The 57,671-nt window shown below is 39.6% G+C and carries 48 protein-coding genes and 1 pseudogene (2 of these 49 only partly in view); 23 read left to right on the top strand and 26 right to left on the bottom strand.

The genetic code is table 11. The annotated features are described in order from the left end of the window. The 6 genes from MTO68_RS08885 to MTO68_RS08860 all read left to right on the top strand — a co-directional run. A protein-coding gene (locus MTO68_RS08885) for an MFS transporter (protein ID WP_244015665.1) crosses the window boundary here: on the top strand, window positions 1–514 show its 3' portion. It extends 692 nt beyond the left edge of the window; the window shows 514 of its 1,206 coding nt (coding positions 693–1,206); its start codon lies off the left edge, out of view; the stop codon is at window positions 512–514. Continuing rightward, a complete protein-coding gene (locus MTO68_RS08880) occupies window positions 511–4,038 on the top strand; it encodes an IucA/IucC family protein (RefSeq protein WP_244015664.1) in 3,528 nt (1,175 codons plus the stop codon). Before MTO68_RS08885 ends, MTO68_RS08880 begins: the two co-directional genes overlap by 4 nt. Further along, window positions 4,031–4,804, top strand: a complete 774-nt coding sequence (locus MTO68_RS08875; RefSeq protein WP_244015663.1) for an aldolase/citrate lyase family protein — start codon at window positions 4,031–4,033, stop codon at window positions 4,802–4,804. The genes MTO68_RS08880 and MTO68_RS08875 overlap by 8 nt, the downstream gene beginning before the upstream one ends. 162 nt (window positions 4,805–4,966) lie before the next feature. Continuing rightward, window positions 4,967–7,195, top strand: a complete 2,229-nt coding sequence (locus tag MTO68_RS08870; RefSeq protein WP_244015662.1) for a TonB-dependent receptor — start codon at window positions 4,967–4,969, stop codon at window positions 7,193–7,195. A gap of 165 nt (window positions 7,196–7,360) precedes the next feature. After that, window positions 7,361–7,672: a BrnT family toxin gene (locus MTO68_RS08865; protein ID WP_034614904.1), complete on the top strand. Its 312-nt coding sequence runs from the start codon at window positions 7,361–7,363 to the stop codon at window positions 7,670–7,672. Beyond that, a complete protein-coding gene (locus tag MTO68_RS08860) occupies window positions 7,635–7,949 on the top strand; it encodes a BrnA antitoxin family protein (RefSeq protein ID WP_034614902.1) in 315 nt (104 codons plus the stop codon). The genes MTO68_RS08865 and MTO68_RS08860 overlap by 38 nt, the downstream gene beginning before the upstream one ends. 161 nt (window positions 7,950–8,110) lie before the next feature. Here the strand turns inward: MTO68_RS08860 and MTO68_RS08855 are convergent, their stop codons facing one another. The 4 genes from MTO68_RS08855 to MTO68_RS08840 all read right to left on the bottom strand — a co-directional run bounded on the left by MTO68_RS08855 (window position 8,111) and on the right by MTO68_RS08840 (window position 11,822). Next, complete coding sequence (locus MTO68_RS08855; protein ID WP_151802693.1) at window positions 8,111–9,289, bottom strand: thiolase family protein; 1,179 nt, start codon at window positions 9,287–9,289, stop codon at window positions 8,111–8,113. Between the two features lie 151 nt (window positions 9,290–9,440). Beyond that, window positions 9,441–10,088 (bottom strand): 3-oxoacid CoA-transferase subunit B, encoded by a 648-nt coding sequence (locus tag MTO68_RS08850; protein ID WP_244015661.1) that lies wholly within the window; start codon window positions 10,086–10,088, stop codon window positions 9,441–9,443. Between the two features lie 2 nt (window positions 10,089–10,090). Then, complete coding sequence (locus MTO68_RS08845) at window positions 10,091–10,792, bottom strand: CoA transferase subunit A (RefSeq protein ID WP_004721433.1); 702 nt, start codon at window positions 10,790–10,792, stop codon at window positions 10,091–10,093. Window positions 10,793–10,940: 148 nt separating this feature from the next. Then, complete coding sequence (locus MTO68_RS08840) at window positions 10,941–11,822, bottom strand: LysR family transcriptional regulator (RefSeq protein ID WP_004820562.1); 882 nt, start codon at window positions 11,820–11,822, stop codon at window positions 10,941–10,943. Between the two features lie 654 nt (window positions 11,823–12,476). Here MTO68_RS08840 and MTO68_RS08835 point away from each other — a divergent pair. The 3 genes from MTO68_RS08835 (at window position 12,477) to MTO68_RS08825 (ending at window position 15,883) form a co-directional block, all read left to right on the top strand. After that, entirely contained in the window at window positions 12,477–13,901 is a 1,425-nt protein-coding gene (locus MTO68_RS08835) for a GntP family permease (RefSeq protein WP_004820560.1), read from the top strand. 33 nt (window positions 13,902–13,934) lie between these two features. Continuing rightward, window positions 13,935–14,720 carry a 3-hydroxybutyrate dehydrogenase gene (locus tag MTO68_RS08830; protein ID WP_004820558.1) on the top strand — a complete coding sequence of 262 codons (786 nt, stop codon included), beginning with the start codon at window positions 13,935–13,937 and terminating at the stop codon, window positions 14,718–14,720. 206 nt (window positions 14,721–14,926) lie between these two features. Beyond that, complete coding sequence (locus MTO68_RS08825) at window positions 14,927–15,883, top strand: 3-hydroxyacyl-CoA dehydrogenase NAD-binding domain-containing protein (protein WP_244015660.1); 957 nt, start codon at window positions 14,927–14,929, stop codon at window positions 15,881–15,883. Between the two features lie 1,141 nt (window positions 15,884–17,024). On the opposite strand, the gene paaG is transcribed toward MTO68_RS08825, so the two are convergent. Continuing rightward, window positions 17,025–17,813, bottom strand: coding sequence for a 2-(1,2-epoxy-1,2-dihydrophenyl)acetyl-CoA isomerase PaaG (gene paaG, locus MTO68_RS08820; protein WP_244015659.1), 789 nt, complete (start codon window positions 17,811–17,813; stop codon window positions 17,025–17,027). 41 nt (window positions 17,814–17,854) lie between these two features. Next, window positions 17,855–19,657 carry an acyl-CoA dehydrogenase C-terminal domain-containing protein gene (locus MTO68_RS08815; RefSeq protein ID WP_244015658.1) on the bottom strand — a complete coding sequence of 601 codons (1,803 nt, stop codon included), beginning with the start codon at window positions 19,655–19,657 and terminating at the stop codon, window positions 17,855–17,857. A gap of 330 nt (window positions 19,658–19,987) precedes the next feature. Here MTO68_RS08815 and MTO68_RS08810 point away from each other — a divergent pair, with 330 nt between their 5' ends. Beyond that, window positions 19,988–20,422: a PaaI family thioesterase gene (locus MTO68_RS08810; protein WP_244015657.1), complete on the top strand. Its 435-nt coding sequence runs from the start codon at window positions 19,988–19,990 to the stop codon at window positions 20,420–20,422. Between the two features lie 25 nt (window positions 20,423–20,447). Here MTO68_RS08810 and MTO68_RS08805 read toward each other — a convergent pair whose 3' ends face one another. The 6 genes from MTO68_RS08805 to MTO68_RS08780 are packed head-to-tail and all read right to left on the bottom strand — an operon-like array spanning window position 20,448 to window position 26,909. Then, window positions 20,448–21,656 (bottom strand): MFS transporter, encoded by a 1,209-nt coding sequence (locus MTO68_RS08805; RefSeq protein WP_034614883.1) that lies wholly within the window; start codon window positions 21,654–21,656, stop codon window positions 20,448–20,450. Between the two features lie 18 nt (window positions 21,657–21,674). Beyond that, the gene (dcaP, locus tag MTO68_RS08800; protein WP_244015656.1) at window positions 21,675–22,991 is read right to left on the bottom strand and encodes an outer membrane trimeric porin-like protein DcaP; all 1,317 of its coding nucleotides are present in this window, start codon (window positions 22,989–22,991) and stop codon (window positions 21,675–21,677) included. 41 nt (window positions 22,992–23,032) lie between these two features. Beyond that, window positions 23,033–23,686, bottom strand: coding sequence for a 3-oxoacid CoA-transferase subunit B (locus tag MTO68_RS08795; protein ID WP_244015655.1), 654 nt, complete (start codon window positions 23,684–23,686; stop codon window positions 23,033–23,035). Beyond that, complete coding sequence (locus tag MTO68_RS08790; protein ID WP_004721455.1) at window positions 23,686–24,354, bottom strand: 3-oxoacid CoA-transferase subunit A; 669 nt, start codon at window positions 24,352–24,354, stop codon at window positions 23,686–23,688. Before MTO68_RS08790 ends, MTO68_RS08795 begins: the two co-directional genes overlap by 1 nt. A 47-nt stretch (window positions 24,355–24,401) precedes the next feature. Beyond that, window positions 24,402–25,697, bottom strand: coding sequence for an MFS transporter (locus MTO68_RS08785; protein WP_016539715.1), 1,296 nt, complete (start codon window positions 25,695–25,697; stop codon window positions 24,402–24,404). 57 nt (window positions 25,698–25,754) lie between these two features. After that, window positions 25,755–26,909, bottom strand: a complete 1,155-nt coding sequence (locus tag MTO68_RS08780) for an acyl-CoA dehydrogenase family protein (RefSeq protein ID WP_004721459.1) — start codon at window positions 26,907–26,909, stop codon at window positions 25,755–25,757. Window positions 26,910–27,221: 312 nt separating this feature from the next. On the opposite strand from MTO68_RS08780, the gene MTO68_RS08775 reads away from it, so the two are divergent. The 6 genes from MTO68_RS08775 to MTO68_RS08750 all read left to right on the top strand — a co-directional run bounded on the left by MTO68_RS08775 (window position 27,222) and on the right by MTO68_RS08750 (window position 33,862). Continuing rightward, window positions 27,222–28,010 (top strand): enoyl-CoA hydratase, encoded by a 789-nt coding sequence (locus MTO68_RS08775; protein WP_034614875.1) that lies wholly within the window; start codon window positions 27,222–27,224, stop codon window positions 28,008–28,010. Window positions 28,011–28,039: 29 nt separating this feature from the next. After that, complete coding sequence (locus MTO68_RS08770; protein WP_004721461.1) at window positions 28,040–28,801, top strand: SDR family oxidoreductase; 762 nt, start codon at window positions 28,040–28,042, stop codon at window positions 28,799–28,801. 88 nt (window positions 28,802–28,889) lie between these two features. Continuing rightward, a complete protein-coding gene (locus tag MTO68_RS08765; RefSeq protein WP_244015654.1) occupies window positions 28,890–30,413 on the top strand; it encodes a 3-hydroxyacyl-CoA dehydrogenase in 1,524 nt (507 codons plus the stop codon). A gap of 14 nt (window positions 30,414–30,427) precedes the next feature. Next, a complete protein-coding gene (locus MTO68_RS08760; RefSeq protein ID WP_244015653.1) occupies window positions 30,428–31,633 on the top strand; it encodes a 3-oxoadipyl-CoA thiolase in 1,206 nt (401 codons plus the stop codon). 121 nt (window positions 31,634–31,754) lie between these two features. Then, window positions 31,755–32,597 (top strand): IclR family transcriptional regulator, encoded by an 843-nt coding sequence (locus MTO68_RS08755; protein ID WP_004721464.1) that lies wholly within the window; start codon window positions 31,755–31,757, stop codon window positions 32,595–32,597. Between the two features lie 89 nt (window positions 32,598–32,686). Further along, the gene (locus tag MTO68_RS08750; protein ID WP_244015652.1) at window positions 32,687–33,862 is read left to right on the top strand and encodes an MFS transporter; all 1,176 of its coding nucleotides are present in this window, start codon (window positions 32,687–32,689) and stop codon (window positions 33,860–33,862) included. Window positions 33,863–33,925: 63 nt separating this feature from the next. Here MTO68_RS08750 and MTO68_RS08745 read toward each other — a convergent pair whose 3' ends face one another. Then, window positions 33,926–34,897, bottom strand: a complete 972-nt coding sequence (locus tag MTO68_RS08745) for a nitronate monooxygenase family protein (RefSeq protein WP_244015651.1) — start codon at window positions 34,895–34,897, stop codon at window positions 33,926–33,928. A 50-nt stretch (window positions 34,898–34,947) separates the two neighbouring features. Here MTO68_RS08745 and MTO68_RS08740 point away from each other — a divergent pair. Next, window positions 34,948–35,088 (top strand): annotated as a pseudogene (locus MTO68_RS08740) (enoyl-CoA hydratase); the annotation flags it as partial. A gap of 82 nt (window positions 35,089–35,170) precedes the next feature. Here MTO68_RS08740 and MTO68_RS08735 read toward each other — a convergent pair. Continuing rightward, window positions 35,171–36,016 (bottom strand): IclR family transcriptional regulator, encoded by an 846-nt coding sequence (locus tag MTO68_RS08735; protein ID WP_004721467.1) that lies wholly within the window; start codon window positions 36,014–36,016, stop codon window positions 35,171–35,173. Window positions 36,017–36,206: 190 nt separating this feature from the next. Continuing rightward, on the bottom strand, window positions 36,207–37,424 hold the full coding sequence (locus MTO68_RS08730) for a CaiB/BaiF CoA-transferase family protein (RefSeq protein WP_244015650.1): 1,218 nt from the start codon (window positions 37,422–37,424) through the stop codon (window positions 36,207–36,209). A gap of 329 nt (window positions 37,425–37,753) precedes the next feature. On the opposite strand from MTO68_RS08730, the gene MTO68_RS08725 reads away from it, so the two are divergent. The 4 genes from MTO68_RS08725 (at window position 37,754) to MTO68_RS08710 (ending at window position 42,959) form a co-directional block, all read left to right on the top strand. Next, window positions 37,754–38,905 carry an acyl-CoA dehydrogenase family protein gene (locus tag MTO68_RS08725; protein WP_244015649.1) on the top strand — a complete coding sequence of 384 codons (1,152 nt, stop codon included), beginning with the start codon at window positions 37,754–37,756 and terminating at the stop codon, window positions 38,903–38,905. Window positions 38,906–38,966: 61 nt separating this feature from the next. After that, on the top strand, window positions 38,967–40,217 hold the full coding sequence (locus MTO68_RS08720; protein WP_244015648.1) for an MFS transporter: 1,251 nt from the start codon (window positions 38,967–38,969) through the stop codon (window positions 40,215–40,217). A 174-nt stretch (window positions 40,218–40,391) separates the two neighbouring features. After that, window positions 40,392–42,104: an electron transfer flavoprotein-ubiquinone oxidoreductase gene (locus MTO68_RS08715; RefSeq protein ID WP_244015647.1), complete on the top strand. Its 1,713-nt coding sequence runs from the start codon at window positions 40,392–40,394 to the stop codon at window positions 42,102–42,104. Window positions 42,105–42,368: 264 nt separating this feature from the next. After that, complete coding sequence (locus MTO68_RS08710; RefSeq protein WP_244015646.1) at window positions 42,369–42,959, top strand: tetratricopeptide repeat protein; 591 nt, start codon at window positions 42,369–42,371, stop codon at window positions 42,957–42,959. 77 nt (window positions 42,960–43,036) lie between these two features. Here MTO68_RS08710 and MTO68_RS08705 read toward each other — a convergent pair whose 3' ends face one another. Next, window positions 43,037–43,366, bottom strand: a complete 330-nt coding sequence (locus MTO68_RS08705) for a hypothetical protein (protein ID WP_004721480.1) — start codon at window positions 43,364–43,366, stop codon at window positions 43,037–43,039. A 730-nt stretch (window positions 43,367–44,096) separates the two neighbouring features. On the opposite strand from MTO68_RS08705, the gene MTO68_RS08700 reads away from it, so the two are divergent. Both MTO68_RS08700 and MTO68_RS08695 read left to right on the top strand, forming a co-directional pair. Then, window positions 44,097–45,779, top strand: a complete 1,683-nt coding sequence (locus tag MTO68_RS08700; RefSeq protein ID WP_244015645.1) for an arylsulfatase — start codon at window positions 44,097–44,099, stop codon at window positions 45,777–45,779. Further along, a complete protein-coding gene (locus MTO68_RS08695; RefSeq protein ID WP_244015644.1) occupies window positions 45,776–46,780 on the top strand; it encodes an SUMF1/EgtB/PvdO family nonheme iron enzyme in 1,005 nt (334 codons plus the stop codon). The genes MTO68_RS08700 and MTO68_RS08695 overlap by 4 nt, the downstream gene beginning before the upstream one ends. Before the next feature lie 127 nt (window positions 46,781–46,907). On the opposite strand, the gene tatC is transcribed toward MTO68_RS08695, so the two are convergent. The 10 genes from tatC to MTO68_RS08645 all read right to left on the bottom strand — a co-directional run. Further along, complete coding sequence (tatC, locus tag MTO68_RS08690) at window positions 46,908–47,681, bottom strand: twin-arginine translocase subunit TatC (RefSeq protein WP_244015643.1); 774 nt, start codon at window positions 47,679–47,681, stop codon at window positions 46,908–46,910. Beyond that, window positions 47,678–48,196 carry a Sec-independent protein translocase protein TatB gene (tatB, locus tag MTO68_RS08685; protein WP_244015642.1) on the bottom strand — a complete coding sequence of 173 codons (519 nt, stop codon included), beginning with the start codon at window positions 48,194–48,196 and terminating at the stop codon, window positions 47,678–47,680. Before tatB ends, tatC begins: the two co-directional genes overlap by 4 nt. 17 nt (window positions 48,197–48,213) lie before the next feature. Next, a complete protein-coding gene (tatA, locus tag MTO68_RS08680; RefSeq protein WP_244015641.1) occupies window positions 48,214–48,438 on the bottom strand; it encodes a Sec-independent protein translocase subunit TatA in 225 nt (74 codons plus the stop codon). Between the two features lie 144 nt (window positions 48,439–48,582). Beyond that, window positions 48,583–50,346, bottom strand: a complete 1,764-nt coding sequence (locus tag MTO68_RS08675; RefSeq protein WP_239045950.1) for an alkaline phosphatase D family protein — start codon at window positions 50,344–50,346, stop codon at window positions 48,583–48,585. Between the two features lie 106 nt (window positions 50,347–50,452). Continuing rightward, window positions 50,453–50,722: a lipase secretion chaperone gene (locus MTO68_RS08670; protein WP_279578607.1), complete on the bottom strand. Its 270-nt coding sequence runs from the start codon at window positions 50,720–50,722 to the stop codon at window positions 50,453–50,455. 703 nt (window positions 50,723–51,425) lie between these two features. After that, window positions 51,426–52,586, bottom strand: coding sequence for an NAD(P)-dependent alcohol dehydrogenase (locus MTO68_RS08665; RefSeq protein ID WP_244015639.1), 1,161 nt, complete (start codon window positions 52,584–52,586; stop codon window positions 51,426–51,428). 74 nt (window positions 52,587–52,660) lie between these two features. Beyond that, window positions 52,661–53,842: a carbohydrate porin gene (locus MTO68_RS08660; protein ID WP_244015638.1), complete on the bottom strand. Its 1,182-nt coding sequence runs from the start codon at window positions 53,840–53,842 to the stop codon at window positions 52,661–52,663. A 188-nt stretch (window positions 53,843–54,030) separates the two neighbouring features. Then, window positions 54,031–55,545, bottom strand: coding sequence for an aldehyde dehydrogenase (NADP(+)) (locus tag MTO68_RS08655; protein WP_244015637.1), 1,515 nt, complete (start codon window positions 55,543–55,545; stop codon window positions 54,031–54,033). A 30-nt stretch (window positions 55,546–55,575) separates the two neighbouring features. After that, window positions 55,576–56,574, bottom strand: coding sequence for an ABC transporter permease (locus MTO68_RS08650; protein WP_244015636.1), 999 nt, complete (start codon window positions 56,572–56,574; stop codon window positions 55,576–55,578). Window positions 56,575–56,623: 49 nt separating this feature from the next. After that, on the bottom strand, window positions 56,624–57,671 hold the 3' portion of the coding sequence (locus tag MTO68_RS08645; protein ID WP_244015635.1) for a sugar ABC transporter ATP-binding protein. The gene runs 482 nt beyond the window's last position; 1,048 of the gene's 1,530 nt are visible here — the last part of the coding sequence; its start codon lies beyond the right edge, outside the window — the gene reads right to left on this strand; it ends in the stop codon at window positions 56,624–56,626.

Genomic DNA, 57,671 nt, shown 5'->3' with positions numbered 1-57,671 from the left:
ATATATCAGTGAAATCAGTCGAAATATAACTACACCCTTATCTATTGCGAGTTTAACAGGAACAATCCACGCACTTTCATGGGGTGCTGCATTTTTTGCTGCAACCTATTGGGGGAAACGTAACGATGCAAGAGGCGATTCATTTCATAATTTTGTCAGTGCAACACTGATCTGTGGAATCACGGTTCTGGCTTTGACATGGACCACTAATATTTGGTTAGTGCTGCTCTTAAGACTCATACAAGGTTTCTGTTTCGCTGCGCTTATTCCCTCTATTTTTCATACGATTTCGTTAAAAACAGATGCAAGAAATCAAGGAAAAGTGATTGGTATTTCAAATAGCGCCTTTGTACTCGGTCAACTGTTTGGGCCGATTGCGGTCACCCTCACATACTCATTTTTCAATATCACTGCCGCGTTAATTTGCACTGCATTATTTTTTATTGGTGCTGGATTAATCGTGACTTTAAACAAATTTTTAACCAATACAATTTTAGAAGAGGTACAAGAATGAACCCGATCATTACCACCGATGCATGGTCTTACAAGCTTTTTGAACAATACTTGAATACTTTTTTTCGTGAACTTCAAGTTCAACTCGAACAGCATATTCTCTCAGAACAGGATTCACCTTTAACAATACATGACGCAAATAATTCATCCTATTTTTCATACCCATTTACTGCATCTAACTCAATCATCTATGGTGCGATACAGCATTTCTCAAGCACAGGTTATCATCGTTACCAGCGCTCTTTTTGTGTATTCAATACTGAGGATAAGACTGTCAAAAGTCTGACTGATCCTAAAGTGTTGGTTAAAATGATAACCGATGAGTTAAAGTTAAATCAGCGATTTAAAGATAAAAAGCAAAATCAGAATCTCTATGCAGAAATCGCAAACAGTATCGAAAATACCAAATTCTTTTTAGAAAACAGCGTAGATCAAATAAAGCCTAAACTAGCCTCTAGTTTTCAATCTGCTGAACAAGGCATGTTATATGGACATCCATTTCATGTGACCTCAAAAGCCAATCTAGGCTTTTCTAAAGAGGATATGAAAAAGTATAGCCCAGAGCTAAGTGCGACGTTTCAGTTATACTACTTCGCAGTGCATTCATCCTTAATCCAAAAACTTGTCAGCGATAATAATGTTGATCAACTGATTGAAGAAGACGTTTTGAAGCATGCACGACAGCGCCTTAAAGATGACTTCGAAAATTATGAACTTTTGCCTACACATCCGTGGCAAGCAAACTTTTTACTCCTACATCCTTCCTTAAAACGCTATTTAGAAAATCATGAGGTTCGATATTTAGGTGCTTTAGGACAAACCGTTTGGCCTACATCTTCAGTACGAACCGTTTGGTTACCGCAATCTAATATTTTTTTAAAACTCTCCATTGATGTGCGTATTACTAGTTTTATTCGTAACAACCCTATGGATGAAATGGAAAGAGCGATTGATGCCAGTAAAATCATTCTTAAGCATCAGATCAATCAACACTATAAAAATATGCTTATTCTTCCAGAGCTTACAGCCAAAACTGTCAAAATCCCTGAGTTAGAAAGTTCTTTTGGCATTATATATCGCGCAGGATTAACTACGGAAACGCTTGAAAATACTCGAATGCTAGGTGGTTTAGTCGAGGAAAATGAGCATCATCAGATCCCCTTAATGGCGTTTATTGATCAGGCCGCACAAGCCCAAGGATTTCCAAATAGTCACTCAAAAGCCTTTCTTGCTGATTGGTGGAAACAATATATTCAAGTTTCCTTGGTTCCACTGATTGAATTGTTTGCAAATAAAGGGATTAGTGTTGAAGCCCATATGCAAAACAGTTTGATGGAATTTAAACAAGGCTTCCCTGCTCGACTGATTATTCGTGATATGGAAGGGATTAGTGTGGTTTCTGAGATGCTCAATGATCATTCCTCAGTCTCTGAAGATAGCACTGTTTGGTTTTCTCAAAAGGATGCATGGATTTTTCTGCAATATTATTTAGTCATCAATCATATTGCGCATCTGATTAGTGCGATATCAAGAGTAAGCATTATTGAAGAAAGTGAACTTTGGCAAACCACCAGACTAACCCTGATCGATGAAAACTTCTCAGATAAAGCACAGCACTACTGCAACCTTTTGCTTAACTCTCTCACTTTACCTATTAAGGCAAATATGATGAACACCTTATATCACAGTGGTGGTAACCCGATTTGGATTGATATTGAAAATCCGATTTATAAATACAGAGGCGCTCAAACACTAACCCCACTTCAAGCTACGCAACAAATTGATTATAAAGTCCAAGCGGAAAGACGTGTCATCGGGCAATTATTAGAAGCCTTAATCTTTGAAAATGCCTTTAACTACGAAAAATCAAATGGGCAAATTAAATTCTTTATTTCAGATGATCTTTTTTATAGCTGCGACGCTAAACAACATTTTAGTTTTAACCGAATTAAATTAAATCCATCGAGTTTAGTCCGTTATGATGCCGTTCAAAAGTCATCAAGCAGTCCAAATTTAAAAGCATTACTGGCTGATTTAAAACATATCATTGATGCTGATCCAATCAAATGGCAAAGCTTTAATGATGAGCTCAATCTTACCTATGTCAAACATGCACAAACACTGGGTCTATCACCCAACCAACCATTAAGAACACTGTCATATATTGAGCAAGAAGCCCGTATAAACAATGCACATCTCTATCATCCAAGTTTTAAATCTAGAATAGGCTTTGATCTTAAGGAAAATCAAAAATACTCACCTGAATTATCCCAAGGATTCTCTGTTCAATGGGCTGCTACTCATAAAAGCTTATGTAAATTGGTTTTGAGTGAAACGATCAACTTAAATCAACTGTATAAACAGCATTTTTCAGACAAAGACCTTCACGCAATCCGTGAGGAATTGACAGCGTATCAAGTTGATTTCAATGATTATATTCTTAGCCCCATTCATCCTTGGCAATGGGATAAAATTATTGAATTGTATTATCAAGATGCAATCAGCAACCAACTGATCATTCCATTGAAAATCGCTGGACCTACTTATTTACCGCAACAATCAATCCGAACATTATCAAACATCACGGATATTTCAGCATTATCACTGAAATTAGCAATGAATTTAGTTAACACGTCGACCTCTCGTGTTTTAGCACCACATACTGTGCAAAATGCGGCAAAAATGAGTGACTGGCTGTATAAAATCGTTGAGCAAGACCATATTTTAGAAAAGCAACGTAAACCCATTATTTTAAGAGAAATTGCTGGACTTTCTATCAATCAGCCGATCGCCCTAGCTGTTCAATATGGCGCACTGGCCTGTATTTGGCGTGAAAGTATTTATCATTATCTTAATGAAGGTGAATCAGCAACACCAGTTACAGGTCTAATGCAACTTGATACTGACCAAAAACCGCTGATAGACCACTGGATCAAACAATACGGGATCGAGTTTTGGTTAGAGAAATTATTAAAAAATGCCTACCTGCCAATTATGCATATTTTATGGTGTCACGGCTTAGCATTGGAATCTCATGCACAAAATATGGTGTTAATTCACAAAGATGGTCTACCTGTTAAAGCTGCTCTAAAAGATTTCCATGATGGTATTCGCTTTAGTCGTCATTTGTTAAGAAATCCAGAGCTATTACCCGAGTTACAAGACGCACCTAAAGAACATGCCAAAATTAACCCGAATTCTTTTTTAGAAACACACGCAGCAAATGAGTTAAGAGATTTTACCCAAGATGCTCTTTGGTTTGTCAATCTAGCGGAATTGGCCATATTTTTAAACACGCATTATGATTTTGATGAAATCAAATTTTGGACAATGTTAAGATCGATCATCAATCAACATAAAGAAAAGCATCCAGAATTTGCACAAAGATATGAATTGTTTAACTTTACAGATGACACCATCGATATTGAACAACTTGCAAGTCGTCGCTTCCTACCTGAAATCCGATTAAGAGTACAAACCACCCCAAATCCGTTGAGTTTAATTAAGGAAATTGAATATGAATAAAACTTCAGTTCCCTTTAAAAAACGCATGGAAAATGGTGAGTCACTGTATGGCATATTCTGTTCTATTGCCTCGCCAATTCATGTGGAGCAATTGGGGCTGGCTGGCTATGACTTTATTATTATTGACTTGGAACATACTTTATTTAGTACATCCCAAGTTGAAAGCATGATTTTAGCCGCTAGAGCCATGCAGCTTGATGTATTGGTTCGAGTCCCCTTAACCGCCAATCACTTGATCTTACCTTTACTCGATGCTGGCGTGACTGGAATTGTATTACCACGTATAGAAAATGCACAACAAGCCCAAGAAGCTGTGAATTATTGCCACTACATGCCCCTAGGGCAAAGGGGCTTAAATTCAACTCGGTTAAATCGCTATGGCATGCAGAGCTTAACTGATTTTGTGCAACACGCACACAAAGAAACAGTTGTCGTCGCAATGATTGAAAGTTTAGCTGGTGTAGCAAATATCGATGAAATTTTAGCTATTGATGGGATCGATATTATTCTTGAAGGTGCGGCAGATCTTTCTCAGTCTATGGGCGTTCCTTGGGAAACGCGCCATCCGCAAGTTCAAGCAAAGATCCAAGAGATATATAGCAAAACTCAGCAACAGGGTAAATATTTCTGCGCAATTCCGCGCCAGCCTGAAGATATTGCGTTGTGGAAACACCAGTCTGTAAAACTTTTTGTGCTCGGTGATGATCGCAGTATTACCCGTCGAGCACATCAGATTCATATTGATTCATATAAAGAAATTGTATAGATCTCTAAACCTTGAGTGGTGTATCAGCTATTCCACTCAATTAAATTTAAGCTGAATATAAATGTTTTATTGTTTGTTTATTTGTTACTGTGAATTACAATCATTCTCAATTATACTTTCGTCAATTTAAAGCAATCTCAGGGTGAGATAAAAGGAAGCAAGATGAAAAGCAACAAAATTTTTAATAAGAAGTCTGATGTAAAAAAAATCATTCCACTTATATCAATTGGTGGGTTCATCTTTTTATCGCAATCCTCTTTTGCTATTTCACCCACAGAAGCTACAGATACAGAGAACAAAGCTGCAGTGCTTCCGACCATTACTGTCAGCGCATCACGCTCAGATGAATTCTCCTCTTCTGCAAAACAAGTGACCAAATTAGATGAAAAACAAATTGAATTTCTAAAAAATGCGTCTTCTGGAAATATCGCCACTGTTTTAGCCAAAGTTGTGCCTGGCTTATCTGATTCAAGTCGTACAATTACCGATTATGGGCAAACTTTACGCGGACGTAATGCCTTGATCTTGGTTGACGGCGTACCCATGAATTTGACACGTGATACATCAAGAGGTCTTTCATCAATCGATCCTCAAAGTATTACGGGGATAGAAGTCATTCGAGGCAGTAATGCGATTTATGGAAGTGGTGCTGCTGGCGGAACGATTTCAATCACCACCAAAGCGGCGGGCGGTGAACCGACTGCAAAAACTGTGATTGGGCTACAAAGCGCTTTGACCAATTTTCGTACAGATGCTTTAAGTGGAGATATTCATCAATATTTTTCTGGAAGCTTAAATAACTTTGACTATGCATTTGATTTTGGCTATCAACGTATTGGTAGTCCATACGATGCCCGAGGCGATCGTGTTGCACCAGAACCAAGTCAAGGTGATTTATTTGATGCGGATGCATATAGCGTAGGCGGTAAACTTGGCTATCACATTGACGACAACCAATATCTACAATTTGCAGCAAATTACTATAACGCTGAACAAGATTCTGACTATGCCTCTGACCCAAGTGTAGCAAAACTTCCTGCAGGTAGCGTACCTGCGAAAGCAATCAAAGGGCTTAAATTAAAAGACCAGAATAAAAATGAAAATCAAATCTACAATTTAACCTATAACAATAAAGATTTATTTGGCAGCAAAGTTGACGCGCAAATCTATTACCGAGACTTTTTTACTCGCTTCTCGCCATTTGATGCCCGTAAAGTCAGTACACGTGGTGGAAAAGTCGATCAGGTTTATCAAAACAATAATGTTCTTGGTAGTCGCCTAACCGTAAACACCCCACTAGAATTTTTAGGTGATACGTCAATTGTTTGGGGTGGCGATTTTAGCCGTGAAAAAAGCGAAATGCCTCTAGACACGTTTGATCCTACAATTTATGACCAATCTGGTGGTTTAGAATTTGTTAAAAATGGAAAACTAATCTATTTACCGGAATTAACCACCCAAAGCATCGGTGGTTTTGCGCAATTAAAGCATAATTTTAATGAGCAATGGTCTGCTGAAGTTGGTACACGTTATGAAGACAGTTATGCAAAAATAGATAGCTTTGTTCCATTATCACAATTAGGCAAACCAAATCCTTATACCGTTAAGGGTGGTAAAGTGACGGCCGATGCATGGTTATATAATGCCAATGTCACCTTTAAGCCAACAGATCAGCACTCAATTTACGCATCTTTTAATCAAGGTTTTCAATTGCCCGATGTAGGGGTGGTGATCCGTAATGCAACAGAAGGATTTAACTTAGCATCATCATTCCTTGAACCGGTTAAGGTGGATAATTACGAGCTCGGTTGGAATGGTCATTTTAATAATTTTAGCTCAAGCTTAGCGGTGTTTCAGTCAACGTCAGATCTGGGTGGTGTTCAATCCTTTAACAATGGCTTGATACTGACGCGTACCAAAGAAAAAGTGACTGGTGTAGAAGCGACTCTTGATTATCTTGATGATGCAAAAGTATGGGGAACTGGAGGAAGTGTTACATGGATGAAAGGCCGTGAAACCCCACAGAACACCAATACAGAACAAGACATGACGGGTTACCGTATTCCACCTTTAAAAGTAACAGGATACATTTCTTATAGCCCAACAGACACATGGACCAATCGTTTACAAGCGACATATTTTGGTTCAGAAGATTATCGCTTAAACGGTGTCAACAGTTTTGGACGTTATGATGTTAAATCATATACAACTGCAGATTTAATCAGTAGTTTTGCCCTCAACAAAAAAGATACCGTTACGATTGGCTTAGAAAATATGTTTAACCGTAAATACTATCCTTTATACAGCCAACTTCTCCGTACCAGTAATAACACCAGCCATCTGCTGGCGTCAGGTGCAACATTGAAAGTGACTTATAGTCATAAATGGTAAGATTTGATAATAAAGCCTTATAGAGATCTATAAGGCTTTATTGTTTTTTTATATTGTCTAGTCAAGAAATTGGCTGAATTTTGCATTTTTTACATTTTTGTATTAACATTTTTATACTAACATTTTTATACTAACATTTTTATACTAACAAAAAGCGATGCAGTGATGGAAATTGAATTTTCATGGGATGAGCATAAAGCAGAAATAAACTTAAAAAAGCATGGTGTAACTTTTGAAGACGCAGTACTGGTTTTCTATGATGCTTATGCCTTATACCATCAAGATCGCTTTGAAAATGGTGAATATCGCTGGCAAGCGATAGGTTTGGTATATGGGCAGGCTGTTTTACTGGTTGCCCATACTGTAAAGGATCATGATGGGATTGATCATATCCGTATCATTTCGGCACGTCAGGCAGAGAAAAAAGAGAGGAAACAGTATGAGCAAAACCGTTACTTACAAACTGGATTTGAATAATCCACCTACCTTGTCAGATGAACAAAAAGCAAGGTTTGAAACTTTGGCTGAACGTCCAGACAGCAAGATAGATTTTTCAGATATTCCTCAACTTGATGAAAAATTTTGGAAAAATGCTGTGCAAAATCCCTTTTACAAGCCCACCAAGCAAGTGACTACTGTCCGTATTGATTCAGATGTTATGCAATGGCTAAAATCTCAAGGCAAGGGCTATCAGACCCGTATGAACAAAATTCTTCGAGATGCTATGCTTCAAGAATTAAAGAACAATCCTTGAAAATGCAAACGAGATTTTATTTTTAAACGATTCCAATAAAATCAAAATACGACCTAAACTCACATGACAAAGAACAGCAAAAAGCCGGCAGTATTGAAACGACCGGCTTTTTTAATTTTGAATCACAAACTATTTAACTATTTATCACGATAAACAATAAATTACGCGCTTAATTCAACTGCAAGTGCTGTTGCTTCACCACCACCAATACAAAGTGTTGCGATCCCTTTGGTTTTACCTAAGCGTTTTAAAGCATGGATCAAGGTCACAATGATTCGTGAACCTGATGAACCCAGTGGATGCCCGAGTGCACAAGCGCCACCATTAATATTGACTTTTTCAGGATCAAGTTTAAATGCATCAATTGCAGCCATAGTGACCATGGCAAAAGCTTCGTTAATTTCCCACAGGTCAACATCGTCTACGGACCAACCGAGATTTTTCAGTAATTTTTCAATTGCTCCCACAGGTGCAATGGTAAACTCTTCAGGATGCTGGGAATTGGTTGTATAGCCTTTGATTTCAGCCAACACAGTCAAACCACGCTTTTGCGCTTCTGACGCCGACGTGATCAGTAGTGCAGATGCACCATCACTGATTGAACTAGAGTTTGCAGCAGTAATCGTACCGTCTTTAGCAAATGCAGGTTTTAAGCTTGGGATTTTATCAATCTTGGCATTTTCAGGATTTTCGTCCACATCTACAGTGATCTCACCCTGACGTAACGCCACTTTAACAGGCGTGATTTCGTCTTTAAAATAACCTTCTGCAATCGCTTTTTTTGCACGTGTCAGTGAGCGAATTGCAAACTCATCCATTTGCTCACGGCTATAGCCCTTTTTATCCGCCATTTCCTGTGCAAAACTTCCCATTGCACGCCCCGTACCCGCATCTTCCAAACCATCAAGGAACATATGATCAATCACTTGACCATGCCCCATCCGATAACCTGAACGTGCTTTAGGTAATAAATACGGTGCATTGGTCATAGACTCCATACCACCGACGACAATAATTTTGGCACTTCCTGCTTTAATGGCATCGCTGGCTTGCATTGCAGCTTTCATCCCAGAACCACAGACTTTATTGATTGTGGTTGCGCCAACATGATCTGGTAAACCCGCTTTTCGCATCGCTTGACGTGCTGGACCTTGTTTTAAACCCGCAGGTAATACACAGCCCATGATTACTTCATCAATATCAGCAACAGGTACATTGGCTTGTTCAACAACTTTTTCAATGACGACTGCACCCAAATCTGGTGCAGATAAGCTTGCAAAACTGCCTTGAAAACTTCCCATTGCAGTACGACGAGCAGCGACGATGACAATCTTTTCCATTCGAGTTCACCTTGTATTTTAGATGCGTATACTTTTGAAGCGGGTATTTTTGAAAATAGCATATCCATTGATAACATGTCTAAGCCGCCAAAGCGACTTAGCATTTAAACTTGGCTGGTTAAATTATAATTTTAAGCTTGCTTTGTCACAATCAAGCCACAGCGAGATTTGAGGTGATCAGTTCTACCCCTGTTGCCGCCTGAATTTGTTCTAAGCTTACATCTTTAGCCAATTCAATCAACTCAACACCTTGGGGAGTAATATCCATCACTCCTAGATCCGTAATTATACGGTTTACGACCAGTCTACCCGTAACCGGTAATGAACATTCAGCGACGATTTTAGGACTACCATCTTTAGCACAGTGTTCCATCAACACCACGACTTTTTGTACCCCAGCAACCAAATCCATTGCACCGCCCATGCCTTTTACTTTTTTCCCTGGGATCATCCAGTTGGCTAAATCTCCCTTTTCGGAAACTTCCATCGATCCTAAAATGGCAATATTGACCTTACCACCACGAATCATGGCAAAAGATTCAGCACTAGAGAAAAACGCAGCACCCTTACGTGCAGTTACAGTTTGTTTACCCGCATTAATTAAATCTGCATCGACAGTAGCTTGTGTTGGAAATTCATCAATTCCCAATAAGCCATTTTCAGATTGAAGCCAGACATTAATATTCTCAGGAATATAGTTGGCAACCAAGGTGGGTAAGCCAATGCCTAGATTGACATAAAAGCCATCTTCAAGCTCTTGCGCTGCACGTTCAGCCATTTCATTACGCGTCCAAGCCATGATTAAATCTCCGTCTTCAATGTCAATTGTTCAATTCGTTTTTCAGGCTGCGCATTTAAAACAATACGACTTACATAAATGCCTGGTAAATGAATTGAATCTGGATCTAACTCACCAATTTCAACAATTTCTTCAACTTCGACAATGGTCAATTTGCCAGCCATTGCACACTCTGGGTTAAAGTTTCGTGCAGTCTTACGAAAAATTAAGTTACCAGCTTTATCTGCCTTATAGGCTTTTACCAAAGCAATATCTGCAACCAATGCTTGTTCGAGTATGTAATCTTTACCATCAAATTCGCGAACTTCTTTGCCTTCGGCAATCAATGTCCCTACACCTGTTTGGGTAAAGAACGCTGGAATGCCTGCACCACCTGCGCGCAATTTTTCAGCCAAGGTGCCTTGAGGTGTCAATTCAACTTCAAGCTCACCATTTAAATATTGACGTTCAAATTCTTTGTTTTCACCAACATAGGATGAAATCATTTTTTTAATTTGTTTGGTTTGTAAAAGCTTGCCTAGACCAAAATCATCTACGCCTGCATTGTTAGAAATACAAGTTAGACCCGTTACGCCAATTTCTTTTAAGGCATCAATCAATGCTTCTGGAATACCACATAATCCAAAACCACCTACTGCAAAAGTCTGGTTGTTTGCAACCACATCAGCCAAAGCTTCATGTGCATTCGCGACAACTTTGTTCATCGTTTTAACTCTATGTCCTTTAGAATTATTATTATTAACATCGAGCAAATTATTTTAGAAATTGATTCTTTCAAATGTCTAATGAGTAAAACTCATTAATCTGATTTTATCCTGAAATAGTGGACTTTATGATGGGCTAACATTCTTTTTAAAACTGATGTGCCAATATCGTTTCAATAAATTGCGAAGAAATATTAGAAAGTTCAAAATCTTTTTTATAAATGATCCCAACTGAAAGATTGACATTGCCCTCTTCAATTTCAACCAAGACGTTATTTTCTTTATCGATATAATTTTGAAAATGTCGTGGAATCGCACTGACCCCCATACCAAAAGCCACAAAATGCGACAATGAACTAATCTGATGACACTCAAGTTTTAAATCTAAGATCATATTATTTTGTGAACATTTCTCTTCCACCACGTGTCGAATGATTGAAGGTTTCTGTAAAGTGATAAAAGGATAAGCATACAGCTCACGCCATGTCACACTTTTACGCTGCGCCAACTGATGATCTTTGGGAAGTAGTGCTAAAAAATCTTCATTGAAAAATGGCTTAAATATTAATTGATCATTGTGTTGCGGTTCAAAGCAAATCCCAATTTCAAAAATGCCCTCTTGGACTTTTTCAATAATTTTTTCATTGGGAATATCATGGATTGAAAAATTGATATTGGGATGATTCTTATTAAATTCATGCAGTACAGCAGGTAAAACAGCATGTGTTGCGAAAGGCATCGAGGCAATATTCAATGTGCCACGATGTAATTTAAAACGCTGTTTGACATCTCTTTCCATGTCTTCCCAGTTTGCCAAAAGTTTTTTAGCAAATGGAATCAACGAATTTCCCTCAGCAGTAAGATCCACACGGCGGGTATTGCGCTTAAACAGCTTGCCACCCAACTCATCCTCTAAACTTTTGATACTTAAGCTTAAAGCAGATTGACTTAGGCAAAGTTCATTGGCAGCATTGGCATAATTCAATGTCCGAGCAAGAACTAAAAAAGCTTTTAACTGTTTGAGTGTCATACGGCAACCTAACTGATTTATAGCTCTATAATACGCTAAACCAAGCGAGTTTTGATCCTAAAATGAGTCATTTGAGCTATCGTTTTGCTTATAGAATAAGATATCAATCCATGCTAGCTGATCTCGCTTTTACTCAGATTGATGCCTTAATGAAAGTTTTTTAATTTATGTGATCTATAAAAATATGTTTATGCATTTAAATCAGGGCAAAATCGATATACGACGTATTTCAAGCAACATACTTGTCAATAAAGCCACTGCTGTAAATAAAAATTAAAATGCTCAACACACACTCATTCATCTGCATCTCCAATTTGGCTTTTTTCTTTTGCTTATCTATGACCTATTGCGCAAAAACCTCATGAAACTTGTTTCTATTCATTAGTTTTCCATATTGACTCATAAATATTTTCAAACAATGCCTCGAATAATTTGGATTATAGTTTTATCCATCATTTGGAAATGGATATTCCAATTTATAAGTCTGGACGATTTATAAAAGCTAAATTTATTGATCAATATTAATTTCTCTAGATATCCATTTTTATTGGTTTCACTCACTAATGTATTTTTATGATTGAGATAGCCTTGTCGTAATTTGAAATAAAAACAAGGTGGGTTTTGACATATATTCTTTAAGGACGGAGTAAAAATATGTGGGAACTGGGTATAATTTTACTTTCTCTTGGCTTGTTGATGTACACAGCCTACAGAGGATTTTCTGTAATTCTCATGGCACCGATTTGTGCCTTATTGGCCGTCTTGCTGATTAACCCTGCCAACGTTTTACCATTTTATTCTGGTGTGTTTATGCCAAAAATGGTGGGCTTTATTAAAGATTATTTCTTGGTGTTTTTGCTGGGTGCGATTTTTGGTAAAGTCGTTGAAATGTCAGGTATTGCTGAATCCATTGCCAAAACGATTGTTAAATTAATTGGCTCTAAAAATGCAATGCTTACCGTTGTTCTGCTAGGGGCAATTTTAACCTATAGCGGCGTCAGTTTATTTGTCGTGGTTTTTGCAGTCTATCCTTTTGCAAACCAATTATTTAGACAAGCAAATATCCCTAAACGTTTGATTCCTGGCACGATTGCACTGGGTGCTTTCTCCTTTACCATGGATGCCTTACCGGGTACGCCTCAGATTCAAAACGTTATTCCAACTACATTTTTTGGAACCAATATTTATGCAGCGCCATTTTTAGGGATTATCGGTGCAATCTTTGTTTTAGGTGTTGGTTTAACTTATCTGGAATGGCGTCGTCGTGTTGCTGCTCGCAATGGAGATGGCTTTGCATCTGGTATTACTTTAACAGAAGCTGAACTTCAACAATTCGAAAATCAATCTCAGCAACAAGATAATGGTTCTGGTCTACGTCAATTCATGGCATTTGTTCCCTTAATTTTAGTTGCAGTGATGAATAAATATTTATCTACAGCAATTAAAACATGGTATCCAAATGGCTTTGATTTTAATGCACTCGGACTGGCAAACTACACTGTCGATGTCGCAAAAACGTCAGCGATTTGGGCAGTTGGTTTGGCTTTAATCGTTGGGATTGTCACTGCGATTATGTTCGATTATCGTCGTGTTTCAACCAGCTTTAAAGAAGGTGTAAATGCAAGTATAGGTGGTTCTCTACTCGCTGTGATGAACACTGCATCTGAGTATGGTTTTGGTGCAATCATTGCCGCTTTACCGGGTTTTGCCGTAATCAGCCATGCTTTAGGTCATACATTTACCAATCCACTAGTCAATGGTGCAGTCACCACAACCGTTTTGGCAGGGATTACAGGTTCAGCATCTGGCGGTATGAGTATTGCCCTCAGTGCCATGGCTGACCAATACAATACAGCTATTGCTGCAATGGGCATTCCTGCTGAAGTGATGCATCGTATTGTTGCAATGGCATCTGGCGGTATGGACACCTTACCGCATAACGGTGCCGTGATTACCCTACTTGCAGTCACTGGGCTTACACATAAACAATCTTATAAAGACATTTTTGCCATTACCATCATTAAAACAGTTGCAGTATTTGTCGCAATTGCTGCATTTACATGGTTTGGTATCGTCTAAGTTTATCTTCAAAATGAACACAGGGAGTCAATAATGAGCCAACTTCTCAAAGATAAAGTTGCATTTATCACAGGTTCAGCAAGTGGTATTGGTCTTGAAATTGCCAAAAAATTTGCCCTTGAAGGTGCAAAAGTGGTGATTTCGGATATGAATGCGGACAAATGTAATGAAGCAGTTTTAGCCTTAACAACTGATGGATTTGAAGCCTTATCTGCACCTTGTGATGTTTCAGATGAAGATGCTTATGCTGCTGCTATTGGTCTAGCACATAGCACCTTTGGTCGTTTGGATATTTTGATCAATAATGCTGGTTTTCAACATGTTGCTGCCATCGAAGAGTTTCCAACTGCCATTTATCAAAAACTACTAAATGTCATGCTGGTGGGTTCTTTTATTGGAATTAAACATGCATTTCCAATCATGAAGGCACAAAACTATGGTCGTATTATCAATATGGCTTCGATCAATGGTTTAATCGGCTTTGCTGGAAAAGCGGGTTATAACAGTGCCAAACATGGGGTGATTGGTTTAACTAAAGTTGCAGCGTTAGAATCTGCTCGTGATGGAATCACGGTCAATGCATTATGCCCAGGTTATGTCGATACACCTTTAGTACGTGGTCAAATTAAAGATTTAGCCAAAACCCGTAATGTCAGCGAAACAAGTGCACTTGAAGATGTCATTTTAGCTATGGTGCCACAAAAGCGCTTACTCAATGTTGAAGAAATTGCAGATTATGCCGTTTTCTTGGCGAGTGAAAAGGCTGCGGGCGTGACGGGTCAAGCAGTGGTTATGGATGGTGGTTATACCGCTCAATAATACAGTTGATGATTGCAATGATCATGAATTTATCTCTATGTAAATCATTCGATAAAGCTTACTAAACATTCATTTGTAGGGGAAATTCTCCCCTACTGTTTTTAAGTTTTTCTATCTTTAGTTTTTATCAAAGTGAAAGGCTCACTTTGTTATGTGTCATAACGAGATAATCCAACGTTCTCAGGTTATTCAAGGAAAATGAATATATGAAACCCATAAATAAAGTTGCCATTATCGGTACTGGTGTTATTGGTGCAAGTTGGGCAGCATTCTATTTAAGTAAAGGATTTCAGGTGAGTGCTTTTGATCCTGCAGCTGATGCAGAATTAAATTTAAAAAATAGAGTTCAGACCTATTTACTTGATCTATTCGAATTGGCTGAAGAGCAAACCACCTCTTCTGATCATTATGTTTTACACACTTTAAAAAATCTCACTTTTTATCAAAATCTAGCAGATGCGGTAAAAGATGCCGATTTTATTCAAGAAAATGGTCCTGAGCGAATTGATCTAAAAAAAGACTTATATGCACAGCTCACTCAAAACTGCCCCAAAGATAGCATTATTGCCTCAAGTTCATCTGGCTTAAAGATCTCAGATATTCAATATGATTGTCTATATCCTGAAAGAATTGTACTGGGCCATCCTTTTAATCCTCCACACTTATTACCTTTGGTTGAGATTATTGGTGGAGAAAAAACCCAAGCGAACTATATCCATGATGCTTTTGAATTTTATAGATTATTGGGAAAAAAACCGATTTTAATTCAGAAAGAAGTCAAAGGCCATGTCGCCAATCGTTTACAATCTGCAATTTGGAGAGAAGCGTTTTATCTGGTTTCTGAAGGTGTATGTAGCGCAGAAGATATTGATATCGCCATCACCAATGGCCCTGGATTACGTTGGGCAATATTTGGTCCTTATTTAAATATGCAGTTGGCCAATCAAGATGGATTTAAAGCCGCTATGCATCATTTAGGTGAACCGATGTCTGAATGGTGGGCAGATATGCACCCTTATACTTTATCTGAAGAAAAAATTGAGATGCTGAATGAAGAAACTCAGCAGTTTGTTAAAAAGCTAGGCGATAAAAATCTTCAATTACTTCGTGATCAGGCATTACTGCGATCTTTAAAGATGCGTAAAGAATTAGATTTGCCTTAATAGGGTTTTACAAAAGTGAGCTTCATTGATTCTCCAGAATTCTCATCTGGAGAATTTAGTCTTCAAAAATTTAGCCAAGGGAAACAGGATCATTGACCTTCCCGCTCCAAAATTGAATCAACATTTCAAAGCATCCCAAGCAACAATTTCAGACTGAACCTTGTTGCTTATTTTTGAATTACATCAAAAATGCCCAATAGCTTTTAGATTGTTCGAAAATTCGAATAGACATGCCAAGTTTCATATCATTATTCTTCTACTAAAAACAGCTATCGTTCTCTTATTCGCTACTTTAATCATTAAGTTGCCAAAATAAGGGAAGTATTATGCTCAACAATAAAATAAAGTTAAAACAAATGTGGTAAAGCAACTTCGATATGATGAATGAAAATATAAATAATCTCTAATTCAAATGGTGACCCAATATGCGAACTTTCTATACGATTCTCATCGGTATAATACTATTCCTTGTAATGCTTTTTATAAATCGAATATTACGTGGTCGTTTTAACCCGACATTATTTTTTATTCTGTTCATCTTGATTTGGTTTGTAGCAATGAGCTGGAATATGTATATGGGCATACAAGCGGGATATGCGGTTAAAGAAGAATTCTTAATATTTTTACTTAATTTTGGTATTCCTTCTCTTCTCGCAACTTACTTCATATATAAAAAATAAAAGCTCTATTTAGCTTGCTAAGGTTAAAAACCATCATGTAAACAACAATCAAAACTAGGGTCTGTTGACATTTCATAAATAGCTTGCGTTGTAGGTTAAAATTGAGCAGGCAAGGCATGAAATGAAGAGAATAGCGAGACTATTTTCAAGTTTCATAACGCAGGCTGAGATAATTTTAACCACAACCCTGAGCAAGAACAAAGCACTACTTTTGTTTGCAGCGCAAGGCGCAGCGGGGGGACTAGCGTGTTTTTTGTCGCTTCGTCGTTACCTTGCGAAACAGTGTTTCTCATCATTTAGAATGACTAAATTTCGTATTTCGCGCCTAAAAAAAACACGTAGTCGCAAGCATAGACGAATTGTAAACAGACCCTCTTATTACTTATTGTAAAGCACTCTCCAAAGAGAGTGCTTTTTTTGTTAATTTTTTACTGGTTAAACATGTTTAGGCATAGATTTGATCAATTAAAATTAGCTTTCCTTTTTTCGATAAAGGCCGCAACACCCTCTTTATAATTGTCTGATTGCCCAGCAATACGTTGTAACTCTCGTTCCAACTGTAACTGTTCAACCAAAGTATTTTGCGAGGCAGTATTTAAGGCCTTTTTAATTAGCGAAATCGAACTGCTTGGTTGCTCTGCCAAACGTTCCGCCAATTCAATCACGCTTTGGTCAAAAGCATCATCTTCATAGACCTCCCAAATAAGCCCCCAACTCAAGGCTTTCTGAGCAGATAACTTATCCCCGAACATAGTCAAACCTTTGGCTCGGGCTAGCCCCACCAGATGTGGCAAATTCCACGTCCCACCTGCATCTGGGATTAAACCGACTTTGCAAAAAGATTGTATAAACGTAGCAGATTGCTTGGCCACAACAATATCGCAAGCCAAAGCCAAGTTCGCCCCTGCACCAGCCGCTACGCCATTGACCGCAGCCACAACAGGTTTAGCCATATTGGAAATTTTAACGACTAACGGATTATAAAATTTTTCTAAGGCAGCACCTGCATCATAATCAGCTGCGCTTATCACCACTTTATTTCTGGCTCTTAAATCCTGACCCGCACAGAAGCCCTTGCCTGAACCAGAGATTACAATGGCTTTAATCTCAGTAGAAACCGCCCACAGGTCTAAAATTGCAGCAATTTCACGATGCATTTGCTCATTAAAACTATTCAGCACCTCTGGACGATTTAAGGTTAAATAGCCCACCCGATTTTCCTGACGAATCAAAATATGTTGAAAATCCATTTATTTTTTACTCATTTAAATAAAAAACATCCTGACCCGGCTTAAAAAGCAAAGTCATCTTGTTCTAATTCCATTACCGCTTCAGCACCTGATGCAATAGCAGCCGCATGACTTTGGGTCCGGTGTAATAATTTTTGAAAGAAAAATTTCGCTGTAGTTAATTTAGCCTGATAAAATTTTTCGTCCTGCGTTGCTTGGCTTAACTTTTCATCTGCTACTTGCGCCATACGTGCCCAAAGATAAGCAAACACGACATAGCTAGAGAAATACAGATAATCAACTGAAACAGCGCCAATTTCTTCTGGGTTTTGCTGTGCTTTTTTGGCAACACTGTCTGTGATTGATAAGCACTGTTGCTTGAGCTCCGTCAGTTTTTCCAGATAAGCTGCCAATACAGCGTTTGATTGGTTGGCTGCAATAAACTGTTCTATTAAATCAGTCATATTTTTTAATAGTTTGCCATCCGACTTGAGCACCTTACGTGCCAGCAAATCTAAAGACTGAATCTCTGTGGTTCCCTCATACAAGGTTGAGATACGGGCATCACGAACAATTTGCTCCATGCCATGTTCAACAATAAATCCATGCCCACCAAAAATTTGTACGCCGTGTTTTGCCGCTTCATTGCCTGATTCAGTTAAAAAAGCTTTGGCAATCGGGGTTAAAAATGCCAACAATTCATCTGAGATTTTCTGTTGTTCAGGATCATTGGATGTTTCAACAATATCAACATGCTGAGCCAGAAAATATGCCAGTGCTCGACCACCTTCAGAAAAGGCTTTTTGCGTCATTAACATCGAACGCACAGCTGGATGCACAATAATCGGATCAGCATTTTTATCTGGGTATTTTGCACCTGATAAAGCGCGCATCGCCAAACGTTCTTTGGCATAACTCAGCGCACCTTGAAATGAAATCTCCGAAGCCGCCAACCCTTGTACAGCTGTTCCAATACGTGCTGTGTTCATAAAGGTAAACATACAATTTAGCCCACGGTTTTCAGGTCCAATTAAATAGCCCTTGGCCCCATCAAAATTTAAAACACAGGTTGCATTGCCATGAATCCCCATCTTATGTTCAATCGCACTACAGATAACCTTATTGCGATCTTGGCAATCACCGGCATCATCGAGGTTAAATTTAGGCACGATAAACAGTGAAATCCCTTTGGTCCCCGCTGGTGCTTGCGGTAGTCGGGCTAAAACAATATGAATAATATTTTCTGAAAGGTCATGTTCCCCAGCAGAAATGAAGATTTTCTCGCCCGTAATTGCATAACTTCCATCTGGGTTTGGTTCGGCCTTAGTGCGGATCAAACCTAAATCTGAACCTGCATGTGATTCAGTTAGACACATTGTCCCTGTCCACACGCCACTAATCAGTTTGCTTAAAAATTGTTGTTTCTGTACTGCTGTACCATGATGTTCAATGGTGCGCATTGCGCCATGCGATAAACCTGGATACATTGCCCAAGCCCAGTTAGAACCACACAGCATTTCTGAGATTGCAATACGCAATAAAGTAGGTAGACCTTGACCGCCATATTCAGGATCCGCCGTCAGTGAGGTAAAACCCAATTCAGTATATTTATGATAAGCCTGTTTAAATCCTGCTGGGGTTGTAACAACACCCTGATTTAAATGACAACCTTCCTGATCACCATTTTGATTGATGGGTGCAAGCTCATTTTCACAAAAGTCTGCTGCGGCATCTAAATATTGATTGATCAATTCACGACTGACCGTTTCCTGATATTTGGGTAGTTTTTGGTAGTTTTCTTCTGTTTGCAGCATTTCATGCAGTACAAATTGCATATCACGCAGTGGTGCTTTGTATAAAGGCATAGTGTTTCCCTTTCAATTCTTCCGCCGATGATGCAGATAGAGATGATTTCCCTTAGATGACAATTTTATTTTACGATTGCTTAAAAATATCAAATAAATTTCTTATTGCAAAATTTATTTTCATTTTTATTAGATAAATTTATTCAAAAATACCGTCAAAAACATGACAAACCGACACAATAAGCTGTATTTAAACAAAAATATCCAATTAAATTAAAACTCAAGCATAATATTTGATTAAAAAAATAATTTTGTATAGCAAAATATTATTTCGTAAAATTAAATTTTATAGTATGGTAATTAGATCGCTTAACACTCCAAGGATGATTTATGGATAACCCTCAATACACAGGTCTTGAATTCTTAACTGCTTTAAAAAATGGTGAAATTTCAGCATCGCCCATGGCGCAAACCATTCCTATGCAGTTAATCGAAGTTTCTAAAGGCAAAGCGACGTATAAGGTTACGCCAAGTCAAGCGCATCGAAATATACAAGGAACAATCCATGGCGGTTTTTGTGCGACTGCTTTAGATACTGCAACGGGAAGTGCAGCACATACCTTGCTGGAACATGGCGTGGGTTATGGCACGATTGATCTCAATGTGAAAATGATTCGCCCAATGCAAATCTATACCGCCTACTACGCACAAGCTGAACTGATTAATGCTGGACGCAATATCATCACCACAGAAGGTAAAATTGTGGATGAAAATGGCAAAATTTATGCGTTTGCGACGGCAACACTGATGATCATACGAAAATAATAAAAAGACTAAGCCCTTTTGCGGCTTAGTCTTTTATCACTGTTTTCTTCATGGCATAAAAATCTATTCGGTCAATTATAAAACTTAGAATTGCCATGGCTAAACCCACAGCCACACAGACACTCCATCCCCAATGTTTCCACGTGTAGACCGCAACCAAAGAACCCAGCGCAGCACCACCAAAATACAGTGTCATATAAATAGAATTAATTCGAGAACGTGCTTGTGCTGAAATTCGGTAGACCAGATTTTGGTTAAGTACATGAAAGGCCGATAAACCAAAATAAGCCAAAATCACACCCCCTGCATAAGCCAGCAAAGACTGCTGGGCAAAAAACAGTGGAATCCATGCCAGTACCAATAACCACATACAAATCAGTGCAACTTTATTTTCCAATCCTTTGGCAATTTGTTTTCCCGCCCAAGGGGTTGCAAACACACCCGCCAAACCTACTATGCCAAATAAACCAATTTGGAAATCATTGAAATGATAAGGCGCATTGGCAAGAATAAAAGTCATGGTGGTAAAGATCAGCGCCAATATACCGAAGCCGATCCCACCTGCCAGACCACGGCGAATTAAATGTGGCTGATCAACGGCCAATGTAAACAATGAACGATAAATTTGCAGCACTGTTAATTGATGAGATTTTCGAGCAACGGGTAATTTAAGCCACATCACTACTGCAAAAGCTAAAATCACCATACCACTGAGTAAATACACCGCATGCCATGACCAAACGGTCGAAAGTAAGCCTGCGATTGATCTGGCCAAGAGAATGCCTAAAAACAAGCCGCTCATCAGTGTTCCGACAATTTGCGGGCTTTTTTGAGGGCTCGCCAAACCAGCAGCAAACGGTACCAAGACTTGTGTCGTAATCGAAAAGAAGGTGGCTAAAAAGGTAAAACCATACAATACGGGCAAACTTTGACTTAAAGAAAGTCCGATCTGGGCAAAACCTGTGCAGCACATCAACAGACAAATATAGCTACGCTTTTCAAAAAAATCACCGAGCGGCACCAAGATAAACAGACCAACTGCATAAGAGAGTTGGCCGATCACAATTGTTAAAGCGACTTGCTCTGCATTGACCTGTAATGCCTCGGCAATAGAATAAATCAAAGGCTGGTTATAATAGTTCGAACCCGCACAAATTCCACATGCCATTGCCATGATGAAAATAAAACTTTTTGACAAGATATGCGTTGTGTCAGGTTGAACTATTTTTTCCATTGCACAGCTCACCTTATTTTAGAATTTGTACATCGACACAAAGTTAATGCGGGAAACATCTGCTGTTCTTCCATCAAACACTTCACGCTTACCTTGATGATATTCCATACCAATATCAATTTGCTCAGCAGGTGAATAAAACAGATTGGCAGCATAATCCGTTAAACGCTTATTTGCGTCAGGATTGAGTTTTGCATAAGCTGAATCATCATCAAAATCAAAAATCGATGCAGATAAATTTGCACGCCATTGCGGATTAAATTTATATGAATAGCCAATATTTAAGCTATTGAGTTTATTCATCTCTAAATCTGTTTTTTGTGCATTTAAAGAAAAATCACCTGCTGCATTTAAGCTGGTTGCATTTGTCAGGCCAGTTTGTGTGGTATATGGCATGAATTTTTGATCACCCACAATATATTGATAATTCGCCTGTACAGATTGTGCTGGGCTTAGTTGGTATTTTAAACCTGCACCCGCGCCCCAACTGACTTTTTTAACGGTATCTTTCGCAACATCTACAGATTTTTCATTGACAAAACCTTGAGCCAAAGCCGTTAAGGCACCTTCTTTTATGGTATATCGACCTGTCAATGTCGGGAATGCTGAAACCCGAGATCCAGTGTATTCCAATGCGACTTTTAAATCACTCTTGCCATTTATCTTCCAGTCATAGCGCACTTGAGGTGTACGGGTATAAGAGGTTCCCATAAACTGAGTATAATCGACGGACTCTGTTCGTGTTTCCATATTGGACATCAAAGACCATGTTTGACCGAAAGTCCAATCTTTATAAGTAAAGAAAGCATGACGAATACGGAATTTACCATCGCCTGTACCCATGTTGGCACTGTCAAAGAAATCGGCTTCAATATTTCCTGTTACAGCCTTATCTGGACTGTTGAAATACACCCCGATTCGACTGGCATTGATCATGGCATCTGAGCGGGCATGATCGGAACGCTTGTCACTTTCAAACGGAGTACGGTTTAAGCTATTGGTGGTTCTTCCTCCCGAATCTGGTGAGGACTTAAAATCAACTGCAGCATCAAGTCGGGCAATTCCATAGACTTTAACATTGTCTGTCCAAGTCACCCATGAAGGCGCTATTGGTTTCGCGGTTTCAAGTGCTTTATTTTTTTCTACATTTTCTTCAATTTTTGCTTGTTTGACCTGCAAATTATTTTGTGACAGCTTTTGAGCTTCGAGTTCTGCTTTGAGTTTTTGCAGCTCTGTCTCTAACAGATTAATCCGTTGTTCTGCTGTCACTGGCGAATTTGCAAAAATAGTCCCTGAAGCCACAGCGCAAGCTGTAGCTAAAATTAATTTTTTCATCTTTTAATCCTTAAAGAAGCTTTTTTTCCTACGCTTATAAACTAAGCGTCTCGTGCATCTATCAACGGGCAGCCCGTTACTGCCTGTAATTCATCAAAACTCAGTCCCGAAACCATTTCAGTGACATAGGCTTTGTGATCTTTTAAGTCAATAATGCATAAATCGGTATAAATACGATCTACACACTGTTCCCCTGTAATGGGATAACTCAGTACATCGACAATTTTAGCTTCGCCCTTTTTGGTGACATGCTCCATATAGACATAAATTGACTTGGCTCCCACCGCTAAATCCATTGCACCACCTACAGCGGGAACATCATCAGCTTTGCCAGTATGCCAATTGGCTAAATCGCCATTCACTGCGACCTGAAAAGCACCAATCACGCAGATATCCAGATGCCCACCACGCATAATGTCAAAAGAATCTCCGTGATGCATAAAGCAGCCACCATCCAGCAAAGTCACTAACTCCTTTCCAGCATTGACCAAGTCCTCATCTTCTTCACCTGCTTTGGGTGGCGGGCCAAAGGCCAAAACCCCATTTTCTGAGTGTAGAAAGATTTCTTTGTCTTGAGGTAAATACTTCGCAACGTTGGTGGGTAAACCAATACCTAAATTGACATAAGCTCCTTCGGGAATATCCTGAGCAATCAACTGAGCGATATCTTCACGAGAACGTTTTTGAACTGACATTAGATATCTCCTACTTTGACAACATGCTGTACAAAAATCCCGGGGGTGATAATGCACTCAGGATCAAGGCTTCCTAGATCTACCGTATGATTCACTTGAACAATGGTTGTTTTTGCCGCTTTTGCCATAATCGGGCCAAAGTTCCGTGCTGCCTTACGATAGGTCAAATTCCCCCAACGATCGGCTTGATCGGCATAAATCAAAGCAAAGTCAGCTTCAAGCGGATACTCAAGTACATAGTTTCGACCATTAATGGTTCTGGTTTCTTTGCCTTCTGCGACTTTTGTGCCATAGCCTGTCGGTGTAAATATTGCACCTAGACCTGCACCTGCCGCTTGAATACGACAGGCTAAGTTGCCCTGTGGAACCAGTTCTAATTCAATCTTTCCTGCACGATATAAGTCTTGAAATACAGTCGAACCTGCTGACTTTGGAAATGAACTGATCATTTTTCTGACACAACCTGCAATGATCAGCTTGGTCAAACCACGATCACCAGAGGCAGCATTGTTATTGACAATGGTCAGCTCTTTTTTACCTAAATCGATTAAGGCTTCAATCAGTTCCGCAGGCTGACCTGTCACACCAAAACCACTGGTCATGATGGTTGCACCATCAGGAATTGCCTTTAAAATCGGTTCAATGTCACTGGTGATTTTATTTATCATTTCGCTTGTCCCTTTTCATCCTTAAATTGACGTGACAGGTCAAATTGTCACTCTGCCTTTTGCGGGTTAAATAGTCGGTCTTTAATAAATAACAGTGGAATTACACCGCATATAAAGTACGCTCCAGCCATCACCAACAGTCCTAAACCAATCGAACCATGTTGTGATAAATAACCGATGGTTAATGGAGAGAAAATTGAAAGTACTTTACCGATGTTATATGCACCGCCAACCGCCGAGCCTCGAATTGAGGTTGGAAAACTTTCAGTCATATATGTGGCATTGATTGCATACGGTATGCCGTATAGAAAACCAAAGAACAGCATGAGCCATAAAATATTGGCAGGCGTGTTAAGGTAAACAATCACGGGAATAAATAGAGCTGTGCCAATTGTGCCGAATGCAAATACAGCGCGGCGACCCAATTTATCCGCAATAATCCCAGCAATAATTTTGGCAAACATCATGATTAAGAAAGTGCCGACCATATACATCGCCATTTCTTTAAACTTGATTCCTAGATCAGATTCCAAATAAGCCGGCAGCCAGTTACTCACCCCGTAATAACCAAATTGCAAAGCACCAGTACTCAAAATCCACAGCACAAACATGGTGCCATGTTTCTTATCTTTCAAAATTTCCCAATACGGATTCTGACGTTTAACAGGCTGTGCATTTTGTGGCGTTGCAATGACTTTTAATTGACGTGCTTTTTTCCATGACTCAGGCTCAGGTACGATAAAATGCATCAGTACTGATAAAATAATCGGGGTAATTGCAAGCCAATACAGGAAACGCCAGCCATGTTCAGGAATAATATGACCTGCCAATAAAGTCGCAAGTAAAGACCCCAAGGTATAGCCCGTCATCAGTGTTGCCAACACTGTAGAACGATGTTTGGTCGGTACCATTTCAGACATTAAAATATTACAGGCAATATAAAGTGCGCCTAAGCCCATTGCACCGACTGTTCTTAAAATCGCAAATTGCATATATGAATGGGTAAAACCCAATGCACAGGTCAGAACAGAAGAAAAAGCAATAAAGAATACAATCACGCGCACTCGGCCAAAGCGATCACAAGCCCATCCACCAACTAAACCACCCACGGCGGAACCTAACAGTGTCAAACTGCCCAAAGTTCCTGCTTGTACACCGCTCAGATGAAACTCAGCCTTTAAACTGGTCAAACTTAACGCTAAAAAGCCTAAATCTGCGCCATCACAAAGCAAAGTAAAAAATGCAAAGATAAAGGCCGTAATCCAAATCTTTTTGGGTGTCTGAATCACCTCTCCAGCACCATTATTACCACTATTATTTTGTGTAACTGTTTCCGTTGTCATGTCCATATCCTCAGAAGGAATATGAGGCATCCCCTGCCTCATGGCATCTAATTGTTATTAGGCTGTAGCATCCCTAATCATGTTTTTTGCGATAATCAATTGTTGAACTTGCGTGGTTCCTTCATATAAACGGAACAAACGCACATCACGATAAAAACGTTCAATGGCATATTCACTGATATAACCAGCACCACCGTGAATTTGTACGCAACGATCTGCGACCCGACCACACATTTCAGTGGCAAACATTTTTGAACAAGATGCTTCTGTACTAATGTTTTCGCCATTATCACGGCGACGCGCAGCATCGAGCACCATACATTTTGCCGCGTAAATCTCAGCTTTTGAGTCTGCAAGCATGGCTTGGATCAATTGAAAATTAGCAATCGGCTGACCAAATTGTTTGCGCTCAATGGCATAGTGAAGTGCGTCATTTAACATCCGTTCAGCCACACCGACGCTATATGCACCAATATGTAAACGACCTTTATCTAAAACCTTCATGGCTGTTTTAAAACCAATACCTTCAATCCCACCAATCAGTGCTGATGCTGGAACGCGGCAGTTTTCAAAAATCACATCACAAGTATGAGAACCCTTTTGTCCCATCTTTTGATCGATTTTTCCCAAACTAATCCCAGGCGTATTGGCTTCAACTAAAAATGCAGAAATACCACTTGCGCCTTTAATATCAGGATTGGTCCGCGCCATCACGGTAAAAGTAGCAGCATGTGGTGCATTGGTAATAAAGCGTTTGGTACCATTTAAAACGTAAAAATCACCATCTTTGACCGCACTGGTTTTTAAAGAGGCGGCATCTGAACCTGCCTCAGGTTCGGTTAAGCAAAATGAACCAATAATTTCACCGCTGGCATAACGAGGAAGATATTTTTGTTTTTGTTCTTCTGTGCCATCAATCAAAATCGCACTTGAACCAATACCATTGTTGGTACCAATCAGTGAACGGAATGCCGGTGAAGTTTGTCCAAGTTCAAATGCAACATTCACCTCCTCTTCCATGGTAATTCCCAATCCACCATATTCTTCTGGAATGGTTAACCCAAACAAACCCAACTCACGCATTTGTTGCACGATATCCTCAGGAATTTTGTCCTGCTCGGCAACCTCATGCTCACGTGGAATCAATTCATTTTTTACAAAGTCACGAATTGTTGTGAGCAACTGTTGCAACATTCCTTCATCACGGATCATCTATGATCTCCCTTCTTTTGTAGCTTCATTGCACCCATCAGCTATTCCAGCTGGGTAATGGATACCCTGTTTTAAATCTTGTTTACTGCGAATGTGTTTCATAGTACGAGATTGAAAACACAAATTTCAAGCTTTTTTGAAAATTAATTTCATTAAGCGAAATTTTACACTCTACCAATATTAAATATCAATCACTTAGAAAAATATGCTGACGATAAAGTGCCGAGAGGAATAAAAAATACTTGAAATAAATTTCAAAACACGCATTATTAAAGAAACATAGTTTTGATCTGCGAAACAAGGAATCAAAAAATGAGTGAAATAACAGGGAACAGTTTCATTGAAGTTGACTATTCTGTTCAGAAAGTAGCGATCGTGAAGATTAATCGTCCAGAGGCTAAAAATGCCTTAAATACACAGGTGCGTCAGCAACTGGCTCAAGTGTTTACTGAGTTAAGTTTTAATGACCAGATCCATGCCATTGTGCTCACAGGTGGTGAAGAAGTTTTTGCCGCAGGGGCAGACTTAAAAGAAATGGCAAGCGCGACCTCCACAGAAATGTTGCTACGTCATACAGAACGTTATTGGAATGCAATTGCGCAATGTCCTAAACCCGTGATTGCTGCTGTAAATGGTTATGCACTGGGTGGTGGTTGTGAACTTGCCATGCATAGCGACATTATTATTGCGGGTAAAGGCGCAACTTTTGGTCAACCTGAAATTAAAGTCGGTTTAATGCCTGGCGCTGGTGGAACCCAACGTCTCTTTCGTGCAGTGGGTAAATTCCACGCGATGCGTATGATCATGACAGGTGTAATGGTCAAAGCAGAAGAAGCATATAGCATTGGACTGGTTTCCCAAGTTACTGAAGATGACCAGACCATCTCAACCGCTATTCAAATGGCGCAAAATCTCGCAAAAATGCCACCCATTGCCCTGCAACAAATCAAAGAAGTTGCTTTAATGAGCGAAGATGTTCCATTAAATGCAGGTTTGGCATTGGAGCGTAAATCATTTCAATTGTTGTTTTCGACCGAAGATAAAAATGAAGGCATTCAAGCATTTATCGAAAAACGTAAACCTTCATATCAAGGCAAATAAGTTTAATTGATAACAACAATGGAATAGAAATGGCTAGAAAAGTATTGATTAGTGCAGGCGGTTCAGGAATTGGACGATGTATTGCAGAAGCATTCTTAGCACATCACGATGAAGTTTTCGTTTGTGATATCAATGCAGAAAGCTTAGCGCAATTCCAAAAGGCCTATCCTGCACTACATATTTATGCATGTGATTTATCTAACCATGATGAAATCAAGTCTATGTTTAGTGATGCCATCAGCAAACTGGGGCATATTGATGTTCTGGTCAATAATACAGGGATTTCTGGCCCAACCATTGCAGCAGAAGAATTGAGTTTTGCCGATTGGAGTGCGGTATTAAACCTTAATTTAAATAGTACCTTTGCTATCACCCAACTCGCCATCCCCTTTTTAAAACAGTCGGAAGCAGGTGTCATTATCAATATGTCATCGATCGCTGGACGTTTGGGCTATCCATATCGTTTGGCTTACGCGACCTCTAAATGGGGATTAATCGGTTTTACCAAAACATTGTCGATGGAACTCGGTGCAGACAATATTCGAGTCAATGCCATACTTCCAGGTGCAGTGGATGGGGAACGAGTTCAACGGGTGTTACAAGCGCGTGCAGATGTCGCGCAAACATCCTTGGATGCCGTTACGCAAAATGCACTTAAAAATCAATCGCTCAAATATTTTGTCAATCCAAAGCATATTGCCGATTTGTGTATATTTTTAGCCTCGGAAAGCGGTTGCTCTATTTCTGGACAAATTTTACCGATTGATGGTGACAAACAATGTCTGAGTTAACCCACCAAACTGTACTGGTTTCTTTCGTTTCTATTTTTTCCATCTCTAATTTTTCGTTTAATCTGGATCAGTTATCAGGATGATCGACATGACTTATGATATTCAAAGCATGGCTGTAATTGGTGTTGGTATTATGGGCAGCGGTATTGCTCAAATTGCCGCACAATCAGGTCATACCACTTATTTATATGACACCAAAGAAGGTGCTGCGCTACAGGCCAAAGAAAAGCTGGCAGCAACTTTTCAAAAGCTGGTCGATAAAAATAAAATCAGCGCTGAACAGGCGGAAAATGCCAACAAACATTTGATCGTTGCAGTGCAACTTGAAGATTTAAAAGCCTGCGACTTGATTGTAGAAGCGATTGTTGAGCGTTTAGATATCAAACAAGCGTTGATGCAACAACTCGAAGAGATCGTTTCAGACACCACTATTTTAGCCTCAAATACTTCATCGCTTTCAATCACAGCCATTGCAGCAAACTGTAAAAAACCACAACGTGTAGTCGGTTTCCATTTTTTTAATCCGGTACCACTGATGAAAGTTGTGGAAGTGATCCAAGGATTAAAAACGGATCCACGCATTGTAGCTGCATTAAATGAGCTATCACGTGCATTTGGTCATCGACCTGTTGTTGCCAAAGATACCCCAGGATTTATTATTAATCATGCGGGGCGCGCCTATGGCACCGAAGCGTTAAAAATCTTAAATGAAAACGTCTGTGACATCAGTGAAATTGACCGCATTTTAAGAGATGGTGTTGGTTTTAGAATGGGACCATTCGAACTCATGGATTTAACAGGACTGGATGTATCACATCCTGTAATGGAGTCGATTTATCATCAATACTATGAAGAAGCCCGTTACAAGCCCAATCCATTGACCAAACAAATGCTTGAAGCCAAACAACTTGGGCGTAAAGTTAATCAAGGCTTTTACCACTATGAAACAGGCACAAAAACAGGTGAAAAACCTGCACAGTTTGTTGAGCGTTTAACCAACTATCCAAAAGTTTGGATTGCAGCTGATTTTGCTGAAGATAAACAACAACTGGAAGATTATTTAATCCAGCAAAATATTGTCTTAGATACAGGTCTAGAACCACTACCTGAGAGTTTATGTTTACTCGCTTGCTATGGTGAAGATACCACCCAAGCAGCGACACGTTTAAAAGTCAATCCACAACAAGCTGTTGGCATAGATATGCTATATGGCATAAATAAACATAGAACGTTAATGCCGTCACTGGCGACAAGCACCGAGTATCGTCAAGCAGCCCACTCTATGTTTAATTTAGATGGTGCTATGGTCAGCATGATCGCTGAAAGTATTGGCTTCGTGGCACAACGTGTTTTAGCCATGGTGATTAATTTAGGTTGTGATATTGCACAACAAAATATTGCCAGTGTCGATGATATCAATGCCGCAGTCCGTTTAGGTTTAGGCTATCCATTTGGCCCTATTGAATGGGGTGATCATATCGGTAGCCAAAAAATCTTACTCATTCTCAATCGTATCTCAACACTGACCTATGACCCACGTTATCGCCCTAGCCCATGGTTACAACGTCGTGTCGCATTAAATTTACCGCTTACTTTTAATTCTGGATTTTGAAAAGGAACTTCTCAATGTTAAATGCCTATATTTATGATGGTTTACGTAGCCCGATTGGTCGTCATGCAGGTGAGCTTGCTTCAGTACGTCCAGATGATTTAGCTGCGGCAGTTTTACAAAAGCTTCTTGAAAAAACTGGGGTTCCGGGTGCAGCGATTGAAGATGTTATTTTAGGCGATACCAACCAAGGTGGTGAAGATAGCCGTAACGTTGCCAGAAATGCCCTATTAATCGCGGGCTTACCTGTGACTGTTCCTGGCCAAACTGTAAACCGTTTATGTGCAAGTGGTTTGGGTGCTGTGATTGATTCTGCACGCGCCATCACCTGTGGCGAAGGCGACTTGTATATTGCAGGTGGTGTAGAAAGCATGTCACGTGCCCCATTTGTGATGGGTAAAGCTGAATCTGCCTATAGTCGTGATGCCAAAATTTACGACACCACAATTGGCTCACGCTTTCCAAACAAAAAGCTGATTGCGCAATACGGTGGGCATTCAATGCCTGAAACTGGTGACAATGTCGCGCTTGAGTTTGGCATTACCCGTGAACAGGCAGATTTATTTGCTGCCCAATCTCAAGCAAAGTATCAAACAGCCAAACAAGACGGCTTTTTTACTGGTGAAATTACCCCAATTGAAGTCTTTCAAGGCAAAAAGTTACCACCAAAACTGGTTTCTGAAGATGAGCACCCTCGCCCAAGCTCAACGGTTGAAGCCTTAACCAAATTAAAACCATTATTTGAAGGTGGTGTCGTCACTGCTGGAAATGCATCGGGTATTAATGATGGTGCTGCTGCACTACTCATCGGTTCCGAAGCAGCGGGCCAAAAATATGGCTTAAAGCCAATGGCAAAAATCTTGTCAGCAGCAGCAGCAGGTATTGAACCTCGTATTATGGGTGCTGGTCCAATCGAAGCAATCAAAAAAGCCGTTGCACGTGCAGGGCTGACTTTAGATGATATGGATATCATTGAAATCAATGAAGCTTTTGCTTCACAAGTATTATCTTGCTTAAAAGGTTTAGATGTTGATTTTAATGATCCGCGTGTCAACCCAAATGGTGGTGCAATTGCCATTGGCCACCCACTTGGGGCTTCTGGTGCACGTCTTGCACTGACAGTTTCGCGTGAGCTGATCCGCCGCAATAAGAAATATGCTGTCGTTAGCTTATGTATCGGCGTAGGACAAGGCTTAGCTATGGTGATTGAAAACGTGTCATAGCATTGACTGTTTAATCACTAACCGAGTATCCATTCATCACAACAGCGCAGTGATGAATGGATTTATTTTGCAGAGCGAAATATAATAGCCAAACTGTTGCTTTATTATATTTGAGTATTGAATGTCTCAGAATTCAGAAACTGAACAACCTATAAATTTTGATGAGATACGTCTTGATCCTATTTCACATATTCATCGGGAAAATAACCCTCAATTTATCGCTTCTTTAGCACGTGGTTTAGAGCTATTACGTTGTTTTTCTGCCAACAATCAAGTCTTGGGTAACCAAGAACTGGCAAAAATGACGGGTTTACCAAAACCAACCATTGCGCGGATAACCAATACCTTAGTGTCATTAGGCTATTTAAAACAACTACCTAATTCCACCAAATATACCTTGGATATCGGTGTTTTATCTTTAGGCTATGCAGCCTTGTCCAATATTTCTATCCGTAATATTGCACATCGCTATATGGAAGAAATGAGCCAATATGTGCAAGCACCTGTTGCGATGGCAACCCGTGACCGTTTAAACATGGTCTATATCGATGTGGTTCAGATCGAAACCGCTTTAAATATGCGCCGTCCCATCGGCTCAACCCTACCCATTCACAGCAGTTCCATGGGTCGAGCTTGCTTGGCGGCCACACCTGAACGTGAGCGTAATTTTTTACTGGATGCGCTTAAACAAAAAAATGCTGAAAACTGGCCTGCAATTAAACGTTCTTTAGAACGAGCTTTCCGAGATTATCAAGATTACGGATATTGCCTTTCTTTAGGTGAATGGCATAAAGAAGTAAACTCTGTTGCTGTACCTTTAGTCAGCTCCAAACATGGTCTTTATGTGTTTAACTGCGGTGCACCAAGTTTTCATTTAAACCCTGAAAAACTTGAAGGTGAAATTGGACCCCGTTTAATCCATATGGTGCACAACATTCAAGATGCTTTGAGTGAAACGCCTTAACAACCATGTTTAAAATCAGATGCTTAAAATCAGCAGATACATGGTTGTGTGGATTAAAAGTTCCGATTTCATAATGACAAACCATAGGCATGATGAAAAACACTCTCTATACCCCAACCATTATTTTAATGGCAGTTGCAGCAGGCATCTGTACTGGTGGGAATTATTTTAGCCAACCACTGATTCATTCCATTAGTCTAAGTTTAAATTTAGCAGATACTACTACAGCATGGGTGCCTACTTTAGCGCAAATCACCTATGCAGCAGGTCTGCTGTTTTTAATGCCTTTAGGGGATATTCTCGAAAAGCGTAAGTTGTTGTTTATATTTATGCTGCTTGCCTCAATTGGGCTAATTATTAGTGGTTTTTCCCACAATATTTATCTGTTAATATTCGGTACCATCATTACAGGGTTATTTTCTAGTTCAGCCCAACTGTTGTTACCACTGGCTGCCAGTCTGGTTCCAATTCAACATAGTGGTCGTGTTGTTGGTTTTTTACTGAGTGGGTTAATGATGGGTGTCTTATTGGCACGCTCATTATCAGGGATGATGTCGACGCTTTTTGCTTGGAATGTTATTTATCTGCTCAGCGGTTTTTTATTATTGCTCATTGCGATTATTTTGTACCGTAATATTGGCTTATTTCCTCCAACCAAATCTGAAAATTATCTCAAAACAATTCACTCACTGCCGCAAATCTTTATTCAAAATCGTCGCCTAAGAATCAGAACCTATATTGGTGGATTAACCTTTGCCTGTGTAAGCTTAACCTTTACCACCATGTCTTTACTCTTAGCTCCTGCGCCTTATTTTTTCAGTGATTTTACGATTGGCTTATTTGGATTTGTCGGTGTTTTAGGGACATTCGTTGCCAATTTTTCAGGTAAATTTATTGATCAAGGCTATATTCATAAAATTTCGATATGTTGTGGTATCGGTCTGATTTTAAGTTGGCTATTGTTTTTGTTGCTCCCTTATCATTTTATCTTTTATATCATTGCCTTACTTATCCTTTACGCATCACTCTCGGCTGTTCATGTCACCAATCAGAGTATTGTTTTTAAGCTTAACCAACAATTGCGTTCACGTTTCAATGCCATCTATATGACAGGTTATTTCGCTGGCGGTGCTTTAGGGACCACGAGTGGAAGCTATGCATGGAAACATTTTGGCTGGACAGGTGTATGTATCTTGGGCTTAGTTTTTGCCCTGCTGTGTTTATATTATTGTCTTACAGATGCTAAAGATCAGCACAACTCATAGTGTTGTGCTGATCTTTAAAAGCAGTCTTTCATCATCGAGATAAAGCTGAACTCAAATAGATGTTTATAAAAGCCCGAATAAACGTCCACGAATAATGTCTTCTGCATCTTTTACAATACGGTTGACCAGTTCATCACATGTCGGAATGTCATGGATCAGGCTGGCAACCAAACCGCATGACCATGCCCCAGCATTAACATCACCATCGATCATCACTTTAGGATAAACACCTGCAACTTCTTCAATGATATCTTCAAATTTAATCTGGTCACCAAGTGCTTTTTCTTTGGCTACAATTTTTTCTACAGCCGCATTATTCATAACACGCTCAGTATTACGCAAAGCACGCATAATTAAACGAGTATCTCTTTCCGTAGCATTCAGGATCGCCTGTTTCACATTTGCATGTACCGGCGCTTCTTGAGTTGCAATAAAACGTGTTCCCATATTAATGCCATCCGCCCCCATGGCTAAAACGGCAGCGAGTGAGCGTCCATCCGCCATACCACCTGATGCAACAAAAGGAATTTCTAAGGTATCGGCAGCTAAAGGCAATAAAATCATATTCGGTACATCATCTTCACCGGGGTGCCCACCACACTCAAAACCATCGACAGAAACAGCATCACATCCAATTTTTTGAGCTTTTAGACTATGCCGAACCGAAGTGCATTTATGAATTACTTTAATTCCAGCAGCCTTTAAATAAGGCATGACCTGTTCAGGATTACGACCTGCTGTTTCTACAACCTTTACCCCACCATTAATAATTGCCTCAACAAAACCCGGATAATCAGGTGTATTGACTGTGGGTAAGAAAGTTAGATTGACACCAAAAGGCTTATCGGTCATTTCTCGACATCGGGCAATTTCTTTTGCTAGATTTTCAGGTGTTCGCTGGGTTAAACCGGTAATAATGCCTAGCCCACCCGCATTTGAAACTGCAGCAGCCAGCTCGGCAAAACCGACATAATGCATACCGCCTTGAATAATCGGATGTTCAATTTCAAATAATTCTGTAATTTTGGTTTTCATATTCTTTCCACTCACTATTTTATATTTAGAGGCTCACTTCTTAGCATCCTATGCTTGTCGATGATTTATTAAATCTGATCGATCATGAGTCCACTGTATTCTCACTTTGTTTGCAAGGTGACCAATTTAAACAAGCACTGAGTGCATTGATGAAAAAAATAACACCCATTTTTGGTAAGCAAACTATTTAACATGCATCTTATTAACATGCATCTTATTAAAAAGGCCAACAATGCAGATCGTTGCTGGCCTTTCAGTTTTAAAACAATAAAATTAGCTAATTTCAGTGCGGATATTATTCACCATGTGGAGAAGACGCGGTGCAATATCTTCTTCGAGTTTTTCGCGGTTCATAATAAAGCTTGGTCCACCGCAGTTAAATACCAATAGACCATGTTGTTCATGAATCAAGGGAACTGCCACTGAATTGACATCTTTATGCCATTCACCAATTGAAAAACAATAGCCAAAATCTTGATAATCTTTAAATGCTTTGTCTAAATCACGGTTAATCTTGATCCAATCGTCTTTATGTTTACTACGGATTGCATCAAGTAAAAACTCTCTTTCATCTTCAGGCATTGCAGCCAGACATGCACGTCCCATTGAACTTAAATGAATCGGCAAATAAGTACCGACTTGACGACGCATAGTCATATTACCCTTGCCTTGTACCACATCCAAATAAATCATATTTAGACGATCACGCGTTGCCATTGCCACAGCAGCACCTGCATAATCCGCTAAGTTTTTCATATAGGGATGTGCAATATTACGGATAGACACATTAGAAAGCATGGAGTAACCAAACGCCAAAACCCCAACTGAAAGTTGAAATTTGCTTGAATTTGGGACCTGCTTGATATAGCCCAAACGTGACAATGTGTGCGTTAAACGGGTAATGGTCGGTTTAGGCAAACCCGTCATTTGTGATAACTCTTGATTACCCAAATGCTGATGTTTTGGGGTAAAGCAACGTAAGAGTTCTAAACCACGTCCTAAAGCTGTAATAAATTGACGATCATTTTCATCTTGCATATCTTCAATCGGATGCAATAACTCATGCCTCAAAGGCGCTAATAATTTTTCTGTTTGTTCTGCATCTACGGCATCATTCATGGTTATACCAATTCACATATTTGTTTCGCACTGCGAAAATTATAATCTATTTTTTCTATAAATAGCAAAAAGCAATCATCTGATTCACTTTGAAAATAAAACGATGCATCCATCTCGATGTGAAAAGTCTAAATTTGCTTATTTTATTGAAAAAAATGGCTTTAGACTGCTCACATCATCTATTTAAAAACTATCCTATCACGCCTTTGGCTTTTAACTCATCAAGTTTTGCTGGAGAGATAATACGGCCTAAGATTGTTTGAGTATGTTCGCCTAATAAAGGAGGTGCATTTCTATACTCTACAGGTGTACGTGAAAGCTTAATCGGAGAACCGACCACAGTAAGTTTTTCACGTTGAGGATGTTGCATTTCTACCAGCATCTCTCGCGCAATCACTTGAGGTTCATTAAAAGCTTGTTCTAAATTATTAATCACACCAACGGGCACTTTAGCAGCATAAATTGCACTCACCCACTCATCGGCAGTCTTGCTTAAAAAATGCTTTGATAAAATTTCTATCACTTCATCACGATGCTTAACACGATCTGCATTACGGGTAAATCGAACATCATTGGGTAACTCTGGCAAACCAATACTTCTACACAGTTGGATAAACTGGGTGTCATTACCACAAGCAATGATAAACTCTCGGTCAGCGGCTTTAAACAATTGATAAGGCACAATATTGGCATGTGCATTGCCATAACGTACCGGCACTTTCCCAGATGAAAGATAATTCATTCCCTGATTTGCCATTGTGGCAATTTGTACATCAAGTAAAGCCATATCAATATGTTGCCCTAAACCTGTTACATGACGATTGAGCAAAGCAGCTTGTATGGCAATGGTTGAGTATAGTCCCGTTGATAAGTCTGAAAATGCGACACCTACTTTTTGCGGACCGCCACCGGGTAAATCATCTTTTTCACCCGTGATGGACATCAGTCCACCCATTCCTTGAATGATAAAATCATAGCCAGGTTCTTCTGCTCTCGGTCCATTTTGACCAAAACCTGTAATCGAGCAATAAACCAGTTTAGGATTAATTTCTGATAAAGAAGCATAATCCAAGCCATATTTTTTCAAAGAACCAGCTTTGTAGTTTTCAATGACCACATCGGTATCTTGAATAAGTTCTTTGATGAGTGCCTGCCCTTCAGGATTTGCAATATCTATTGCAACAGAAAGTTTATTGCGATTGGTTGACTGATAATAAGCGGCTTCTCGTGTCTCTTGTCCGGCGTCATCTTTCATCCAAGGTGGTCCCCAAGAACGCGTATCATCACCTAGTTTCGGTCTTTCAACCTTAATCACTTCTGCGCCTAAATCGGCAAGAATCTGTCCACACCACGGTCCAGCCAGTACTCGACTTAAATCAAGTACACGAATTCCATTTAAAGCACCCATGTTTATTCCACTAACCTTTGATTAATTTCCTACAGGAAAATTTATTTAATATAAATTTCGCATAGCGATATATATTTTTAATATACACAGAAAACTTAAAAAATAAAACTTAATTTTTTCATCAAAAGTGATGATTTTTATTCAACAAATATAGATTAATTAAATCAAATAATTAGCCAACTGAAAAACAAGCACAATATACCGCATTGCGAAATTAATTTTCAAAATATATTGTTTTCTACTGATCCTTTGATTACTATCGCATCAATATGCAGGGTTTTAGCAACATCTCCTCGATGTTTTCAACATGTTGTACAAAGGACAAGACTATGATTCGAGATCAGGAAACACTCAAACAACTGGTAGATATGATTCGACAGTTTATAGATGGTGTCCTTATTCCTCATGAGAATGAAGTCGCAGAAACAGATCAAATCCCTCAAGCCATCATTGAGCAAATGAAAGCTTTGGGTTTGTTTGGGCTGACGATTCCAGAAGAATACGAAGGTCTTGGCTTGACCATGGAAGAAGAGGTGTCTATCGCTTTTGAACTTGGACGTACTTCGCCTGCCTTTCGTTCACTGATCGGCACCAATAATGGAATCGGTTCGAGTGGCCTGATTATTGATGGTACCGAAACTCAAAAATCATTTTTCTTGCCCCGTTTAGCACGTGGTGAAGTGATCAGTTCTTTTTGCCTAACTGAACCAGATGCAGGCTCAGATGCTGCCTCTTTGAAAACCAGCGCAGTAAAAGAAGGTGAGTTTTATATTTTAAATGGCACCAAACGCTTTATTACCAATGCACCTCATGCAGGGGTATTTACGGTGATGGCACGAACCAATCCAGACATTAAAGGTGCTGGTGGAATTTCTGCTTTTATTGTAGATCGCAAAACCGCAGGAATCTCTCTGGGTAAAACAGATAAAAAAATGGGGCAAAAAGGTGCCCATACCTGCGATGTGATTTTTGAAAACTGTCGGGTTCCTGCCTCAGCACTGATTGGTGGTGTCGAAGGTGTAGGATTTAAAACCGCAATGAAAGTCTTGGATAAAGGTCGTTTACATATCGCCGCAATCAGTGTCGGTGCTGCCATACGTATGTTAGACGATACTTTAAAGTTCGCCCTTGAGCGTAAGCAATTTGGACAAGCAATTGCTGAATTTCAACTGATTCAAGCCATGCTTGCTGACTCCAAAGCAGAAATTTATGCAGCGCAATGTATGGTTTTAGATGCGGCAAGACAACGTGATGCTGGGCACAACGTCAGCACAGAAGCATCATGCGCAAAAATGTTTGCCACTGAAATGTGTGGTCGCGTGGCCGATCGCTGCGTACAGATTCATGGTGGCTCTGGCTATATCAGTGAATATGCCATTGAACGTTTTTACCGAGATGTACGTTTATTCCGTCTCTATGAAGGCACCACCCAAATTCAACAAATGATTATTGCGCGAAATATGATTCGTGCTGCGTCTTAATTAATTTTTAGGCACTTTAAAACGATTTGAAGTGCTGTAAATCAAATGTAGGTAATGGATTATGGCGACAAACTACAATACACATCTCTCTTCAATACAATCTCATACTTGGAAAATTGCATTTATTTTTGCATTTTTAGCCTTGTTGGTGGATGGTGCCGATCTGATGCTGCTGTCTTATAGTCTCAACAGTATTAAGGCAGATTTTGGTTTAAGTTCCGTGCAGGCAGGTATGCTGGGTAGTTTTACCTTGGCGGGTATGGCTGTTGGTGGGATATTTGGGGGATGGGCATGTGACAAATTTGGTCGAGTACGGATCGTGGTTATTTCTATTCTCACCTTCTCACTACTTACATGTGGACTAGGCTTTACCCAAAGTTTTCTTGAATTTGGTCTATTACGCTTTTTTGCTTCTCTCGGACTAGGCTCGCTTTATATTGCCTGCAATACCTTGATGGCGGAATATGTACCTACACGTTACCGTACAACGGTATTGGGTACCTTACAAGCAGGTTGGACGGTTGGCTATATTGTTGCAACGCTACTCGCTGGATGGATTATTCCAGATCATGGCTGGCGTATGCTGTTTTATGTTGCCATTGTACCTGTATTGATTGCTGTTTTAATGCATCTTTTGGTACCAGAACCACTCGCATGGCAACAGTCTCGTTTACAACAACCAACACGTGATAAAAATTCTGAGGAAACTTCAGCATTTAAACTGATTTTTAAAGATAAACGAAATCGCAATATGTTTATCTTGTGGGCGCTCACAGCAGGCTTCTTGCAATTTGGTTATTATGGGGTAAATAACTGGATGCCTTCATATCTAGAAAGTGAATTAGGCATGAAGTTTAAGGAAATGACCGCATATATGGTCGGTACCTATACCGCCATGATCCTCGGTAAGGTCCTTGCGGGGATGATGGCTGACAAACTTGGTCGTCGCTTTACTTATGCCTTTGGTGCGATTGGGACCGCTATTTTTCTACCACTGATTGTTTTTTATAACTCACCCAGCAACATTTTATATTTACTGATCGCTTTCGGATTTTTATACGGTATTCCTTATGGTGTAAATGCCACCTATATGACGGAAAGTTTCCCAACAGCGATTCGTGGTACAGCGATTGGTGGTGCCTATAACGTGGGGCGTCTTGGTGCAGCACTTGCGCCTGCAACGATTGGCTACTTGGCATCGGGTGGTTCTATTGGTTTAGGTTTTGTGGTGATGGGAGCTGCTTATTTAATTTGCGGCGTTATTCCTGCCCTATTCATCAAGGAAAAACTCTACGATCCGCAAAAATCGTAAAAGTAGACCTTGTAAAATCAGTTATCCCATTTTAAAGCCAGCTAAATCTAGCTGGCTTTTTTGTGGGTATCATTTTGAATTTGCTCATCAAGCAGCCCTTTTTTGATGCTTTTTTATTTGATATTTTTACCCCAATAAATTAAAATACCGCTAAGCGAAATAGGATTTCTTTTTATGAAAGATTTACAACGAGAGTCAATGGAGTTTGACGTAGTCATCGTAGGCGCAGGCCCTGCGGGTCTTTCTGCTGCGATTAAAATTCGTCAATTAGCGCTTGAAAACAATCTTCCAGACCTTTCCGTCTGTGTGGTTGAAAAAGGCTCTGAAGTCGGTGCGCATATTCTTTCTGGTGCTGTACTTGAACCTCGTGCAATCAATGAACTTTTCCCTGACTGGAAAGAACAAGGTGCACCTTTAAATGTACCTGTGACTGAGGACAAAACTTATTTCCTCATGTCTGCTGAAAAGTCACAAGAAGCACCGCATTGGATGGTTCCTAAAACCATGCACAATGATGGTAACTATGTTATTTCATTGGGTAATGTCGTGCGTTGGTTAGGTCAAAAAGCGGAAGAGTTAGAAGTTTCTATCTTCCCTGGCTTTGCTGCTTCAGAAATCCTTTATCATGAAGATGGTTCTGTAAAAGGCATCCAAACTGGTGATATGGGTATTGGTAAAGATGGTGAACCTACTCACAACTTTACTCCTGGCTACGAGCTTCATGCAAAATACACAATTTTTGCAGAAGGTTGTCGTGGACACCTTGGTAAACGTCTGATTGCAAAATACAACTTAGATCAAGATGCTGATCCGCAACATTACGGTATCGGGATCAAAGAACTTTGGGAAATTGACCCTGCTAAACATAAACCGGGTTTAGTAATGCATGGTTCAGGCTGGCCTTTGGCAGAAACAGGTTCTTCAGGCGGCTGGTGGTTATATCACGCTGAAAACAACCAAGTGACCTTGGGGATGATTGTCGATTTATCTTATGAAAATCCACACATGTATCCTTTTGCTGAAATGCAACGTTGGAAAACACATCCACTGATCAAGCAATATCTTGAAGGCGGTAAGCGTATTTCTTATGGCGCACGTGCAGTTGTTAAAGGCGGTCTAAACTCTCTACCTAAACTGACCTTCCCAGGCGGTTGCTTAATTGGTGATGATGCGGGTTTCTTAAACTTTGCTAAAATCAAAGGCTCTCATACTGCGATGAAATCGGGTATGTTATGTGGTGAAGCTGTATTTGAAGCAATCCAAGCAGGTCATGAGAAAGGTGGCGATTTAGCGGTTGCGCGTGTCGCTGAAGGCGAAGATTTCTTTGCCAAAGAATTGACTGCATATACTGACAAGTTTAACAACAGTTGGTTAAAAGAAGAATTACATCGTTCGCGTAACTTTGGTCCAGCAATGCATAAATTCGGTTTATGGATGGGTGGTGCATTTAACTTTATCGATCAAAATATCTTTAAAGTGCCATTTACCCTACATGACCTTGCACCTGACTTTAGTGCATTAAAAACTGTAGATGCTGCGACATTTAAACCTACTTATCCAAAGCCAGACGGTAAATTAACCTTTGATCGTTTATCTTCTGTATTTGTATCCAATACCGTACATGAAGAGAATCAGCCAGCTCACTTAAAGCTGACCGATGCTTCTATTCCAGTCAATGTCAACTTACCAAAATGGGATGAGCCTGCTCAACGTTACTGCCCTGCTGGTGTTTACGAGATTATGGAAAATGATGATGGTTCTAAGCGCTTCCAGATTAATGCTGCAAACTGTGTTCACTGCAAGACTTGTGATATCAAAGATCCATCTCAGAATATCACATGGGTAACACCGGAAGGTGGTGGTGGGCCTAACTATCCAAATATGTAAGCTGGATACTTAGGACGATGCTTTAATGCTGCTCACCACTAAACATGCGAGTGTTTAGATAATTTTGTGTAGTATTAACAGCGTCTTTTACCCCAATTTGTCGAGTGATATAAGCTCTTCATTTTCATTATTTAGGTAAGCTTAGTTCCCAAGGGAGCTAAGCTTGAAAGGCAAAATAGAATAAGTCTTGGCTCAAATTAAGTTGACTATAACTTAATTTTGCACTTTAATTTTATTGATTAAAAGATACAAATGATTGAAAAAATGATGAAATTTAAAATTAAAAAACTGCTGTATCCTCTTATTATTCTTACATTTTCCCCCACCACACTTGTATTTGCAGAAAGTTTTGAAGCGCTACTCGAAAAAGCTAACAATGGGGACGTAAAAGCGCAATACCAAGTGGGTTATCTTTATAGCAGTGGCAATCAGGGTGTGTCCTTTGATGAAGAAAAAGGTGTTTTTTGGTTTAAAAAAGCCGCTGAAGCGGGTGATGCAAAATCTCAACTCAGTTTAGCAATGAGTTATTTATGGGGATCAGGTATCAGTAAAAATTCCCGTAAAGGTATTGAATGGCTGACCAAATCTGCAAATCAGAACAATGCCATGGCACAATACAATTTAGCTGAAGAATATTCAGATGGGAAAAATATAAAGAAAGATCAAGATCTTGCAAATTATTGGTATCTTAAGTCGGCTGAAAATGGTGATGTGTCAGCACAATTTAAATTGGGATCTCTATACTTAGATGGAAATTCAGGCCTACCTCAAGATATCAATAAAGCGAAAGCATGGTTAAAAAAAGCCGCAGATCAAGGCTATGAATTAGCGCAACGGCAATTGGCTGCACTATGATTGAAGACAATAAAACCACGACCTTACTACTTTATATAATTAATTTTTAATGATTATTTATTTTGACTGATAGTTTTTCAAATCAGCGGTTTTACAACATTTAAAACCTCATGACTTTTAACAATTAAACAAATACATTGATCAAAAATGGCTTTTGAATTTTGTATAAATTCATCTTCCATCGCATCTAAATGTAAATGACTTTCTTTTTGGACTTTTTTGTACAAAGCAAATAAATCATGCTTATACTGAGACTTACAACTGAGATTGAAATCCTTAAGTTCTTGCTCAAGTTCTAAGCGCATATTTTCAATAAAATGCTGACGTGAAGCTTTATTATTCTGAATATAAAATAAGCGTGTTTGTTCATAAGTGCCTTTATGAAATATCATTTCATAAATTTTCATCGTAATACTTACCTATAGATTCGTATTATTACTCTTAAAATACAGCTCATACAAATGCATTATTTAATAAAATTTATCTGAGTCCGTATTGAGATAATATATTTTCTGTCTTTTATAAATATCTTTATCCATTGCTTTTTTATTCAGCCTTAAAAACTCCTATTTCCCTTGGGGAAAGGAAATAGGATCAAGGCATCAAGAATCTTTAAAAAAAGATCTCCCTCTAATTCTGTAGAATTTATCACATTAATCTTCAATTAATCAATACACCATCAACATAAAAACAGACAGTTCTGTATATTTTTGTTTAAAAAATATTCATTCGCAACCAAAGTGACTTGTTTATTTACATCGGCGTTTAAAGTTTAATCAGATTAAATTGTAGAGCTGGATAGATTCAAATTATTGCTATGCTAAAACCAATGATATTACAAAGGTGTATTTGAATATCATGTATTAAACTATTACGAATATAAAACTTTCCGAATATGCCTAAAGCATATCCAAGGCCTTGTTATAAGCTGATGGTGCTCATTTTTTTAAGCCTAGAAGTATTTTGGTTTTATTAAACAGCTCAACATGCTTACTTTTAAATGATTTCAATATCTTTTTGGAAGTATATTGAGGGCTTTTCTTTTTTTTAGATTAGCAATCAAATTTTAATTATTTTTACCATAAAAATTAACGCTCTAAACTCAGCCTAATTTTTTAGAAAACCAAGTCGACACGTATGTCTCATAAAAATCTGCTTACAACACTTTCCATTGCATTATTCAGCCTTTCAATTTCAGCATGTAATAATAATGATTCGGACCATTCAAATACTGTGGTGGAAACCAAGAAACAACCAAACATTTTATTTATCATGGCAGATGATTTAGGTTATTCGGATTTAGGCGCTTTTGGTGGAGAAATACACACCCCAAATATTGACGCACTGACCAAAGAAGGTCGGATTTTAACGGACTACCATACTGCCCCGACCTGCTCACCGACGCGTTCACAATTGATTTCGGGGACAGACCATCACTTAGCGGGCATTGGGGCTATGGCTGAGCTCACCCCCGCTCACTTAAAAGGCCAGCCGGGTTATGAGGGCTACTTAAATGAGCGCTCACTCTCAATTGCAGAGGTGCTTAAAGATAATGGCTACCGAACCTATATCAGCGGAAAATGGCACCTCGGTTTAACCGCTGAAACCAACGCACATGTAAAAGGCTTCGATCACTCATTTACGCTATTACAAGGTCTAGATTTACACTTTAAACAAGCGCCTAGTGCCTACAAACGTAATGCCACCTATACAGAAGATGGTAAAGTTGTTCCAATTTCAGCATTACCTGATCATTTCTTCTCAACCAATTATTTCACCGATAAATTAATTAGCTATTTAGAGTCAGGAAAAAATTCAGGCAAACCATTCTTTGCCTATGCTGCCTACACTGCACCTCATTGGCCATTACAAGCCCCAGCTGAATATCGTGACCGTTATCGTGGCGTGTACGATGCTGGTTATGATGTGATTCGTAATGGTCGTATTGCCCGCCAAAAACAACTTGGTCTAATTCCAGCCAACTTTACTGCAGCCGAACCGATTGCGACACAAAATGCACCACAAAAATATGGCAAATGGAATGAACTGTCCGCAGAGCAAAAAGTCTTAGAAGCGCGCAGAATGGAAATCTATGCGGGAATGGTTGAAAACCTTGATGCCAATATTGGACGCGTGATTGAGTATTTAAAACGCAATAACTTATACGACAATACTTTAATTTTCTTTGTTTCAGATAATGGGGCTGAAGGCTTTATCCGTGGTAATTATGGAGCCGAATCAGGTTTTGATAATCGGGTGAGTAATGTCGGTACATCCAGTTCTTATCACTATGTCGGTCCGCGTTGGGCTGAAGTCAGTGCTGCGCCTTTCCATTTATGGAAAGATACTGCAGGTGAAGGTGCAACCACAGCACCAGCCATTGTTAAACTTCCTCATCAAAACAAAGCGCAAGCAACCTATCATGGTTTTGCTTCAGTGCTCGATGTTTTCCCAACCGTTTTAGATTATGCCAATATTGCCGTCCCACAAGGTCAATATAAAGGCCGTCAGATTAATACCCCAAGTGGCTACTCTTGGAAATCGGTGCTTGAAAATAAAGCGCAGACGATTCGCCCTGTAAACTTTAGTTTTGCTGATGAATTGCATGGCAGTAAATATGCGCGTCAAGGCGAATGGAAAATTGCTTTACAAGGTAAAGCAGAGCTAGGAACGGGAACTTGGGAATTATATAACTTAAAAAATGACCGTGGTGAAACCCAAAACCTTGCACAAAATAACCCAGCAAAACTACAAGAACTGCTTGATGTATATAACAAATATACCCTACAAAATGGAGTCAAGGAATACAATATTCAATGAAGTTTAGTCCCCTTTTAATTGCACTGTGTAGCCTGTTTCTTGTAACAGGCTGCAATAAGGTTACGCCCGACTCACATCATTCTTCCAAACAAAGCAGCAAAGTTTCTGCACAACTTGGTTCATTGCAGCAATGCGAACACTATTCAGGTTTACCCGATGCATGGCAAAAAAAGCCAACAGCCGGGATGGTTTGGATTGCCAAAGGTTCATTTCAGCTCGGCTCCGATAAAGCCTATCCCGATGAACTTAATTTTGGGCAAAAACAACGACAAGTTGAGGGTTTCTGGATTGATCAAACCGAAGTGACTGTGGCGCAATTTAGCAGTTTTGTAAAAGCCACAGGCTATATAACCGATGCAGAGCAACAGAAACAGGCGGCTGTATTTTCACCAGATGCCAATCAGCCTAATCAGTGGTGGCAACTCAAATCTGATTACACTTGGAAAACGCCTAATGGCGCTTCGGGTCAAGCTCCACGCCCTGCTGAACCTGTTCGCTATGTGACCAAAAATGATGCTGAACATTACGCAGTTTGGTTAGGACGAGATTTACCTACCGAACCAGAATGGGAATATGCTGCAAAGGCGGGCTCAAAAACCGATACGCCACTGCATCAAGCGCCTCAGGATGCCCATCAACATCCACAAGCCAATTATTGGCAAGGTGAATTTCCATTGCATAATTCTGTAGAAGACCATTTTGCAGCTGTGGCACCTGTCGGTTGCTACCCTGCCAATGCGTTCCAATTGTTCGATATGATTGGTAATGTTTGGGAATGGACCTCTTCTGTATATCAAGGTGCGCATGATCAACATATGGGAAATTATACGGATCTGCGTCAGCAAAGCATTGCAGCAACCCAATATGTGATTAAAGGTGGTTCTTTCTTATGTGCTTCAAGTTATTGCTCTCGTTATCGAAATAGTAGTCGTTATCCGCAAGAGTTTGATTTGGCTGCAACGCATGTGGGATTTAGAACAGTATTACGCACCCATCAATGAGACAAAGATAAGCTAAAATCTAGAGATATGGCGAATTTATACACTTAAATATAAATTTGCCTACTTTAAGAAAGAAAGGTTGAATAGAACAAAGCAACACTTAACCACTTTCGCTAAAAATCAGTGCTTATACACGTTTACGTTTTTCAATCATCTTGCCAAATACCAACCCCAATTCAAACAACATCCACATTGGAATTGCCAACATGATCATCGAAATAGCATCTGGTGGCGTGACAAACATCGCAATAAAAAAACAGCCCACAATAATAAAGCGTCTTTTTTCCACCAATGTTTGAGTGCTGACCAAACCGATTAAAATCAGTACCAGTGTAATAATTGGAATTTCAAAAGTGACCCCAAACACCAAAAAGAGTTTTAAACAAAAACTTAAGTAACTGTTAATGTCCGTCATTGGCGCAACGGTATCAGGTGAAACACTGATAAAAAAATGCAGAATCGAAGGCAAGGCAATAAAATAGGCAAAGGCAATTCCTGAATAAAACAAGCAAATACTGCTCAATAACAATGGGAATGCCAGATTCTTTTCTTTTTCATACAACGCAGGTTTAATAAATGCCCAAATCTGATAAATAATAAAAGGCATCGCCAGCATCAGCGCAATAAAGAAATTCAGTTTAAAAGGTGCCATAAATGTTGCAGTTACATCTGTAGCAATCATGGTCGAACTGGCAGGTAATTGGGCACGTAATGGTTCAGATAACATTGAATAAGTTCTGTTTGCAAATGGCAACAAACAGAAAAAAAACACAATTAATACCCCGATAATTTTAAACAGATGCTGGCGCAACAGCATCAAATGTCGGGTGATCGGCATTGCTTCAAGCTGAGTCACTTCTTCAGAAGCTTGCTCTTGCAGCTGCGGTATCATTGAGGTCATACGGCCACCTTCAATTGCGATATTGATTTGGATTGAACAGGAACAATGCTGAGTTTGTCATCATTAGATTTAGCCTGTTTTAGCCAAATACTTGGCAAATAGACAGTAGGAATAGCACGTGAGGCAGGTTGATAAATCTGCTTCACCCTCAGCTGGGCTATTTGCTGTTCTTTTAATTGCGGTTGTTCTAATTGCTGTTTCTTTAATAGCGCTAGCGCTTGTTCTGGCTGTATAGCATCTCCAGGCATAGCCGATAATTGCTGTAGCTCATGCATCTGCGCCTGCATTTTTTGCTCTAATTCTTGAATGCGCTGCATCTCATTCTGCATCTGTTCGCGCAATTCGGATAAGCGTAATTCACGGTCAATGTCGTTCTGAACATTGCTGATGAGACGTTTCAATTTACTGTACCATTTCGCAACAAAACGCGCAGCTTCAGGGAGTTTATCTGGCCCTAACACCAACAGCGCAATAATCCCAAAAACCAATAATTCAGAAAATCCGACATCAAGCATGTGTTAGTTCTCCAGTTTTAGTGCTTTACCGTAGAGTTCACATCAGTATTACTATTTTGATGTTCCTGTGTTCTTGGTTCATTCAGTGCAGCAACGGTTGTTTCATCATCTTGAATTGATTTTTTAAAATCCTTCACCGCACCGCCGACATCTTTACCTAAATTTTTTAATTTAGATGTGCCAAAAAGTAAGATCACCACAATTGCAAAAATAAGTACGTGCCAAATCGATAATCCAGCCATGGTTTTTTACTCCTGATATTCTTGTGTTATTTCATTATGTGTACAAAGACAGCTAAACCCTGCACTACTGAAGAAATGACGCGATAGCAATAGCATCTAAATCTTCTTCAGTAGTCAGGCGATATAAAATTAAATAGGCTTTTATTAAGCAGTTTTCTTAATCAAACGGGTATTGACCAATTGATTATTCAGCACCACTTGATGCCCACGTTTTGTATCCACAGTATATTGCGGCTCTTTAATGGTATCGACATAGATCCAGTCCGCTTGAACCTGCGTTGCAGTAAAGCTGACATTTAGATAACCACGTTGATTTAGATTGGTATAATCCAACTCATCAATCAGTGTGGTAAACGCCATTTCAAACTGCTGTAACTGTTCCACTGGAATATTGAGATACTTTTCAATTCCCGGCGATGACACTGAACTTGTCGCCAGCTCGACACCGACAAAATCACCCGCCTGACTATACAACTCTGATGACCATGCATTATGGGTATCCCCTGCCAGCACTACGACCTTCTTGTTCAATGCTTTTAAAGTGTTATACAGAATTTCACGTTCAACATAATAACCATCCCAAGCATCTAAATTATAAGGTGCGACAGTAGTTAAACGTGCCTTTTCAATTGCGGTCAATGTTGGATCGCCCTGTAGCACACGCATTTTCAGTTGCACTAACTCCATGATCATCGTATTGATTTGATTTAAAACCTCTTGAGTTGCGTTTCCACTCAGAACTGCACTCAACGGTACCAGTAATTCAGCAGGGATTAATATCTTACCCATCAACACTTGCTGACCCAATACATTCCAAGTTGCCTTGGATTGAGCCAACTTTTGCTGTAACCATTCACGTTGGGTATACCCCATCAAGGTTCGATTCTGATTGGTTAAGTCAGTCTGAAAACGTTGAAAATCCATACCAGAAGCGGTGATATAATCGGTATATTCCAGTTGCTTATCTCTGGCAAGGATACGGGTATCTAACATGGTCAATTGCACCAGTGTACCAAAGTCAAACTGGCGATAAATATTGAGATGATCATTTGCGGAAATAGGACGAATCGGCATCCATTCAAAGTACGCTTGTAATGCTGCAAGTTTACGATCGAGGAAAGACCCTTCATTGGCTTGGTGATTTTCAGCACCATCTCGCCATGTATCATTTGCCAACTCATGATCATCCCAAATCACAATAAATGGGTGACGGTGATGCAATGTTTGTAAATCTTTGTCTTTACGATATAACGCATAGCGTTTGCGATAATCATCTAACTTGATAATTTCTTGATTATTGTCCGCAGCCAAAGTGCGTCCTAACTTCACTGCATCTTCTGTTGCATAACCACCTTGACCATATTCATAAATATAGTCACCCAAATGAATCACTACATCGACATCTTGCTTGGCCATTTCACGATAAACATAGAAATATCCGGCTGGATAATTCGCGCAAGAACATACCGCAAAACTGACCTTGGTCGGATTGATTGGTAGTGTTTTGGTTTGTCCAACTGGTGAAAATTTATTGCCAAAGCTAAAACGATAGAAATAGCGTTGATCTGGTTTTAAGTTTGTGGCATCAACTTTCACCGTGAAGTCTTGTGCTTTTGCTGTGGTGACTTTGTCTGTTTTAATGATTTGCTTGAATTGATCATCTAAAGCAATTTCCCAAGTCACTTGCAAACGTGCGCTGCTATCATTGGGCGTTAAGCGTGTCCATAAAATCACGCGATCTTGTAAAGGGTCTCCACTGGCAACCCCATGTTCAAAATTGACTTGTAGCGTTGTTGATTCTCGATCTGAACTGTCATTACATCCCGTAAAACCCGCAGATAAAGACAGTGCACCAAAACCGAATAGGCTTTTTTGAATAAGTTCTCGTCGTGTAATTTTGGCTGTCATACTTTACTCCTTAAACTATGGCTAGATTACAAATACTAAATAAGACCTAACTTTATTTATTTTCTACGGTCCCATTAACTAGATTAATTCATTGAATACACATGCATTAATTGAGAATATCTAGCGATTTTTCCGTATCATAAATTTTTTCCAAACTGATAATTCTCCGCTTATCATAACTGTCACTAAAAATTTCTTTTCTAAGCGCTTCAATTGATTTTTCCTGATCAAGCATATTTAAATCACGCTGCAAAATTTCACCTCGCTTTTGCATATATATTTCTGCTTGGTTTTTGAATTGCGCTCTTGATTTATCAACAGATTCCATCCGCTCGGTCACTTCAGGACCAAACACTTTTAACCGCTCCTTGCGTATTTATAAAAATTTTCTTGTCATGGTCTATATCGTCGTCTCAAACTAAAATACATACCAAGATTCACAAATCCTTCGTGCTGTCTTATTGATTGGTATTGATTTAAATCATTTCTTAAAGTTATAAAAGTTGTGGAATTTTATTGATAAATATTCACAACACAGTGTTAAAGTATAAAATTTAGAAATATGCGTATTGACATTTCACCACAAATTCATTGACAAATTACGACAAATATAAAGACCGATATGTATAAAGTATTTTCTTTTAGGGTTTTAGTAAATTCAATTGAATTAAACATACAAATAAAAATCACTTGAATAATAAAAAAATGATTATATTAAATGCTTAATTATTATTTATAATGATCAAAAAAGTCAGGATATAAATACAAAATTAAAATCATACTATCCAAGGTTATTATTTAATTTTCATTTGATTAATATAATAAATACAACCAAACCAACGCATTATTTATACAAGTGATTTATATCTAGTCATTGATCATAAATAAAGCATATATTTTTGTATAAACTTTTAGAAACTATTGGTTATCAATTCATTTTTTGTACTTTTGAATCATAGGTTGTCCTAACATAGGGCGACATGGATGTCGCTGTTGGGTGGAAGTACATATTTTTAAATGCTTCATTTTTAAATATAAATATCCCACCTCACATATCTAAGTGACTAATAATTAATAAATTACAGATCAAAATCAATAATAATTTTAATCACATCTGCAGGTGCCGATGCCGCCAACTCAAATGCTTGAATACTTTGATTAAAATGAATTTTTTTTGAAATTAACGGCTTCACATTAATTTGACCAGAAGCGATCAGCGCAATAGAACGCTCATAATCATTTGCATAACGGAAAATTGAAATCGTCTCAATCTCTTTGACCTGCATGGCAACAATATCCATCAGCACAGCATGTTGTGGCATTCCAACAAAAACCAGTTTGCCCGCAGGTTTTAGACAATCGGGCGCTGCTGCAATTGCGCTTGCATGACCACTACAGTCAACAAATAGGTCGACACCACCAACAAAGTGCCGTTGCACAAAGCACTTTAAATCTTCCTGTGCGACATTACATGCAATTAAACGCTCACCATAATGCTGGACTAAAAAATCCAGCTTCTGTTGTTTTATATCCGTGATGATAACTTGACTACAGCCTGATGCGAGTAATGCTAATGCCATTAAAGCACCAATCGTCCCTGCACCAGTAACCACGGCAGTATCTCCAGGTGAAATACCCACTTTGCGAGCCACATGTACACCTGAGGCCAAAGGTTCAACCAACACTGCTTCTTCCAGACTGACATGATCTGGTAACTTAAAGGTTAAGTTTGCAGGATGAACCACAGACTCACGCAATACACCATGTACAGGCGGTGTTGCCCAAAACTGAATATTCGGATCAAGATGATACAAACCCTGCATCGCTTCTGGAGAATTTGGCTCAAAAACCCCAGGCTCCATACATACACGATCGCCTATTTTTAAATGTTGAACTGCGGAACCTATTTCAACAATGATCCCACTCGCTTCATGCCCCAGAATCATTGGTGCATTGACAACAAAATCACCAATTCGACCATGCTGATAATAATGCACGTCACTGCCACAAATACCCACTTTGGCAATTTTAATGCGTACATCAGTTGCGCTTAGATATTCATTGATCTCAATATCACGAATTTGCAGTTTGTCTTTTTCTTCCAGTACCAATGCTTTCATTGTGATTGCTTCCTTGGGTGTTGTTTTCCGTTGTTGCTTTTTTTGTTTTTGACTTTCTGCTGCTGACGTATTCCACAGTGGCTGTATTGCAATGGTTGATGTCATTTTTAATTGAGTCATATTTTCAATTGAGTCGCATTTTTTAAAATGAGCGATCTTATAAGACCACTCATTTTGAATAATCAATTAAAGCCTTACCACCAATATTCCAATTGAGCACCAAAGTTTGAACCACGATTCACATTGTGAAAATTGTTATTCGGCATCACCAAGTCACGCATTTTTTGCTCATTATCGTTCCAAAATGCATAGGTATAATAAAGGCGCAGTTCTGGACGATCATAATAGCCTGTGCCTTTTATCGACCAGGTTGGTGCCAGTGTCAATTTGGTCAGATTACGAGTTTGGTCATTGGCCTTAATTTGGTCATAGCCAATTTCTGTGGAAATTTTAAAATGATCTTGAACCACATATGCCACCCGAGAGCCCACTGAAATCCAATCACGATCTTGTTGATTCTTGAGTTGGTCTTTTTGGTAGATAAATTGAGCTTGTCCATTGAATTTCTTACTGTCTGAGGTCCAATCCAAGATTTCAAGAAAGCGCAGTGAAGAAGTATCTCGATCCAGTTCAGGATTACCGGTATAACTCAGCCCGATTCCAGCGCCTTGACCATATTGTAGCGCCACGGTATTTTTACCATTCAATACCTCAGCCGTGACATTTTGCACGGTCAATGCCCAGCCCATCTCATCTGCATCAATCAATGACAAACCTGTATTGATTGTATTTTTAGAACCGATTGGAATCCCTTTCACTGTCACATCATGTCGATTGATATATTTTTCCTGAAATACATTATCTTTTCGGGAAAATACATAACTTAAGGACAAGTCATTGATTTTATAATCATCAATACCGAAGCCAGTAGCACTCTGATTCCAATAAAAGAAATCAGTCATGTGAATGTCATTACGTTGATAAAATCGCCTACCTGCCCAGAGATTTGCCCCATTCAGATAGGAAATATTTCTCCAATCCAAATAAATTTGGTTCATTCGGGTAAAACCATTGTCGTCATTAAAACTTAATGTTTGCCCATATTGATTATAGAACTGAAGCATTCCTTTGATGTTCAGTTCGGAATTATCTTTTAATTTGATCAGGTTTTGTTGGGCAAAAAACTCACCGTATTGTTCACATTCATTGCCAAGACGATACTTGGTCGGCGCCCCCGTGAGTCGAAAACACTCTTGTGTTTTGCCATTTTCAGTTGCACCGATTCCCGTACGGAAATAGCCACCAAATTCGATCGCAGATGCAATTTGCGACAATAAAAAAACCGCTGTTCCAACAATCCATAAGTTTGTTTTCATGTTAAATTCCTTTTTTAAGCATGAGTTTGCCTTATCCCTCTGATTCATTCAGTTGGATGGAGTAAAGAGCGCACTCGTTAAAGTTATATTTATTTCAATTCGATTTAGAGTTTAATAATGAGATAAAATCATCTCCTTTAATTCATCTCATTGCCTTTATTTTCAAGCACATTAGGCTTGATTTTTACTTAACGTAAAGCCACAGGAAGTAAGTCTTCCGCAATATTTTGATAACACACAGGACGCATAAAGCGACGAATCGCCAGCGTGCCTACAGAGCTTGCACCAAAGTTTGTTGAAGCTGGATAGGGTCCGCCATGAACCATGGCATCACATACCTCAACCCCAGTTGGGAAACTATTTGCAAGAATACGACCTGCTTTACGTTCCAGCACAGGCAGTAATTGACTTGCAACGTGATGATCTGCTTGATCAAGATGAAGCGTACAGGTAATCTGCCCCTCAAGGGACTTCGCCAAGTGCATCAATTCATCGATATTTTTAACAATAACCACTAAACCCAGCGGTCCAAATACTTCTTCTTCTAAGGTCTTATTCTCCAGCCATGCTTTGCCAGTTGTAACAAACAGATAAGGACTCGCATTACGCAAATCACTGCTTGAACTAAAGACTTCACTTACATCTGCTGTATTTGCCAAACGTTTATGCCCTTCACGATAAGCCTCGGCAATCGCATCGGTTAACATGACCTGTGCTGGAACAGATTCAAGTGTTTTTACAACAGTTTGAATATAGGCTTCTGCTGCTAAACCTTCGATCAACACGGCGACCCCGGGATTGGTACAGAATTGACCAGCGCCTAATGTCAATGATTCCGCCCAGCCTTTGGCAATTTCAGCACCACGATTGGCAATCGCATTGGGCAAAATAAACATTGGATTGACAGAACCCAGTTCACCAAAGAACGGGATCGGTTCTGGACGTGCAACACAAAGATCATATAAAGCACGTCCACCACGCAGCGAACCTGTAAATCCAACCGCTTTAATCAACGGATGTTGTACTAAACTTTGACCAACATCTAATGCTCCACCGTGGACTAAACTAAATACACCAGCGTGCAGTCCACATTTTTCAATCGCAGCATGAATCGCTTCAGCAACAATCTCCGCTGTACCTGGATGTGCCTCATGCCCTTTAACCACAACTGGACACCCTGCGGCCAATGCCGATGCTGTATCCCCGCCTGCTGTTGAAAATGCCAGCGGAAAATTTGATGCACCAAACACTGCAACTGGTCCGATTGGGCGTTGCATTAAACGAATATCTGGACGTGGCAGTGGCTTTCGATCCGCAAGTGCAACATCATGCCGGCGATCCAAAAACTCACCTTTCAAGATATGTGCAGCAAAAAGTCGCAGCTGCCCCACAGTACGCCCACGTTCTCCTTCCAGTCGAGCCTTGGGCAACCCTGTTTCTTGGGTTCCAATCTGGGTAATCGCATCTGCTCGAGCTTCGATTTCATCAGCAATGACATTGAGAAAAGTCGCGCGCTGCTCAAGCGTTGAGTAACCATAAGTGCAAAAAGCATCTTCTGCCGCTTGGCACGCTTGATTGACAAGTTCACGATGACCGACAGAAAAGCGAGATACTGAACCATCAATCGGGTTATTGGTAAAAGTCTGATCAGTCGCAATCCACTTCCCTGCGATTAAGTGCTGACCATGTGGTTGAAAAGACATTGTGCTTGTTCCTCGATCAAGTTGAGTAAATTAACCAAAATAACGGACGCGAAAAGCATCAATCAGTACTGCAATAAAAATCATGATTCCTCCAATCATTCCGACATAAAAAGAAGGCACATTGATAATTGCAAGTCCGACCTGAATGATCGTGAGTAGCAATACACCACCCAATACGCCTTTCACATTGCCACGCCCACCAAATACACTGACACCTCCAATAATCGGCGCCGCAATCGCATAGAGTAGATAGCTTGAGCCTTGATTTGATGTAATCGCCATTTGCCATGAAGCCAGTAAGAATCCCGCAAGAGCAGCAAGAAACCCAGAAATGGTATAAGTCATAATTTTGATACGCTTCACTCGGATTCCCGCAGAGAGTGAAGCAGCAGGATTTCCACCTACAGCATAGATTGAACGACCTAAAACGGTATGTTTCAACATCACGCCAATAATCAGCAACATGATCAAAAATACCACCGGCATTAATGGCCAAGTCCCGAGGGTTGCTTGCCCAATCCAGGTATAAGCTTCTGCAAAATTATTCAGCGTTTTGCCTTGTGTTAAGGCCAAAAGTGCACCTTGAAGGATGATCATCATTGCTAGGGTTTGGATCAACGCAACCATTTTTAGTTGGGTGATACACCAACCATTAAAGAACCCAATAAAAGTACCGACCAATAAGCCCAGTAAAATCGCGGCAAACCAAGGTAATCCCCAATCAGAATAAGCAAGTGCGCCTACAGCAGCGGAAAAACCTGCATTTGCTGGAATTGAAAGATCGATTTCAGCAATCAACAATGGCAATGCAACAGCCAAACCCAAAAGCCCTAAAACGGTTGCCTGCACCATGATATTTTGCAAATTAAACACGGTAAGAAAGTATTCATTAAATGCACCAAAAATGATGACCAAAGCGATCAACCAAATCCAGACCACGTTGTGGAGCACCCAACCTAAAATTTCGCGGGTATTTTTCTTTGCTGTAATGTTGGTGATCTTATTCTCTGCTGCTATTTCATTACCCATTGCATCTCTCCTTACTCATTGCATCTATCCTTATTATTGTCTCGTGACATCACGCCTGAACGGATGCGCGTAGACGGTCGACGGTAATCTCCTGACCCGTCAATGTTTCTTTTACAGTCCCTTGATCAAAAATACACACCCGGTCGACCACACGAACCAATTCGTCCATATCGGTTGAAATAATGATGACCGCAACACCAGCACGACTAAGTTCATCAATGATGCGCAATACATCTTGTTTCACCCCAATATCAATTCCACGTGTCGGTTCATCCACCATCAGCAATCGTGGCTTTGCTGCCAACACTCGCCCCAAGCACACTTTTTGTTGATTACCACCACTCAATGTATCCACTGCATATTCAGCATTGGGGGCTTTCACCCCCATTGCGTTAAAATAATGCTGAATCACCGAATCCTCTGCCTGTTGATCGATAAATCCCAATTTTGAGCGTTGTGATAAAGAAGAAAGCGCAATATTCGATCCAATTGACATCTGTCCCACCGCCCCATCATGACGACGATCATCAGAAAGATAAGCAATTCCCATATCAAAGGCTTCATGTGGAGATGTTGCTAAAGGTTGCGCATCTTCGCCATGCATTGAGATTGAGCCTTTTGCAGGATGCAATCCAAAGATTGCCCGAGCAATTTCTTTGGCACCTGCGCCAGGCAAACCTGTAAATCCAATCACTTCGCCTGGACCAATGTTCAGTTGTTGCAAGGCCAAATCTTTGCCATATATATTTTTTAAACAAACAGCAGGGATTTGACCGGTGTAATCACATCGCTCCCGTTGAAAAAGCGCAAGATCTCTCCCGATCACCAACTCAGTCAGTTGTTCAGCACTCATGTTACTCACATTGTCAGAACCACCTGCCAAACTGCCATCACGTAATACAGTCACCGCATCACAAATTTCAAGAATTTCATCGTTGTAGTGTGAGATAAAGATAAACGTTACCCCCGTAGCTTTTAATTTATGCATAAAATCGAATAACTGACGGCGATCAGCAACGGTTAATGCCGCTGTTGGCTCATCTAAAATAATCACCCGACCACCAGAGAACATCGCCCGTAGAATATTTAACTTACGT

Source organism: Acinetobacter sp. NyZ410, assembly GCF_022828975.1.
Lineage (GTDB): Bacteria > Pseudomonadota > Gammaproteobacteria > Pseudomonadales > Moraxellaceae > Acinetobacter > Acinetobacter guillouiae.
This window is presented reverse-complemented; position numbering and strand designations above follow the sequence as displayed.

Excerpts from the sequence above, each read along its gene's own strand:
- MTO68_RS08880 (WP_244015664.1), top strand. The coding sequence starts at position 511 with ATGAACCCGATCATTACCACCGATGCATGGTCTTACAAGCTTTTTGAA.
- MTO68_RS08875 (WP_244015663.1), top strand. The coding sequence starts at position 4,031 with ATGAATAAAACTTCAGTTCCCTTTAAAAAACGCATGGAAAATGGTGAG.
- MTO68_RS08870 (WP_244015662.1), top strand. The coding sequence starts at position 4,967 with ATGAAAAGCAACAAAATTTTTAATAAGAAGTCTGATGTAAAAAAAATC.
- MTO68_RS08865 (WP_034614904.1), top strand. The coding sequence starts at position 7,361 with ATGGAAATTGAATTTTCATGGGATGAGCATAAAGCAGAAATAAACTTA.
- MTO68_RS08860 (WP_034614902.1), top strand. The coding sequence starts at position 7,635 with ATGAGCAAAACCGTTACTTACAAACTGGATTTGAATAATCCACCTACC.
- MTO68_RS08855 (WP_151802693.1), bottom strand. The coding sequence starts at position 9,289 with ATGGAAAAGATTGTCATCGTCGCTGCTCGTCGTACTGCAATGGGAAGT.
- MTO68_RS08850 (WP_244015661.1), bottom strand. The coding sequence starts at position 10,088 with ATGGCTTGGACGCGTAATGAAATGGCTGAACGTGCAGCGCAAGAGCTT.
- MTO68_RS08845 (WP_004721433.1), bottom strand. The coding sequence starts at position 10,792 with ATGAACAAAGTTGTCGCGAATGCACATGAAGCTTTGGCTGATGTGGTT.
- MTO68_RS08840 (WP_004820562.1), bottom strand. The coding sequence starts at position 11,822 with ATGACACTCAAACAGTTAAAAGCTTTTTTAGTTCTTGCTCGGACATTG.
- MTO68_RS08835 (WP_004820560.1), top strand. The coding sequence starts at position 12,477 with ATGTGGGAACTGGGTATAATTTTACTTTCTCTTGGCTTGTTGATGTAC.
- MTO68_RS08830 (WP_004820558.1), top strand. The coding sequence starts at position 13,935 with ATGAGCCAACTTCTCAAAGATAAAGTTGCATTTATCACAGGTTCAGCA.
- MTO68_RS08825 (WP_244015660.1), top strand. The coding sequence starts at position 14,927 with ATGAAACCCATAAATAAAGTTGCCATTATCGGTACTGGTGTTATTGGT.
- paaG (WP_244015659.1), bottom strand. The coding sequence starts at position 17,813 with ATGGATTTTCAACATATTTTGATTCGTCAGGAAAATCGGGTGGGCTAT.
- MTO68_RS08815 (WP_244015658.1), bottom strand. The coding sequence starts at position 19,657 with ATGCCTTTATACAAAGCACCACTGCGTGATATGCAATTTGTACTGCAT.
- MTO68_RS08810 (WP_244015657.1), top strand. The coding sequence starts at position 19,988 with ATGGATAACCCTCAATACACAGGTCTTGAATTCTTAACTGCTTTAAAA.
- MTO68_RS08805 (WP_034614883.1), bottom strand. The coding sequence starts at position 21,656 with ATGGAAAAAATAGTTCAACCTGACACAACGCATATCTTGTCAAAAAGT.
- dcaP (WP_244015656.1), bottom strand. The coding sequence starts at position 22,991 with ATGAAAAAATTAATTTTAGCTACAGCTTGCGCTGTGGCTTCAGGGACT.
- MTO68_RS08795 (WP_244015655.1), bottom strand. The coding sequence starts at position 23,686 with ATGTCAGTTCAAAAACGTTCTCGTGAAGATATCGCTCAGTTGATTGCT.
- MTO68_RS08790 (WP_004721455.1), bottom strand. The coding sequence starts at position 24,354 with ATGATAAATAAAATCACCAGTGACATTGAACCGATTTTAAAGGCAATT.
- MTO68_RS08785 (WP_016539715.1), bottom strand. The coding sequence starts at position 25,697 with ATGACAACGGAAACAGTTACACAAAATAATAGTGGTAATAATGGTGCT.
- MTO68_RS08780 (WP_004721459.1), bottom strand. The coding sequence starts at position 26,909 with ATGATCCGTGATGAAGGAATGTTGCAACAGTTGCTCACAACAATTCGT.
- MTO68_RS08775 (WP_034614875.1), top strand. The coding sequence starts at position 27,222 with ATGAGTGAAATAACAGGGAACAGTTTCATTGAAGTTGACTATTCTGTT.
- MTO68_RS08770 (WP_004721461.1), top strand. The coding sequence starts at position 28,040 with ATGGCTAGAAAAGTATTGATTAGTGCAGGCGGTTCAGGAATTGGACGA.
- MTO68_RS08765 (WP_244015654.1), top strand. The coding sequence starts at position 28,890 with ATGACTTATGATATTCAAAGCATGGCTGTAATTGGTGTTGGTATTATG.
- MTO68_RS08760 (WP_244015653.1), top strand. The coding sequence starts at position 30,428 with ATGTTAAATGCCTATATTTATGATGGTTTACGTAGCCCGATTGGTCGT.
- MTO68_RS08755 (WP_004721464.1), top strand. The coding sequence starts at position 31,755 with ATGTCTCAGAATTCAGAAACTGAACAACCTATAAATTTTGATGAGATA.
- MTO68_RS08750 (WP_244015652.1), top strand. The coding sequence starts at position 32,687 with ATGATGAAAAACACTCTCTATACCCCAACCATTATTTTAATGGCAGTT.
- MTO68_RS08745 (WP_244015651.1), bottom strand. The coding sequence starts at position 34,897 with ATGAAAACCAAAATTACAGAATTATTTGAAATTGAACATCCGATTATT.
- MTO68_RS08735 (WP_004721467.1), bottom strand. The coding sequence starts at position 36,016 with ATGAATGATGCCGTAGATGCAGAACAAACAGAAAAATTATTAGCGCCT.
- MTO68_RS08730 (WP_244015650.1), bottom strand. The coding sequence starts at position 37,424 with ATGGGTGCTTTAAATGGAATTCGTGTACTTGATTTAAGTCGAGTACTG.
- MTO68_RS08725 (WP_244015649.1), top strand. The coding sequence starts at position 37,754 with ATGATTCGAGATCAGGAAACACTCAAACAACTGGTAGATATGATTCGA.
- MTO68_RS08720 (WP_244015648.1), top strand. The coding sequence starts at position 38,967 with ATGGCGACAAACTACAATACACATCTCTCTTCAATACAATCTCATACT.
- MTO68_RS08715 (WP_244015647.1), top strand. The coding sequence starts at position 40,392 with ATGAAAGATTTACAACGAGAGTCAATGGAGTTTGACGTAGTCATCGTA.
- MTO68_RS08710 (WP_244015646.1), top strand. The coding sequence starts at position 42,369 with ATGATGAAATTTAAAATTAAAAAACTGCTGTATCCTCTTATTATTCTT.
- MTO68_RS08705 (WP_004721480.1), bottom strand. The coding sequence starts at position 43,366 with ATGAAAATTTATGAAATGATATTTCATAAAGGCACTTATGAACAAACA.
- MTO68_RS08700 (WP_244015645.1), top strand. The coding sequence starts at position 44,097 with ATGTCTCATAAAAATCTGCTTACAACACTTTCCATTGCATTATTCAGC.
- MTO68_RS08695 (WP_244015644.1), top strand. The coding sequence starts at position 45,776 with ATGAAGTTTAGTCCCCTTTTAATTGCACTGTGTAGCCTGTTTCTTGTA.
- tatC (WP_244015643.1), bottom strand. The coding sequence starts at position 47,681 with ATGACCTCAATGATACCGCAGCTGCAAGAGCAAGCTTCTGAAGAAGTG.
- tatB (WP_244015642.1), bottom strand. The coding sequence starts at position 48,196 with ATGCTTGATGTCGGATTTTCTGAATTATTGGTTTTTGGGATTATTGCG.
- tatA (WP_244015641.1), bottom strand. The coding sequence starts at position 48,438 with ATGGCTGGATTATCGATTTGGCACGTACTTATTTTTGCAATTGTGGTG.
- MTO68_RS08675 (WP_239045950.1), bottom strand. The coding sequence starts at position 50,346 with ATGACAGCCAAAATTACACGACGAGAACTTATTCAAAAAAGCCTATTC.
- MTO68_RS08665 (WP_244015639.1), bottom strand. The coding sequence starts at position 52,586 with ATGACTCAATTAAAAATGACATCAACCATTGCAATACAGCCACTGTGG.
- MTO68_RS08660 (WP_244015638.1), bottom strand. The coding sequence starts at position 53,842 with ATGAAAACAAACTTATGGATTGTTGGAACAGCGGTTTTTTTATTGTCG.
- MTO68_RS08655 (WP_244015637.1), bottom strand. The coding sequence starts at position 55,545 with ATGTCTTTTCAACCACATGGTCAGCACTTAATCGCAGGGAAGTGGATT.
- MTO68_RS08650 (WP_244015636.1), bottom strand. The coding sequence starts at position 56,574 with ATGGGTAATGAAATAGCAGCAGAGAATAAGATCACCAACATTACAGCA.